Origin of the sequence: Nocardioides marmoriginsengisoli (assembly GCF_003725695.1) — a bacterium.
GTDB lineage: Bacteria > Actinomycetota > Actinomycetes > Propionibacteriales > Nocardioidaceae > Marmoricola > Marmoricola marmoriginsengisoli.
In genome coordinates this window covers 700693-757709 of sequence record NZ_RJSE01000007.1, presented here as the reverse complement: position 1 = coordinate 757709, position 57017 = coordinate 700693, and the positions used below count along the sequence as shown (strand labels likewise).

The following is a 57017-nucleotide window of genomic DNA, read 5'->3' as shown; positions in this document are numbered from 1 at the left end:
CTCGGCAAGCCGCTCCTCGGACCGGCCGACCAGGACGACCGCTGCGCCGGCGGCGCCGAACGCCCGGGCGATCTCCGCGCCGATGCCGGAGCTGGCGCCGGTCACGATCGCGACCTTGCCGTCGAGCTGCTGGGACTGTGCCATGGGTTTCCTACTCCTCGCTGTCGCTGTCAGGTGGTCATCGCGGCGGTGACGCCGGTGTCGGAACGCTGGATCGCGCGCTCGTCGGTGCCCAGGTACGACGCGATCACGGCCGGGGTGTTCCGGATCGTCTCCGGGTCGCCGCACGCGATCACCTTGCCCGCCTCCAGGCAGTAGATCCGATCGGAGATGCTCATCACCAGCGGCATGTCGTGCTCGATCACCACCATCGCGGCACCGAGCTCCTGCTGGATCCGGCGCAGCAACGGGCCGAACGCCTCGGTCTCCTTCTGCGCGACACCGCCGGTCGGCTCGTCGAGCATCAGCACCTTCGCGTCCGCGGCCAGCAGGCAGGCCAGCTCGACGATCCGCCGGGTCCCCGTGGACAGGTTGCAGGTGAGCTCGTCGGCGTACCGGCCGAGGCCGAGGAAGCCGATCAGGTCGTCCGCGGCCGTCCGCTTGCGGCGCTCCCGCCCCGGCGCCGGGGGCAGCCCGGTGACCGCGGTGAGCAGGTCCGTGCGCTCGCGCGCCTCCAGGGCGACCAGCACGGTCTCCCGCACCGACAGGTTCGGGTAGAGCCGGGCGGCCTGGAACCCGCGGCCCAGCCCGACCCGGTGACGGCGGTGCGGAGCCAGCCGGCTCACGTCCTGGCCGAGCACCTGGACACCGCCGGTGGACGGCACGAAGCCGCTGATCGCGTTCATCAGGGTGGACTTGCCGGCCCCGTTGGTGCCGATCAGCCCGACCAGCTCCCCGGGCCACACCTCCAGGCTGACCCGGTCGACCGCCTGGTTGCCGCCGAACCGGACGCTGAGGTCGCGGACCGCCAGCCAGGGTTCGTCCGGCGCCGGCGCGGCGATCCGCTGGTGCTCGACCACCTGGACCGGCGCCGCCACGACCTCCTCCGCGTCCTCCCGGTCGAGGCGACGTTCAGCCGCCCCGAGCACGAGGCTGCGGATGCCGTGCACGATCTGCATCAGCCCGCCCGGGAAGTACATCAGCAGCACCAGGAGACCGATACCGCTGGTGAGCAGCTGGACCTCCTGGACGTCCCCGAAGAGCGCGGGGAGACCGCGGGTGAACAGCGCACCGACGATCGGGCCGGCCACCGAGCCGATGCCGCCGATGATCGCGGTGGAGACGAGCAGCACCGAGCCGTCCGGGTCGAAGGTGGACGACGGGGTGATCTGCACCCGCAGGGTCACGAAGAAGCAGCCGGCCAACGAGGCCATTGCTCCGGCGATGCCGAACGCCATCAGCTTCATCCGGGTCGGTGAGACGGTCGCGGCCGCGGCCATCTCCTCGTTGTCGCTGACGGCGATCATCGAGCGGCCGATCCCGCTGCGCCGGATCCGGATCAGGATGCCGACCAGCACCGCGAGGGTCGCCAGGCAGAGGAAGTAGAACGCCCGCCCCGACGCCAGGTCGATGCCGCCGAGCCGGGGTCCCTCCATGTACGGCGTCTTGTTCTCGAACTCGGAGCCGGTGAACCACGCCTGCCGGAAGATCCAGGTGGACGACGCGACCGCGAACGCCAGCGTGATCACCGCCAGGAAGAGCCCCTTCACCCGGAGCGCCGAGACACCGATCAGCAGCGCCGCCACGCCGCCGATCGCGGTCGCGAACGCGGCCGCCTGCCACCAGGGCAGTGCCAGTCCGAAGTTCGGCAGGAACGGGAACGAGGTGCCGTGCGTGGTCATCACCATCACCCCGGCGCCGAGCCCGACGAAGGCGAACTGACCCAGGGTGAACTGACCTGCCCAGCCGGTCAGCATCGACAACGGCAGCGCCATCATCGCGAACACCAGGACGTCGGTCCAGGCGACCGTGTCGCCCGGCGAGCTGAACACGAACGGGACCACCGCCAGCAGCGCGAAGAGCAGCGCGAAGCCGAACAGGTTGGCGTGCCGGACGTACCAGACCCGGCGGAGCCGCTCCGGGACGCTCTGCAGCTTCACGGCCAGCGCGAAGGAGTTGTCGCCGCCGCGGCCCCGGACCCAGAAGAGCACCAGCACGATCGCGGCGAGCAGCAACCAGACGTCCACGATGGCGCCGTTGCGGGAGTCCACGCTGGCCCGGGCGATCGACTCCGCGACGCCGACCAGCAGCCCGCCGACCAGGGTCATCGGCAGCGAGCTCAGCCGGGCGATCAGGGCGACCACCAGCGCGCGCACCATCAGGCCGGGCCCGAGCGCGGCCGCACCCGAACCGACGATGCTGCCCGGGGTGATGCCCTGGATCGGGGCGATCAGGATCGCGGTCACCGCGGCGAAACCCGCGGCGATCATCCAGACGATGGTGGAGGTCCGCTTGACGCTGATCCCGAAGACCCGGGCGGTGTCCGGGTTGCCGGCGCTGGCCCGGACCATCAGGCCCCAGCGGGTGCGGGTCAGGAACAGAGCCAGCGCCAGGATGGTCAGCGGCGCGACGATCAGGATCAGCACGTCGCGGCCGACGATCTGGACGTCGCCGAACTGCCAGCGCAGGTCGAACGGCATCGGGAACGCCTTGCTCGCACCGCGCTCGGGCAGCGAGACCCGGGCCACCACCAGCAGCTGCGCGACTCCGATGGTGCCGATCAGCAGCACCAGCTTGGATGCCGACGACAGCCGTCTGACCACGGTGGTCTCGATCACCAGTCCGACCAGGCAGGCGGACGCCACGGCGAGCACGAACGCGGGCCAGTAGGGCACCCCGAAGCCGGCCGCGAGCAGGGTGAAGATGGCCACCCCGAAGGCACCGATCTCGCCCTGGGCGAAGTTGAGGACGCCGGTGGAGCGGTAGATCAGCACGAACCCGGCGGCCAGGATCGCGTACACCAGCCCGAGGACCACGCCGTTGACGACGGTCTGCTGGGTGACGGTGACGAAGAGCGGATTCACGTCAGCTCCGATCGTTTCCGAGGAACACGGCACGGACCAGGTCGTCGCGCTCGGCCAGCTCGTCGGCCGGGCCCTCGAACATGATCCGGCCCTTCTCCATGAAGACGGCCCGGTCGGCGAAGGCGAGCGCGAGGTTGAGCGACTGCTCCACGATGATCATCGTCATCCCCTCGGCACGCAGGCCGTTGAGCACCTCGAGCAGCTCCTGGACCACCACCGGGGCCAGCCCCAGCGAGAGCTCGTCGATGATCAGCAGCTCCGGGTCGTGCAGCAGCGTCATCGCCAGAGCGAGCATCTGCTGCTGACCGCCGGAGAGGTCGCCGGCCAAGGTGCGCTCGGCCTCCCGGAGAGCCGGGAAGCGCTCGTAGGCGCGTTCGGTACGACGCTCCCGCTCGGCCGGGGTGAGCCCGGCGGAGAGCATCGCGGCGCGCAGGTTCTCCGCGACGGTGAGCTGGCCGAAGCAGCCGGCGCCGCCGCGCAGCTGGACCACCCCGGCCTTGAAGCGCACCTCCGCCTCGGAGTAGGTCAGCGACTGTCCGTGCAGCCGGACCACGCCGCGGTCGGGGATGCCGAGTCCGCTGATCACCCGGAGCAGCGTGGACTTGCCGGCACCGTTGGTACCGAGCAGGGCGAGCACCTCGCCGCGCCGGACGTCCAGGTTGACGTCGAAGAGGATCTGGACCGGGCCGTAGCTGAAGTCGAGGTTGCGCACCTGCAGCGCGGGGATGTCGTCGGGGTTGGCGCGCATCCGCTCCGTCTCGGCCCGCTCCTCGAGCATCTCCTCGACGGCACGCGAGATGTCCGCCTTGAGGAACCGGGCGCCGTAGCGGAAGAGCAGCCCGCCGGCGATCGCGGAGATCGGCACGATGACGGTCAGGGCGACCCGCTCGCCGTACGCGTCGGAGACGGCGCCGGCGCCGAGGGCGCCGATGAAGCCTCCCATCAGGAAGGTGAAGACCGGCACGATCGCGAACGCCTGACCGCGCAACCGGTACGGCGCCACCGAGGCGACCAGTGGGTTGATCACCACCAGCGCTCCCCCGGTGCAGGCGCAGGCAAGACCGTAGAAGCCGATCAGCAGCACGATCGGGTGGAACTGCAGGCCGATGACCAGGATGACGCCGAACGCGATGATCATCGACCCGGCCAGCCGGACGGTCCGCTCCGGCGTGACCCGGTAGATCCGGTCGAAGGCGGCGCCGGCGACGAACATCGCCACGATCGTCGGGATCTGCGCCAGCGAGAGGATCCAGCCGCGGGTGAATGGCCCGTAGCCGTACTCGTCCTCGAGCAGCAAGGAGAGCTGCAGCGGCACCGTGATCAGCGCCAGCCCGAGCGCCCCGATGCCCATGCACATGAAGTAGAACGTCTTCACCTTGCGCAGCCGCTGGTAGGCGATCGAGATCGTCACCGGCAGCTCCGGGCGCACCTTCTGCTCCATCACCCCGCCCAGGACCGCGGTCTGCTCGAACTGCCCGCGCGGCGGTTCCGGCAGGAAGAACGCGGCGGCGAGCGCCAGCACGGCCAGTGGAGCGGCCAGGGCCAGGTAGCCCCAGCGCCAGCCCTCCGGCCCGCCGGCGAGGTTCGCGATAGTGCCGGCCACGAACGGGCCCAGCGCCAGCCCGAGCGGGGTCGCGGTCGCATGCAGGGAGAACATCCGGCCGCGACCCTCGATCGGGTAGGCATCCGCGATCAGCGAGCCGAAGACCGGGTTCGAGTACGCCGTCGCCGCCCCCAGCAGGGTGAAGGCCAGGAACAGGTGGAAGGTGTTCTGGGCCAGGCCGGCACCGATCAGCGACAGCGCGCCGAAGATGCCGGAGACGGCGACGATCCGGTTGCGCGGCAGCCGGTCCGCGAGCGCCGCGATCGGGATCGCGCCCATGATGAGGGCGAGACCGCCGAACGATGCCAGTCCGATCAGCTTGGTGTCGCTGATGCCGAACCAGCTCTGGATGTCCGGGCCGAGGACGTTGGTCGCCTCCCGGCTGAGCTGCTCGACCACGACGAGGAGGACGGCGAGGGTGATCGTCACCCAGCCACCGCGACGCAACGTCGCTCGCAGACCGAGACTGCTGGCACCGACTCCGGGGAGCAGGTCGTCCGGCATCAGCACCGGTGCACTCCGGTCGGCCGCGGCGGCCTTCCGGTCGGCCTCCTCGGCGAGCACGGTCGCGGTCAGCGACGATGCCGCGGAGGGCGGTTCCGGAGGTGCCAGGGTCTCGTTGTCCATGAGCAGGTGCGTTCCTTCGTCGTGGTCGAGAAGCTCGTCAGGGGATCAGTCGGGCAGCGGCAGGAAGTCGCTGACCGGCTCGATGCAGTGGCCGACCGCGTTGCTCACCTTCAGCTTGCACGGGAAGGAGAACTTCTCCCGCACGACCGCGTCCGGTCCGGTCGGCTTGCCGGGACGGAAGCTGGCCGGCAGCCCCTCGCCGTGGTCGAACTTCCCGAAGTTCCCGAGCACCTCGTAGATGTCCTCGCGGGTCGGGTTGGCACCGGCTGCCTCGATCGCCCGGGCGAGCATCCGCACCCCGGCGCAGTGCGAAGCGACGCTGCTGGCGCGGCGGTTGTCCTCGTCCTCGTACTGGTCGTAGGGCTTGGTCACCTTGGTGCTGTTCGCGGCGTAGGTCTCGTTGCACATGGCGACGAACGGGTCCGGCTCGAACCCGTCGATCCGGTGCTCGCCGGCCCGGCTGCCGGACCAGATGGTGGCGCCGTCGTACAGCTCACCGGCCTCCTTGCCGCCGAACTCGACCATCTTGCCGGTGACCAGCTCGCTGTCCTGGGCCATGAAGCTGGAGTTCACGAACTGCACATCGCCCGGCTTGAAGCCCTGGGTGACCATCTCGCGAAGGTAGGTCGGCAGGTTGATCGTGTCCAGCAGCGGGAAGACCACGTCGACCTTGTCGGAGCGCATGCCCTGTACCGAGGGGATCAGGCCCTCGGTGCACTTGCCGTCCGCGCAGCCGAGCGCGTCGACCCGGGCCACGTCCACGCCCTCGTCCTCCAGCGTGGCGACCAGACCCTCCTGGACCACCTGGCCGTTCGGGTCCTGGTCGCCGTAGACGACGCCGACCTTCTTGCCCTTCAGCTCGTCGACCATCTCCAGCGCCGCGTACTTGAGGATGTTCTCCGGCGAGTGGTTCACCGAGAACAGCCGGCCGTCGGCCTGGGCGAAGTCGCGCTTGCCGAGGTCGTACGTCGTCACGAAGCCGGTCTTCTTCGGCCCGCTCAGGCAGCTGGCGAGGGGATTGCCGACGCCGCTGTAGGAGAACGCGACGACCGCGTGCAGCTCGTCGGCGACCTTGGTGCAGGTCTGCTGCGCCTCGACCTCCGGGTCACCGCCGAAGCCGGGCACCGGTTGGGCGATCGTCTCCAGCTTGAGCTTGCGGCCGTTGATGCCGCCGCACTTGTCGTTGATGTAGTCGACGAACACCTGGGCCTGGTCGGCCTGGTCGCCGTTGTCGAAGGCGAACCCGACCTTCTCCAGGTCCTCGATCTTGAGCCGGATGTTCGCGATCACCACCTCGTCGGCGGTGATGCCCGGGGCGGTGGCCTTCGGTGCCTCGTCGGGCGCATCCGCCGCCGGGCGGCAGAACTCCTCGTTGCCGGTGAACCGGCTGTCGAAGGACTCGGCGATGCCGGGTCCGCTGTCTCCTCCGTCAGGCTTGGAGTCGGAGGTCCCGGAACCGTCCGTCGTACAGGCCGTGGCCAGGAGAAGACAGCAGAGTCCTGCGACCGCTGCCATGCGCGTGCTGACATTCCTCATCTGCTGTTCCTGTTCTCGTGGGTGGGTGTGGCGGTGTTCCGGGACGGCTAGAGCCGGCCGTCGATCCAGGCGTAGAGGGACTCGGCCGCGGTGGCGTTGGCACCGTTCTGGCAGTGCAGCTGCGCGGTGGTGCTCTCGTCGAGGACGAGGTACTCCTTCTCGCAGGTCAGCGCCTCGAAGAGCTTCTGGCCCTCGCCGACGGAGAAGAGCTCGGTGACGCCGTCCATGATCAGCGTGGGGCACTCGATCTGGTCCGCGATGCCGGTGAGGTCGCACTTGTCGAGCTCGACGGTGAGGTCGTACGGGTTGTCCACGCCGTGCTTCCAGAGGAAGTCCCGGATCCCCCAGGCGTGCAGCGGGCTCACCTCCTGGGCGCGTGCCGAGGCCGCGTTGTAGGCCTCCGGTCCCTGGTCGAACGCCGCGGAGAGCTCGGCACCCAGGTTCTGCCGGATCGAGCCGCCCCAGTCGAGGACGCCGGGATCGGCGATCAGCAGCTTGATCCGCTTCTCGAAGACGGCGGCCCGGGGAGCCAGGTAGCCGCCGAAGCTGAGCCCCATCAGCGCGAGCCGCTCGGGGTCGATGCCGTCCAGCTCAAGCGCGAAATCGACGACCGGGGTGATCACGTTCTCCCAGTCGTAGCGGAACGGCAGGTTGTTCACCCGGAGCGCCATTCCCTGCCCCGGCCCTTGGACGGCCAGGCAGTGGTAGCCGCGCCGGATCGCGTTGTCGTAGACCCAGCGGGTGTCCTCGGGCCAGGCGTCGCGCCCCTGGTGGAAGATGATCAGTGGTGCCGGTCCGGTCGCGTGCGGGCTCCGGTACAGGTACGCCGGCAGGAAGCTGTCCTCGTAGGGGATCTCCAGCCGCTCGCCGGGGTAGCCGGACAGCTCCAGGTACTTGTCGTAGCAGGCGTAGCTGGTCAGCGCGTACTCCCGGGTGCGCGGGTCCTCCGGCTCGGTGAAGTGCATCAGCGAGGCCCGCCAGTAGGTCGAGGCGCGCAGGTACTGGTCACCTGCCGAGATCCGGTGCCCGTTCCGCTCGGAGTCCTCGGCGCGGCCCTGCAGCGTCCGGGCCATCGCGCTCCACGAGGAGACCCAGCTCTCCTCGTCGTGCAGCCGGATCGTGCGGGCGACCTCGAGGCACTCGCCGAGGTCGGACATGCCGTAGAACATCATGCTGATGTGGTGCTTGAGCTGGTCGTCCATGACCACGTCGTCGATGAACTGGTGTGAGGTCCAGGTCGGTCCGGGAAAAGACGGATTCGGCCAGGTGATGCTGTCTGTCACGATCTCTCCTGTGGGTGGGTCGGAACTGCTTCAGCCTCAGGCTGCGGTCAGGGGTTTGCGGCCGGCCCAGGGACGGGCGGCCTCGAGCTGCGCGGCGAGCCGGAACAACATGCCCTCGTCGCCGTACGGGGCGACGAAGTGCGCGCCTACCGGGATGTCGTCGGCGGTCCAGTAGAGCGGCACCGACATGGCCGGCTGCCCGGTCACGTTGATCAGCGTCGTGAAGGGCAGGTACGACGCCGCCGCGCGCATGCCCCGGGTGGGGTCCTCCGCGGTGGCGCTGAACGAGCCCAGCGCCGGCGGCGCGCTCCCCGCGGTCGGCGTCAGCCAGATGTCGTAGGGCTGCTGGAACCGCTGGACGTCCTCGGAGAGGGCCTGCAGCGCCGCGAGCCCGTCCGCGTACTCGGCCACGGTGGCGGTACTGGTGCGGCCGCGCATGATCAGGTCCCAGGTGGCCGGCTCGAAGTGCTCCTCGAGCGCCACCTTGCCGGTGAGCTGCTCCAGGCGGGCGATGTCCCAGGCGAGGCCGTGGGCGGTCACCACCCCGAACGGACCGGCGATGCCGCCGAGATCAAGCTTCGGGACGCCGTACTCCACGTGGTGGCCGAGGCTCTCGCAGAGCCGGGCGGCGTCCTCGACGGCGGCGACCGCGTGCCCGTCGAGGGGCACACCCGTCGGCGACTCGTTGCTGACGACGATCCGGAGCCGGCCCGGGTCGGCGCCGACCTCGGAGAGGTAGGGACGCTCGGGTCGCGGGGCCTGGAACGGGTCGGCGAAGCCGGGACCGGCGGACGCGTCGAGGAGCGCCGCCGAGTCGCGCACGGTGAGGCTGATCGCGTTCTCGCTGAGGAACGACATCCGGGCCGAGACGCCGAGGTGGCGACGCGAGGACGTGATCCGAAGCCGGGTCGGCTTCATGCCGAAGACGCCGCAGCAGGAGGCAGGGATCCGGATCGATCCGCCGCTGTCGGACGCGTGCGCGATCGGCACCATCCGGGTGGCGACCGCCGCCGCCGCACCGCCGCTAGACCCACCGGCGGTGAGGTCGAGGTTCCACGGGTTGCGGGTCGGACCGAACGCCTCCGGCTCGGTGGTCGGCTGGAGCCCGAACTCCGGCATGTTCGTCTTGCCGCAGGCGACGAGGCCGGCGGCCTTATAGCGGAGGTAGAGCTCGCCGTCCTCCTTCGAGATGTTGTCCATCAGGTAGCGGCTGCCCGAGGTGAGCCGGGTGCCGGCGACCCCCACCGCGCCGCCGTCCTTGAGCAGGAACGGCACTCCCTGGAAGGGGCCGTCGGCGATCGGCCCGGCCACCTCCGCACGGGCCTCGTCGTACAGGGTGGTGATCACGGCGTTCACGGCCGGGTTGGCCTTCGTGATCCGTTCGATCGCGTCCTCGAGTAGAGCTGCCGGCGTCACCTGCCCGGTCTTCACCAGCTCTGCCATCCCGAGGCCGTCCAGATTCTCGAACTCACTCATTCCGACTCCTCCCGGCGACCACGCGGTACGCCGACTCGTAGCTGACAGTCATTATGGTCTCGATCTCCCTGCATTGACAAGCAATTCGTTGGTTACATTCAGATTTCAAGAGTTATACGGTCGTTTGTGGTGTCACTTTGCTCGGATGCGATAGCCGGGCGAGGCAATCCGGTCGCCGCCAGCGCGGCCACCACGAGCCCTCCGGCAAGCACCAGGAAGCCCGCCAGGTACGGGTCGCCGGACGCGGCGCTCGCGGTCACCACGGCGGCCAGGAGCGCCGTACCGACGGCACCGCCCACGACGCGGAGGTTCGCGTTCATGCCCGCCACCGCGGCGAGCTGAGAGCTCGGCACGGTGTCGAGCAGGTGGTTGGTCAGGCAGACGATCGCGACCCCGAGCCCGAGCCCGAGGACGGTGTAGGAGACGACGAAGGTGGTGCGGGATCCCGACGACAGCGCGATCCCGGCCATGCCGAGAGCGGCCACCGCGCACGCGACCACGATCAACGGGCGGGTGCCCAGCGGGCGGGCCAGATGCGGTGCGACGATCCCGCCCGCGAACGACGCCACCGCGCACGGCAGCATCAGCAGGCCCGCGACCGACGTACTGGCGCCGAAGCCGTGCCCGGACACGGGAGCCTGCAGCATCGGCGCGACGAAGGCGAACGACGCGTACATTCCGAAGCCCACCAGGAAGCCGACGACGTGGCCGACCGCGACCGCGCGCCGGCGCAGCAGGGCCAGGTCCATGAAGGCGGTGGCGGGCCGGCGACGGTCGATGGCCCACTGGCCGGCGAACCCTAGGACGCAGAGCAGCAGCAGACCGAGCACCTCGGCGCTCAGCCACCCCCAGCGGGCCGACTGGTTGAGCGCGATCAAGCCGGACACCATGCCGATGCCGAACAGTCCCGCGGCGACGAACGGAACCGGCTCCCCCGTCCGGCCCTGCCGCCGAGGGATGACGACGACGGCCACGGTCGCGGCGATCGCGGTGGCGGCCAGCGGGATCCAGAAGAGGTACTCGTAGCCCAGCGAGTCGATGATCGGTCCGCCGATGACGATGCCGACAGCGCTCGAGACGCCCATCAGGCTGGAGATCAGCCCGACCGCCGCCGGTCCGCGGTCGGCCGGCACGTGCTCCCGGACGATCGCGTAGGACAAGGGCAGCACGCCCCCGCCGGCCCCCTGGACCACGCGGGCGAGGATCAGCACCTCGACCGAGGGCGCCAGCGCGGCCAGCAGCGACCCGGCGGTGAGCACGACCAAGCAGCCGATCAGCAGCCGCTCGCGACCGACCACGTCACCGACCCGGCCGAGCACCGGGGTCAGCACCGCGGACGATGCCAGGTACGCGGTGACGACCCAGGTGATCGTCGCCTGGTCCGTGTCGAACTCCCGCTGGAGGTGCGGCAGCGCCGGGAAGGTCAGGGAGGTGATCAGACCGAACGCCGTGACGGCGAGCGCCAGCACGCCGACCACCAGGAGCGGGCGCGCGCCGGCGTCCCGTGCGGACGGCGTCCGCACGGCCCCCGGCCCCGCTCCCTGATCCGTCATCGGTCAGGCGCCGACGAGCTGGTCGACCGCGCCGCCGAGCAGACCCAGATGCAGATCGACGTCCGCCTCGGTCGTGGCCGGGCACATCAGCGCCATGTTGTGGAACGGCGTCAGCAGGACCCCTCGGTTGAGCAGGTAGAGGTGCAGGTAGTCCTCCAGCAGCAGGTCGGTGGCCGCCTCGGAGGCGGTGCCGTTGCGCGGAGCCGGATCCGTGAACCGGTACTCGGCCCGCGCACCCAGCTGACTGATCGACCAGGGCAGGCCCGCGCCGCGGATGATCTTCTCCACGCCGGTCGCGTACCGGGTCGAGAGCGCGGTCATCTGCACGAAGGCCTCCGGGGTGAGCACTTCGGTCAGCGTGGCCCGAACGGCCGCCAGCGACAACGCATTTCCGGCGAGGGTGCCGCCGACACCGCCGGTGTCGACGAGGTCCAGGTCCGGGCGAGCGGCCAGCCGGTCCGCGACGTCCTGGCTGATCCCGTACGCCGCCGACGGGATGCCGCCGCCGATCGCCTTGCCCAAGGTCACGATGTCCGGCTCGAGACGCCACGCGGCCGTGCAGCCGCCGGGTCCTGCCGAGAGGGTGTGGGTCTCGTCGTTGATCAGCAGGGTGCCGGCCGCCCTGGTCAGCGCCCGGACGCCGGCCAGGTAGCCGGGCTCGGGCAGCACGATGCCCATGTTGGTCATCGCCGGCTCCATCAGGACCGCGGCGACGTCCCCGTGGGCGAGCTCGCGCTCCAGGTCCGCGAGGTCGTTGAACTCGGCGACGCGGGTGGTCCGTGCGACGTCGCACGGCGGACCGACGTTGCCGCGCCGCGACACCGCTCCGTCGGGGCCCTTCACCGCAAAGCTCTCGTCGACGCTGCCGTGGTACGAGTAGCTGTTGACCAGGATCTTCGACCGCCCGGTGAGCGCCCGCGCCAGCCGGATGCTCCACCGGTTCGCGTCGGTCGCGGTGAGCGCGAAGCTCCACAGCGGGAGACCGAACCGGTCCGCCAGGATCGAGCCGCAGACACCGGCGTCCTCGGTCAGCAGCATCGTGGTCGCACCGCCGAGCGTGCCGTACCGGCGCGCGACCGCTTCCACGGTCGGGAGCGGCGAGTGGCCGGCCATCGCCCCGGTGTCGCCGAGGCAGAAGTCGACGAGCTCGTGCCCGTCCGCGTCGACGACCCGGGCGCCGAACGCACCCTCGAAGTGCAACGGGAACGGCGCCGCGCTCTTCGCGAGCCAGGTCATCGGCACACCGCCGAACAGGTTGCCGGTCCCGCCCTGCCGCGCCGCGGACACCGGGTTCCGGGCGAGGTACGTCGCCCGCTCCTGCGCCACCATCGCCTCGACCGCACGGGGGTCGTAGCCTGCTTGGTCGTTCATGCCTTCACCAGCTCCTCGTTGTCGAGACTCGTCCGGCGGCGCTCGGTCGCCGCCACGTCGATCTGGAGTGCGTCGTCGAGGACGACGCCGTACACGGCCGCGGCGCGATCGCGGGAGATCCAGCCCTCGCGGACGTCGTGGACCACCGCGGCGGGATCGCGCCGGGTCGGCCGGCCGTAACCGCCGCCACCACTGGTCCGGGCCAGCAGCCGCTCGCCGTCGAGGATCCGCACCGGTCCGCAGATGTCCACCGGCTCGACGGTGCCGTCGGTGGTGCGCTTGGCCTGGATCGAGGGTGCGCCCGGCAGTCCTTCGCGGGCACCGGCCATCGCGTTGATCGAGCCGTCGTTGGCGTAGATCGCCTCGAGCGTCCCGCCGACCGGGCCGTACTCCACGTCGATCCCGGGCGCTCCGCGCAGCTCGCCGGCACCCTCGGTGTCGACGGCGATGCCGCGGCGGTGGATCAGGATCGGCTGCTTGAGCTCGTCGATCTCGACCGAGTCCAGCAGCAGCGTCCCGCCCGAACCGAGATCGCTCATCGTGAGCCAGCCGTCGGAGTGCGGACTGCCGGCCCCGCCGTTGGTACCCGTGAAGATCTGGTTGACGAACGGGGTGCTGCCCTCGCGCCGGTCGATCCCGGAGACGACCGCCTCGGAGGGCGACATCCCGGAGCCCACCTCGGCCATGCCAATACCCGGACCGATCTCGGCCATCGCTCGCTGGACGGCGTTGCCGAGCCGGTTGGCGAGGTTGGTCGTCGCCGTCGAGGTGCTCGCCGGGTGCCGGGCGATCCCGACGACGCAGTTCTCCCGCAGGTGCACCTGGACCCGCCGGAAGCTGCCCTGGTTGTGCGGCACCGTGTGGTCGATGCTGTTGAAGATGCCGATCAGCGCGGCCGTCCGCGAGGTCGCCTCGCTGAGGTTGAGCCCGGCCGGGACGCAGTCGATGTTGTCGCGCAGGTCGACGTCGATGGTGCCGGCGACCGGGTCGACCTCCAGCGCGACCTGGATCGGGATGCCCTCGGGAACCCCGGGGAAGGGGTCGTGGCACGTGGTCGTGACCGCTCGCCCGGCGGGGAGCTTCCTGATCGCCGAGGCCATCCGGATCTCGCTGTAGTCCAGCCACTTCCCGGAGAACACGTCGAGCGCGTCCCAGCCGACCTCGTCGGCGAGCTGGAGCAGCGCGCGCTCGCCGATCCGGGCGCTCCCGAGGATCGCCAGGTAGTCGCCGCGCCACTGCTCGGGGACGCGGATCCGCATCTCGCACATCCGCAGGATGTCCTCGCAGTCGCGGTACTGGTCCTGGACTTTGACCACCGGGAAGATCAGCGCACCCTCCTCGTAGACGTCGCGCGCGCTGGCCATGTAGGTGGTCGGGATGGAGTTGCCGCAGTCGGCCTGGTGGGCCTTGGCGAGCACCGTGAACCGGTGCTTCCCGTCCGCGTCGACCACCGGGATCAGGATCGAGTGATCGGCGGCGTGGGTGTTGCCGTGGTACGGCGAGTTGTGCAGGAACGCCTCACCGGCATGCACCTCGGGGTAGAACTCGAGCATCGACCGGGCCTGCAGGTCGGGTCCGCCCATCACGTGGATCGGCGGGCTCTGGCCGGTCATCAGGACGTCGCCGTCAGCGGTGAGGATGCAGCAGGAGAAGTCCCGGGCAGTGTTCAGGACGCCGGAGCGCCCCGACCGCGCGAGGGTGTTCTGCATCCGGGTCACGATCGCCTCGAACCGGTGGCTGAGCACGGCGAGCTGGGCGCTCTCGGCGGCCGAGGACCTGGGTTGTTCGGACATCTCAGTCCTCCTTCTCGGGACGGTCGGTCTCGGTCTCGATGACCAGCGACCCTGATTCGCCGATGCGGCACTGCGCGTCCCCGGCGACGACCACGGTGGTGAACGGCGCCTCCACCAGGAGGGGGCCGCGCACGGGCCGGCCCGGCTCCATCGCGGCGAGCGGCACTACCGGGACGTCGGTGATCCCGCGCCCCGGGACGAACGCCCGGCGACGGGTGATCTCGGCGCTGCCGCGCGGGAGCGCGCCCACCTGGTGGTTGGCCTCCTCCAGGCGGACGGTGACCCGGGCGCCCCAGCTGACGATCTCGACCGGTGACGCGGGGTCGGTGATGCCGAGGATCTCCAGGTGGGTGCGGTGGAAGTCCTCCGCCAGGTCGGCGACGTCGTCGGGGCCGGCGAACGCGGTCACCCGCAGCGGCACCTCGAGCTCCCAGATCTGCTGGGGGTAGCGGGCCTCGGCGAACAGCGCGATCGTCGCCTCCTCCGGAGCGACCCCGGCCTTGCGCGCGAACTCGCGGCCCTGCTCGACGAGCTCGGCGAGGGCGGCGTCGACGCGCTCGATCGCGAACGACGAGGTGATCGTCGGCGCCGTCGCGGAGTAGATCGCGGTCAGGTCCGACATCAGCGCGCCGGCTGCCGCGAGCGCGGCTCCGACGGCCGGCACCACCAGGGTGCGGCAGCCGAGGCGTTCCGCGACGGCGTGCGCGTTCAACCCCGCGGCGCCGCCCCCACCGATCAGGACCGCCTTGGCCGGGTCGATGCCCTGGCCGACGGTGATCTCCTCGATCGCGCGGACCATCTGCTCGGTGGTGAGCTGCAGGATGGCGTCCGCCGCCTCGATGACGTCGATCCCGAGCACGTCGGCCACCGACGTCTTCACGGCCACCACGGCCGCCTCGGCGTCGAGGGTCATCGCGCCGCTGGAGAACCCGTCGGCGTCCAGGTAGCCGAGGACCAGCGCGGCATCGGTGACGGTCGCACTCCGGCCACCGCGCCCGTAGCAGGCCGGCCCCGGGACGGACCCGGCCGACTGCGGTCCGACGTGGAGGAGGCCGCCCTCGTCCACCCAGGCGATGCTGCCGCCGCCGGACCCGACACTCTTGACGTCGATGGACGGGAGCCCGGTCATGTGCCCGGTGCCGACGTCGCCCACCCAGGCCGAGCGCGTCGAGGGGATCTCGCCCCGGCGGACCAGGGTGACGTCGTAGGTGGTGCCGCCGGCGTCGGCCACGATCACGTCGTCCGACCCGGTGTCGGCGAGCGCGTAGGCGCGGCCCGCGACCGGCGCCATCGACGGCCCGGAGTTGATCGTCAGGATCGGGCGGGCGACCGCGTCGGCGGCATCGATCACCCCGCCCGCCGAGGTCACCATCAGGATGCGGCCGCGCAGGCCCGCGTCCCGGAGCCGCTCGGTCAGCGCGCTGAAGTAGTCGCTCATCAGCGGCTTCAGGGACGCGTCGATCGCCGCCGAGGACGCCCGGCGGTACTCGCGCAGCGACGGGTTCAGGGCGTGCGACAGCGTGTGCGGTACGCCGGGCAGTCGCCGGTCGAGCACCTCGCCCACCGCGAGCTCGTGCTCGGGGTTGACGGTCGACCAGAGCAGGCAGACCGCGATCGCCTCGACGTCGGCGGCCACGAGCTGGTCGCAGGTGCGCTCCAGGGCGTCGAGGTCGAGCGCGGTCAGCACCTCCCCGGTCGAGGTGATCCGCTCCGTCACCTCGAACGTCAGCGCCCGCGGCACGTACGGCTCGGGGAACGGGACCGTGAAGTCGAAGGCGTCCTGGCGGCCGCCCTCGCGCAGCAGGAGGACGTCCGGATGCCCCGCCGTGGTGAGGAACGCGGTCCGCGCGGCGTTGCCGGTCAGGACCGCGTTCAACCCCCGGGTGGTCGCGTGCACGAAGGCGCCGACCTTGCCGAGCAGCTCGGCGAGGGGGACGTCGCGCGCGGTTGCCGCCGTACCGAGGACGTCCAGGATTCCCTGGACCGGGTCGGACGGAACCGTCGGCGCCTTGTACAGCGAGAGTCCGGTGCCGTCCTCGACGACGAGGTCGGTGAAGGTCCCGCCGATGTCGACGGACATCCGCATGGTGTCCTCAGAACCCATAGGAGGACACCTTCTCCGCGTCCACGCGGAGCTCGGTCGGCATCGCGGGCGCGGCGGCGACGGCGTCGGCGAGGTCGTCGAGGAACGCGGGCGCCTGACCCTCGTTATGCGGCATCGGCGCGAGCACGATGCCGGCGGGCGCGGGAATCGCCCGGACGGCGAACATCCAGCCGCGGTCCCGGAGCCGGTCGACGACCGGGCGGAGGTCCACGGTCTGCGAGTGGATCAGGGTCATGTTGATCCGGGAACCGGGGTGGACGAGCAGGCCGGGGATCTCCGCGGCCCCGGCGGCGAGCTGGTCGCGCATCGAGATGCTCTTCTTCGCCACGTCGACGTAGCCCCAGGTACCGAGCAGCTTGACCATCGTCCAGGCGCCCGCGATCGGTCCGGTGCCGCGGGTCCCGGAGATCGTCCCGTTCGGCGGGCAGATCTCCTTGGCGAGCTCGAGCAGGCCGGAGTCGCGGAAGAACAGGGTGCTGGCCGGCGGCGGCGCCATCCCGTTCTTGTGCAGATCCGCACTGATCGAGCAGACGCCCGGGACCCGGAAGTCCCACAGCGGCATCTCCCGGTCGTACCCGCCGATCTCGAGGAAGGGCAGGATGTAGCCGCCGAAGGCGCCGTCGACGTGCAGGTAGAGGTCGTGCTTCTCGGCGATGGCGCCGATCTCGGCGATCGGGTCGATGCTGCCGTAGGCCCAGGTGCCGGCCGTAGCGACGATGGCGATCGTGTCCGGCCGGATCGCGGCCTCGATCGCCGCCGGGTCGACCTGGTCCAGGCGACCTTCGGGAGCCGGCACCGCGATCGGGTCGAGGTCGAACATCCGGCAGAGCTTGTGCAACGAGTAGTGCCCGTTGTCGGGGAAGACGATGCTCCCGCCCTTGCGACCGGCGCGCTGCTTGGCGGTCAGCACCGCGCACATGTTGGACTCCGAGCCGCCGGCGGTAACGAAGCCCGCCGGGTCGTCCGACCCGAGGATCGTCCCCATCCAGGCGACGATGTCCGCTTCCATCTCGCGCGCGCCGCCACCGGTGATCCAGGTCTCGCCGTGGATGAACCGTTCGTACGCCGCCACCGACAGGTGCCGGACCTCGTCGCCCCAGGGCAGCTCCGGCGAGGAGATCAGGTGCGGCCCCTCGTCGAAGAAGTTCCGTTCCGTCTCGTCGAAGCGAGACGCGCGCTCGAGGCGGCTCAGCTCGTCGAGGAAGTCGTAGCGGGTGAGCCCACTGGGGAACCTGTCCATGATCGCGGCGGCCCTTTCGTTCGTTCCAACAAACGTGTCGTTCGTGAAACTAACAGTTGACGAGCGATTCGTATAGTCCCTTGTCGAAAATTGTTCCGATTCGATTGTCTGAGGCCCCACTCGCGAGTGATTCGGGTGCGCGCCTACCAAATCGGTGGCCGATACACTCCGGGACACACCAGATGGATCGAGAGAGGACCGCACGTGGCTGCTGAGAAGGGGTCGACGAGTCCCATCCCGATCGACGACATCGACAAGGCGATCATTCGCGCGCTGCAGGTCGACGGCCGGATGGCCTACTCGAAGCTCGGCCCGGAGGTCGGGCTGTCACGGGCGGCGGCCCGCCAGCGGGTGCACCGCCTCATCGACGGCGGCGTCATCGAGGTCGTCGCAGTCTCGGAGCCCCTGAAGATGGGCTTCAACGTGCAGGCGATGGTCGGGATCCAGGTCGACGGCGACGTGCGCGCCGTCTCCGACGCCCTGGTCAAGGTCGAGGAGATCGTCTACGTCATCCTCGCCTCGGGCCGCTTCGACGTGATCGTCGAAGTGATCTGCAAGGACGCCCCGCAGCTGTTCGACATCGTCAACGACGTCATCCGGGAAGCACCCGGCGTCCGGTCGACGGAGGTGTTCACCTACATGCACATCGAGAAGGTGAGCTACTCCTGGGGGACCGGCTGAGCCTGAGCCGATCGGCTCAGATCGCGATGCCGCCGTCGACCGGCAGCACGGTGCCGGTGATGTAGCCGGCCGACTCGGAGGCCAGGAAGCAGACCGCGGCGGACATCTCGCTCGGGTCCGCGAACCGGCCCAGCGGGATCGTCGCGGCGATCTCGGCCCGGCGGTCCTCGGGGATCGAGGAGATCATCCGGGTCTCCGCGTTCGGGGAGATCGCGTTGACAGTCACCCCGAACCCGGCGAGCTCCTTGGCCGCCGTCTTGGTGAACCCGATGATCCCGGCCTTGGCGGTCGCGTAGTTGGCCTGGCCGACGTTCCCGTGCAGGCCGGTGTACGACGTCACGTTCACGACCCGCCCGTAGCCCTGCTCGCGAAAGTGCGGAACCGCCGCGCGGGTCATCCGGAAGGTGCCGCCGGCATGCACCCGGAGCACCAGGTCCCAGTCCTCGTCGGTCAGCTTCCAGAGCATCTTGTCGCGCAGGATCCCGGCATTGTTGACGACCACGTCGATCCGGCCGGTCTCCTCGTGCGCGTGCGCCACCGCGGCTGCCACCTGCTCGCTGTCACCGACGTCGACCCGGATCCCGCCGCGGGCGCCGATCCCGGCGGCGGCCGCGACCACCTCGTCGCCGTCGGCGTCCAGCAGGTACGTCGCCGCACCGGACTCCTGGAAGCGACGGGCGAGCTCGAGACCGATCCCGCGCGCGGCGCCGGTGACCAGGACGGTCCGGCCGGTGAAGTCGAAGGTGACGTCGGACATGGGGCTCCTCGGGGTGGCGGACGGGTCAGCGGGACAGCAGGGACACGACCCCGCGGACGGTGCCGACGACGAGGTCTCGGACGGATCGGACGTACATGGCTCATCTCCTAAGCAAGCGCTTAGTTATCAGTAAACCGCGAGCACCCGCTCCAGGTCAAGGCGACCGCCGTACGGTCAGGAGACCGGGACCGCCGCCGCCTTCTCCACCCGCACCAGGACCACGCCGGCAGCGATCAGCAGCCCGCCCAGCAGCTGCACCGGACGCGGCGACTCCCCCAGCACCAGCCAGGCGATCAGCACCGCCGAGATCAGCTCCGACAGCGAGACGAACGAGGCCAGCCGGGCCCCGAGCACCCCGACCGAGGCCATGCTCGTGGTGTAGGCGAAGACCGTGGCGACCAGGACCAGCAGCACCAGCGGCACCAGCCACGGCGTTCCGTGCCCGCCGATGTCGACCGACTGCGTCGACCAGTGCAGCGGCATCGCACCGACCGCCGCCAGCACGGCGACCGTGGTCGCGGCCACCGCGAGGCTGAGGAAGGCCAGCCCCGCCGGTGGCAGCTCGGCCAGTGCGTCCGAGGTCGCGAAGTAGGTCGCCAAGCAGGTCGCCCCGCCGCAGGCCCAGAGCACCCCGACGATGCTCGTGCCGGAGCCGCCGACCAGCCCGACCACCAGCACCAGGCCGGCCATCGCGACAGCGGCGCCGACCAGGGTCACCGGCGGCGGCACCCGGCGTTGCCGCCAGGCGGTCCAGGCGAGCACCAGCAGCGGTGAGGCGTACTGGATCATCAGCGCGACGCCGACCGGCAACCGCGAGATCGCGTTGAAGTAGCAGACGACGCAGCCGGAGATCCCGAAGATGCCGAGCACCACGATGCCGCGACGAGCCGACCCGACCTCCGCACCGCGCCCGCGCAGGGCCAGCACCGCCGGGACCACGAGCACCAGCGGCGCCACCGCCAGCCGCACCAGCGCCACCGCGATCGGGCTCCAGCCGCCCTCCAGCAACGCCTTCGCCAGCGGGCCGCTGCTGCTCGACCCGACGGCGGACGCGATCGAGAGCACCAGCGCGCGCCCGTGCGGCATCGTGCTCACCGCAGCCGCCCGCGGTGCTCAGAGCAGGGCGACATCGAGGTCCCGGCAGAGCGTCTCGCGGCGAGCCACGACATCGAGCCAGGCGCCTACCTTGGGCAGCTCGTAGCCGAAGAAGAAGCGCATCGCGGCCACCTTCCCGGGTGCCTCCGGGTGGGTGCCGGCCACCGCCCCGGCGGCGATGTCCAGCCAGACCCACGCCAGCACCACGTGCCCGAACCCCTGGAGGAAGAGCGTCGCGCTGGGCAGCGCGTCCTCGGGGTCGCCGGTGCCCCAGGCGGCCTCGGCCGTCGCGACCGCGCGCGCCCAGGCCGTGGCGAGCGCGTCCGCCTCGGTAGCGAGTCCCGCCTGCTGCGCCCGGGCGACGGTCCGCTGCACCCGGGACGCGAGGGCGTCCAGGTAGGCGCCGCCCTCCAGGCGCACCTTGCGACCGAGCAGGTCGAGGCCCTGGATGCCGTGGGTGCCCTCGTGGATCATGTTCAGGCGGTTGTCCCGCCAGTACTGCTCGACCGGGAAGTCCCGGGTGTAGCCGGACCCGCCGAGCACCTGGATCGCCAGGCTGTTCGCCTCCAGGCACCACTCGCTCGGCCAGCTCTTCACCACCGGCGTCAGGATCTCCAGCAGCCGGCCCGCCTCGGCCGCCTCGTCCGCGGTCCCGGTCTGCTGCTCGTCGAGCAACCGGGCGGCGTACAGGCCGAGCGCGATGCCGCCCTCGGCGTACGCCTTCTGGGCCAGCAGCATCCGCTTCACGTCCGCGTGCTCGACGATCGGCGCCTGCGGCCGGGAGGCGTCCTTGCCGTCCCGGGTCACCGGCCGGCCCTGGCGGCGCTGCTTGGCGTAGTCCAGGGAGGCGGCGTACCCGGCGAAGCCGAGCGCGGCCGCGCCGAGCCCGATCTCGATCCGGGCCGCGTTCATCATGTGGAACATCTGCCGCAGCCCGTCGCCGGGGTTGCCGACCAGGTAGCCGAGCGCGCCGCGCTCGCCGCCCGGGCGGTGGCTGCCGTCGCCGAAGGAGAGCGCCGTGTTCGGGGTGCCCCGGTAGCCGAGCTTGTGGTTGAGGCCCACCAGCACGACGTCGTTGCGCTCCAGCAGCGCGCCGTCGGCGTCGACGACGAACTTCGGCACCACGAAGAGCGAGATGCCCCGGGTGCTCGGGTCGACCGCGCCGTCCGGGCCGGGGATCTTGGCGAGCACCAGGTGCACGATGTTCTCGGCCAGGTCGTGCTCGCCCGCGCTGATCCACATCTTGTCCCCGGTGACCCGGTACCGCGGACCGAGGACGTCGTCCTCGGAGCCGGCGCCGTCCGGGACCGCCCGGGTGGTGATGTCGGAGAGCGACGATCCGGCCTGGGACTCCGAGAGGCACATCGTCCCGGTCCACGCACCGGCCAGCTCACGACGGGCGAACACGGACTGCTGCTTCTCGGTGCCGTAGGTGAGCAGCAGCGCGGCATTGGCCTCGGTGAGGATGGCCGGACTGATCCCGATCGAGGCCGCGCCGAGGATGATCTTGGACGCGAAGTCGGCGGTGCGCGGGAGCTGCAGGCCGCCGTGCTCCTCGTCGTGGGTGGCGAGCAGGAAGCCCATGTCGACGTACGCGTCCCAGGCCTCCTGGGTCTCCTTCGGCAGCAGCACCCGGCCGTCGTCGAAGCGCGGCTCCTGGTCGTCGATCACCCGGTTGGCCGGTTCGTAGCGGGCCGTCGCGATCTCCGCCGCGGTTCCGAGCAGGTCGGTGATGCCGGCCCGGTCGTGGTCGCGGAACCGCTCGCGCTCCAGCAGCGCACCCAGGTCGAGCCACTCGTAGAGGAGGTAGTCCAGGGTGGGCAGGAGCTTCTCCTGCAGGACGGAGCCGGCCATCAGACCTTCCCTCTCCAGTAGGCGGTGTTCTCGGCGACGTAGTCGTCGAACGACCGCGGGGGACGCCCGAGCAGCTGCTCGAGGTCATCGGTGATCCGGGCGTAGCGGCCCTCCGCCGCATCGGTCACCAGGTCCATCAGGAACGCGAGGCGTGCAGCGCCGGGGCCGGTGGCCTCCAGTGCCGACCGGTACGCCGCCAGGGACGGCGAGTCGTGCACCACCGGCCGGCCGGTGGCAGCACCGATCCGCCGGCCGAGCTCGGCGACGTCGAAGGTCTCGGCACCGGTGAGGTCGATCGGCCCGAGGTCCTCGCCGGCCAGGGCGCGGACGGCCACCTCGACCACGTCGCGCAGGTCGATCCAGGCCAGCGGAGCCGGTCCGGTCGGCAGGGTGATCGAGCCGCGGTCGCGGAGCGCCTCGCCCCAGCCGCCTTCCGGCCCGAAGTTCTGGAAGAACCAGTTCGGACGCAGGATCGTCGCCCGTCGTCCGTCCTCGCCGACCACCAGCTCCACCGCCCGGTCGGGGTCGGAGGACGACTTCGCCTCCCGGCCCTGCTCGGAGAGCAGCACCACCCTCCTGATCCCGGGAGCGGCCGCCAGGAACGCGGTCACCGGCTCCAGCGGCGCGTCCGGCGGCTTCACCAGGTAGACCGTCTCGACCCCGTCCGCGGCGGCGGCCCAGGTCGACGGGTCGTCCCAGTCGAACCGGACCTCGTGCTCGGCCGCCGGGCGCCGGACCCCGGCTCGGTAGGCGATCCCGCGCTCGGCGAGGGCCGCGACGAGCGGGACGCCGGTCTTCCCGGTCGCCCCGGTCACGAGGATCGGTGCGCTCATGCCGCACCGCCCGCCGCGCCGCGGCCGGCGAGCCAGCCCCAGGCGATCGCGTTGCCGATGGTCATCCCGCCGCCGGAGATCCCCGGCCCGAAGACGGCGGCCATCGCGTTCCCGGCGGCGAACAGGCCGGGCACCGGGGTGCCGTCGTACCGGACCGCGGCGGCGCGCGCGTCGGTCAGCACGCCGCCCTTGGTGCCGACGGTGCTCGGCCGGATCGCGACGGCGGTGAACGGGCCCTCGGCGACGGTGCCGAGGTTCGGGTACGTCGCGGTCGGGTCCCCCATCGCCCGCTCGTACGCCGACAGCCCGCGCCCGAAGTCCGGGTCGACGCCGTCCGCGGCGAAGGTGTTGAACCGGTCGACGGTCTCGGCCAGCGCACCGGCGTCGACGCCGATCAGCGCGGCGAGCCCGGCCAGCGTCGGTGCCTCGACGATCCACTCGCTGGCGTCCTCGCCGGGCAGCACCCCGGCCACCTGGTAGCGCGCCCGGAACCGGGCGTCCATCACCGACCAGGCCGGCAGGTTCCGCGGGCGGTGCCCGGTCGGGTCCACCTCCCCCAGCGCGAGCGCGACGTTGTGGCTGGACTCGTTGACGAACCGGCGGCCGGCGCCGTTCACCCAGAGGCAGTGCGGCATGTACCGCTCGCTGAAGGACAGGTGGTGCCGCGGCGACCCGTCCGGCCAGAGATCCATCGGGACCTCGACGGCCGGCCAGGCCCAGTTCTCGTGCGTGTGCGCCAGCGCGGCGCCGGCGGCCGAGGCCAGCCCGAGGGCGTCCCCGTGCTGCACCGGCGGCGTGACCTGGTGGGTGATCGGCACCGAGAGGTGCGCGCTCTTGAGGTCGTCGTTCCACTCGAAGCCGCCCGAGGCGAGCACCACGCCGCGGCGCGCGCCGACGGTGCTTCCGTCGGCCAGCGTCACGCCGGTGACCCGGCCGGCGTCGGTAGTCAGCGCGGTGACCCTGCTGTCCGGTCGGCGGGTGACGCCGGCGGCGTCGATGCCGTGCAGCAGCCCGGTGACGAGCGCGGCGCCGCCGGTGACCAGGCCGCGCTCACGGCGCTCGGTGACCGCGGGGAGGTCGAGCGGCAGACCGTAGACGTGCGCCCCGATCGGGAGGATCTCGCTCATCAGGGTGTGCGGCTCGTCCTGGGTCCAGAACAGGTCCTGCCAGCGGCCGAGCGCGCCCGGGTCCTGCGGCAGCGACTCGAGGTGCCGGTGCAGCTTGCCGCCCGGTCGCTCCGCGAAGGTGTCCGGGTAGTCGATCGCCTGGAACGTCAGCGGGGTGTGCTCCTCGACGAAGCGGACCGCCTGCGGCACCGCGTCGACGAACGCGACGACCCGGTCGTCCTCGCGCGCGTAGGCGCAGGACCGCAGGTAGGCGAGCGCGTCGTCGCGGGAGTCGACCAGCTGCTTCTCCGCGGCGTGGTGGTGGTCGGGTGCCCAGACCAGCCCGCCGGAGACGGCGGTCGATCCGCCCCACCGGTCGCTCGCCTCGAGCACCAGCACCGAGGCGCCGGCCTCCGCTGCGGTCAGTGCCGCGGTCAGGCCGGCGGCGCCGGACCCGATCACGACGACGTCGAACGACTCGCTCACGACTCGCTCCGCTCCATCCAGTCGGCGGGGACCAGCGAGAAGAACGCCCGGGTGCCGGCGGTGCCCTCGTAGATCGCGGTGACGCCCTTCTCCAGGGTCAGCACCTCGCCGGCGACGCCGGTGATCCGCTCCTCGCCGACGACCAGGGTGAGCGCGCCCTCGATCACGTAGAACGCCTCCTCGTACGGCAGCGTCCACGGATCGGTCGCGCCGTCCTCGGTGAAGGTGACGAAGCCGGCGGAGAGCTCGGTCAGGTTCGTCGGCTTCGAGCGCCGGTCGATCGCGACCGGGCCGTTGACGCCGGTGTACTCCTCGTTGAAGGGCATGTTGCGGACAGGTGCGTTGCTCATGGGTGTCTCCTGCTCAGGGGACGGCGACCATGCCGCCGTCGACGGTGATGTTCTGGCCGCTGACGAACGAAGCGGCGTCCGAGGCCAGGAAGGCCACGACGCGGCCGAGCTCCAGCGGGTCGGCGTACCGGCCGGCCGGGATCGAGGCGAGCCGGGCCGGGTCGGCCGGGTGGGTGTCGATGAAGCCGGGCAGCACGCTGTTGGCGCGGATGCCGTCGGCGCCGTACCGGGTGGCGTAGAGCTTGATCCAGTTCTGCAGCGCCGCGCGGAGCACGCTGGAGACCGGCATCACCAGCTCCGGCACCCGGGTGGCGTAGGACGTGATCGCCACGACGGAGCCGCCGCGCTGCTCCAGGAACGTCGGGGTGACCAGCCCGACCAGGTGCAGCGAGCTGCGGAAGATCAGGTCGAGCCCGGCCTCCCAGTCCGCGTCGGTCAGCTCCAGCAGGTCGCCCTTCGGCGGGTGACCGGTGTTGAGCACCAGGGCGTCGATCCGGCCGAACCGGTCCAGCACCGTCGCGACCGCCCGTTCCCGGTCGGCCGGATCCGTGATCGACCCGCGGACGGCGACCCCGCCCACCTCGGCGGCGATCGCGTCGGCGCCCTCGGACCGGGAGAGCACCACGACGGTGTGGTCGGGGGCCAGGGCACGGACGATGCCGGCGCCGATCCCCGAGCTGCCGGCGGTGACGAGGGCGATCCGCGGGCCGTGCCCGGTGCTCATCGGCGGGCCGCCCGCAGCCACTCCTGGGTCGCGGTCGCCTCGCGCCGCGGGTCGAAGACGGCCGGGTCGAGGAACGGGTCAGCGATCCCGGCGATCAGGTTCGCGGTGAACTTCGCGATCGCCGGGCCCTGCATCGTGCCGTGGCCGTCGAAGCCGGTCATCGTCCACAGGCCGGGCTCGAACTCGCCGATGAACGGGTGCCCGTCGCCGCCGGTCGCGTCCGCGGCCGCGCTGATCGTCGACCGGATCCCGACCTCGGTGAAGACCGGCGCCCGGACGGCGGCCGCCTCGGCGAACTCCAGCAGCATGTCCTCGACGCCGTACGTGTCCGGCAGCGACGAGTCCAGGATCGTGACCACGGCCGCGTCCTGCTCGCGCTCCACGCAGAAGCCGGTGTCCAGGTCGATCGTCATCGGCAGCCGCTGGTCGGAGATCACCGGCGTGGTGAAGCCGTAGTGCACCATCATCGGCGTGATCGGCAGGTCCAGCCCGAACGGGCGCATCAGGTCCGGGGAGCCGAGGCCGCCGGCCACGATCACCCGGCGCGCGGTGACCGGCTCCGGGGTCTGCAGCGTCCAGCCGCCCTTGGACTTCTCGATCTTCTCGACCCGGGTGTGCTGGAGGAAGCGGACGCCGAGCTTGCGGGCGGCGGCGGCCAGGCCGTAGACCCCGTCGGTCGGGTTGACCCGGCCGTCCTCCGGCGTCCAGCAGCCGCCGACCAGACCTTGGGTCGAGAGCCACGGGACGATGTCGGTGAGGTCCGCCGCGGCGACCATCTCGACGTTCGGGGCGCCGCCGGCGCGCTGCACGTCGGCGGCGCGGCCGAGGTTCTCGAAGATTTCCTCGCGGCCGGTCAGCATCAGGTACCCGTCCTGGTAGTACGTGCACGAGTAGTCGAAGGTCTGCTCGAAGGTCTGCCAGAAGGTACGGCCGCGCAGCGCGAGCTCGACCTCGTACGGCGTGCTGAACTGCTGCCGCACGCCGCCGAGGGAGCCGCCGGTGCAGCCGCTGGCGAGCTCGCGGCCCTCGACGACCAGGATGTCGGCCTCACCGAGCTCGGCGAGGTAGTAGGCGAGGGCGACGCCGCCGATGCCTCCGCCGATGATGACGGTTCCGACGCTGTTCTGGGACATGGTGTTCACGACTCCTTGTGACGGAGGGATGGTGGGGACTGACGGGGTGCGGAGCGGGTCACTTCATGACCCGCCCGCCGTTGACGACCAGGGTCTGGCCGGTGACGTAGGTCCAGGAGCCGAGGTCGAGGGCAGCCCGGGCGATCTCCTCGGGCGTGCCGACCCGGCCGAGCGGGGTGGCGTCCTCGACGGCGCGCCGCGAGGACTCGGGGACGGCGGCCCACATGTCGGTGGCGATCGGGCCCGGTGCCAGCGTGTTGACCCGGACGTGCGGGGCCAGCTCGCGGGCCAGGGTGTGGCCGAGGCCGATCGTGGCCGCCTTGCTGGTCCCGTACGGCGTCCCGTGCACCGAGCCGGCCACGCCGCCGTCCGAGGACACGTTCACGATCGCACCGTTCACCCGGGCCAGGTCCGGGGCGAGTGCCCGGGCCAGCAGCATCGGCGCGGTCACGTGCACGTCCAGGGAGGCCCACCAGTGCTCGTCGGTGACGTCCGCCAGCGGGGTGTTCACCAGGAAGCCGGCGCAGGTGATCAGCAGGTGCACCTCGCCCTCGGCGCGGGCAGCCTCGGCGAGGCGGTCCAGGTCGGCCCGGTCCTCCATCGACGCGACCACCCCAACGACCCGCGAGCCGGCGCGCGCGGCCTCGGCGGCGGCGACCGTCGCGGCGACGTCGTCGGCACGACCACGGTGGCTGAAGACGACGGTGTACCCGCGCCGCGCCGCCTCGGCGACCACGGCCCGGCCGATGCCGCGCGATCCTCCGGTAACGAGGGCGACCTCGGCGCTCATGTCAGCACCCGCCCGCCGTCGGCGACGAGGGTCTGCCCGGTCGCGTAGGTCCAGTGGCACAGGTCCAGCCCGGCCCGGGCGATCTCCCAGGGCTCGGCCACCCGGCCCAGCGGCGTCTCCGCCTCGACCGCGCGCCGCTCGTCCTCGGGCAGGTCGGCGTACATGTCGGTGCCGACCGGTCCGGGCGCCAGCGTGTTGACCCGGACGAACGGGGCCAGCTCGCGGGCCAGCGACTTGCTGAACCCGAGGATCGCGGCCTTGCTCGCGCCGTACGCGGCACCGTGCACCGAGCCGACGACACCGCCGGTCGAGGAGACGTTCAGGATCGCGCCGTGGGTCGACGCCAGCGACTCGGCGAAGCCGCGGGCCAGCACCATCGGCGCCGTCACGTGCACGTCGAAGGAGCGCTTCCAGCCCTCCTCGGTCAGCTCGTCGAGGAGGCCGTGCGCCATCGTCCCGGCGTTGTTCACCAGGAGGTGCACAGGCCCGTGGTCGAGCACCGTGGTGATCAGGTTCTCCAGCGCCGCCCGGTCGAGCAGGTCGGCCTCCACGGCCGTCACCGTCGCGCCGGGTGCCGCCTCCTGGGCGGCGGCCACGGCCTCCTCGGCGTCGGACGCGCGACCGCGGTGGGTGAGGAAGACGTCGTAGCCGCGCCGGGCGGCGTCGACGACGAAGGCGCGGCCGATCCCCCGGGAACCCCCGGTCACGACCACGGAGCCGCGCACGGTCACGAGGAGCTCCCGCGGTAGGCCCAGGCCTCGATCTCGAAGACAGCGCCGATCGGCAGCTGGTGCACCGCGACGGCGGAGCGGGCCGGGAAGTCGGCGGTGAAGACCTGGGCGTACTCGGCGTTCATCGCGGCGAAGTCGTCCATCGTGACCAGGAAGACGTTGGTCTTGACCACGTCGGCGGTGGTCAGCCCGTGGGCCTCGAGCACGGCCACCAGGTTGGCCAGCGCCTGCTTGGCCTCGGCGGCGACGCCGCCCTCGACGAGCACGCCGTCGGCGACGCCGACCTGGCCCGAGATGGCGACCCACTCACCGGCGGCGACGGCGGGACGAAGGGGGAGAGACATGGTGGTGCTCCGTTCTGTGGGTTGGTCAGAGACTGGCGGCGAGCTCGAAGGCGCCGTGCACGGCGGCCTCGATGCGATGGGGGTTGAGGACGTCGCCGACGGCGCGGACCTCGATCGAGTCGGGCAGGTCCGCGAACAGCTCGGCGCGCGGCTCGGTCCAGGTGTGCACGACGTGGTCGGCGGCGATCAGGACGTCGGGGACGGCCCGGGTGAGCAGCTGGCCGGAGGCGTCGACGTCGCGGTAGGTGAGCGCGGCCAGGCCGCCGACACCGCAGCGCAGCGTCCCGCCGGCCAGGTCGAATTCGTGGACCTGGACCGAGCAGCGGAGCTCGACGCCGGCATCGTGCAGCCGCTGCAGGAAGTCGTCGCGCACCTCCGGCTCGACCAGCTCGGCCGGTCCCGGCCGGGCCGTCAGCAGCACCACCGCGCACCCCTGTTCCGCGGCGGCTAGAGCGGCTGACATCCCGGAGGTCCGGTCGGTCTCGTCGACGACCACGACGGTGCCGGAGAGCTTCGGGCGCCCGGAGACGACGTCGGCGGCACCGAGCAGCCGGCGGTCCTCGCGGGCGGCCCACACCGGCAGCGCCTCGGAGGCACCGGTGGCCAGCACGACCACGTCCGGTTCGAGGGCGAGCACCTCCGCCGACTCGGCGGTACGGCGCAGCCGGACGTCGACGCCCAGCCGGCGGACCTCGTTGCCGAGCCAGTCGACGGCGTCGATCAGGCCGTCGCGGCCGTCGGTCCGGGCCGCCACCCGGACCAGGCCGCCGAGCTCCGAGCGCTCGTCGAACAGGGTGACCCGGTGGCCGCGCAAGGCACTGACCCGGGCGGTCTCAAGACCCGCGGGTCCGCCGCCGACGACGACGACCCGCCGCGGCACGTCGGCCGGGGTGGTCTCGACCTCGCGCAGGAACCGCTCGCGGCCGGTGACCGGGTTGTAGACGCACTTCACGTTGCGGTGCCGGCCGAGCTCGCCCTGGCACATCTGGATGCAGCCGATGCACGGGCGGATCTCGTCGGTCCGGCCCTCGACCACCTTGGCGACCAGGTGCGGATCGGCGATGTGCGCCCTGGTCATCCCGACGAAGTCGGCGTCCCCGTCCTCGAGCGCCTGCGCCGCCATCGTCGGGTCGACGATCCGGCCGACCGCACCGACCGGGAGGTCGACCCGGGCCCGGACCGCGCGGGCGTAGTGCAGGTAGCAGCCCCGCGGGACCGCCATCGTCGGGATCACCGAGCCGTAGAAGTTGGCCGAGACGTTGATCGCGTCGACCAGCCCGGTCTCCGCGATCCGCTGGTCGATGTCGAGCCACTGGTCCTGGTCGAGCGAGCCGGCCACCTCGTCGGAGCCGTTGACGCGGACCAGCAGCAGCGCATCGCCGACCGCCTCGCGCACACCCTCGAGGACCTCGCGGCAGAACCGGAACCGGGCCTCGTCGGAGCCGCCGTACTCGTCCTCGCGGCGGTTCGTCAGCGGCGAGAGGAAGAGGTTCACCATCTGGCCGTGCCCGACCGAGATCTCCACGCCGTCCATGCCGCCGCGCACCGCCCGCTCCGCCGCCGCGGCGTACGCCTCGACGACGGTGCGGACGTCCGCGCGGTTCATCGCGTAGGGAACGCTCGCCCACAGGTGGTGGGAGACCTGCGACGGCGCCCAGACCGCACCGGCCTCGCCGTCGGTGCGCGCGCCCATGTGACCGAGCTGCGGGACGACCAGGCCGCCGTGGGCGTGCACCGACTCGCTGAGCACCTCGTACCGGGGCACGATCCGGTCGTCGAAGTTGTGGTAGATCCCGTACGGCGACGGCGAGCTCGGGTGCACCGCCGTCGTCCCCATCGTGACCAGCGCCGCGCCGCCCCGGGCACGCTCCGCGAAGTAGGCGACGTCGTCGTCGTTCGGGAGGTGCTCGGCGTCGATGTTGTACGTCGCGTGCGCGGTCACGATGATCCGGTTGCGCAACGTCCGCCCGCCCAGAGCCAGCGGCTCCAGGAGCGGGGCGAGGTTGGCGGGAGTGCTCATCGGCTCGCCCACACCGGCCCGAGCACGGAGGTCAGCGAGGCGGTCGGGTCGGCGATCCCGGCGAGCACCGAGGCGGTCCCGGACTCCCCCAGCGCCGGCGTGAGCAGCCGGATCCACTTGGCCTTCATCTCGTCCGGGCCGAAGCTGCTGCCCGGGTCACCCGGGGCGTCCAGGTAGACGCCGGAGACGGACCGGCCGTCGGTCGTCGTGACCTCCACCCGGCTCGGGTAGCGGGCCGGGTAGTGCTGGTCCAGATCGGCGTCGTGCTCCAGCCGGACCTTGGCCGCGAACGCCAGCCGCTCGGGGTCGTCCAGGCTGGACGCGGCCATCTCGGGAGCACCGACCTCGCCCCACAGCGCGAGCGCGCCGAGGACCAGCGGGAAGCTGTACTGCGCCGTCTCGATCGTCTGCGGCGCGACCTCGTCGAGGAAGGTCGCCGCCTGGTGGGTGCCCACCCGGACCGAGGCGATGTCGTCGGCCTTGAGGCCGTGCTCGGCCAGCAGCTCGGCGAACCCGGCCCCGGCGGCGTGGGTGTAGCGGCAGGCGCCGAACGACTTGAAGTAGGTGTTCATCACCTCGTACGTCGTCCCGATGCTGGTCACGAACGGGTCCTCGGCGGCACCCGGCTGGTGGAACGGCGACGGCGGCAGGACCTCGTTGGACGGGATCGCGTAGCCGGCCGGGACCTTCATCCAGCCGGCCCTGGCGAGCTCGGCCGCGGCGACGCCGGTGGAGGCGCCCCAACCGATCGACTCCTTGACCATCGGGGTGTTGAAGGTCGACATCGGCGCGTGCACCCAGGCGATCTTGATCGCGCGGGCGATCCCGTCGGCGTCCAGGCCGAGAAGCTTGGCGGCCGCGGCGGCGGAACCGATCGCGCCGGCGCAGCCGGTTGCGTGGTAGTGGTCGCCGTCGTGCTTGGGCCAGAGCAGCGCGGCTGCGCGCAGGCCGATCTCGTAGCCGACGACCTGGGCCACCAGGGCCTGGGCGACGGTGGTGCTCCCGTCGGCGACGGCGAGCATGCCCGGCACCACGACCGAGCCGGGGTGGATCGCTCCGGCCAGGTAGTGGCCGTCGTCGAAGTCGAGCGCACTGGCGGCGACGCCGTTGGCGAAGGCGGCCGAGGCGGGGGTGGTGCTGGTGCCGCGGGTGACCAGCGGCGCCGGGCCGGCAGCGACCGCGGCGTAGTCCAGGGCGATCGCGGCGGACTCGGTCGGCGCGCCGCCGACCATGGTGGCGATGGTGTCGCTGAGCGCGAACGCGGCGCGCTCGCGGACCTCGGCGGGCAGGTCCTCGTAGCTGAGCCCAGCGGCCCAGGTGGTGATCGTGTCCAGGATGTCGGCCACGGTTCGCTCCTCGAAGATTCGCAGGTTTGGGGGGTTCAGGGGTTCTCGGGGGTTGCTCGGCGACGCCGCAGGGGGTCGCCGGGAGGGTGCCGTGCGGGTCCGATCGGGACCCGCACGGCACTGGTTCTCCGGCCGGTCAGCCGGTGTAGCTGCCGATCTGGCCGTCCTTGACCTGGAGCAGCACCTGGGCGGGCTTGCCCGGGACCACGGTGGGCTCGTGGGTCTCGTTGAAGATCAGCTCGCCGCGGATGGGAAGCGTGAAGGTGCCGATCTCATCGGTCTTCTTGATCACGCTGGCCCGGTCGTCCGCGCCCTCCTCGAGGGACTTGAGGAAGACGTAGAACGAGTCGTACGACATCGCCGCGGACTCACCGGGACCCTTGCCGTTGGCGGCGGTGAAGTCCTTGACGAACTTCGACGGCCCCGGTGCGGTGGAGTTCGGGTCGAACACGGCCGCGACGATGACGCCCTCGGCCGCCTTGTCACCGGCGATCTTGACCAGCTCGGGGCTGTTCGAGCCCGGCGTCACGAAGATCGGAACCTTCCAGCCCATCGCGTAGGCCTGCTTGATCTGCAGCGCGGCGTCGGTGTACGTGTTCAGCAGCACCAGCGAGTCGGCGCCGGCGTTCTTCAGCTCGGTCAGCTGCGGGGTGAAGTCCTTCTGCTTGGCCGAGGTGGTCACCGCCTTCGCCACGTCCAGGCCGATCTCGTCGGCGGTCTTGGTGAAGTTGGTCTTCAGACCGTCGCCGTAGTCGTCGTCGGAGGCCAGCACGCCGACCTTCTTGAAGCCGAGCTGGTCGTGCGAGTACGACGCCATCTCGGCGCCCATCTTCGCGTCGTCGATCAGCGTCCGGAACAGGTTCTTGTGCAGCTCCGCGGTGATCGCCGGGTTCGAGGAGTAGCTCACGAAGAGCGGCACGCCGCAGCGCTCGTAGATCGGCTCGGCGGCCAGGGTGACCGACGAGTTGGAGTGGCCGAAGACCGCCATGATCCCGGAGTCGTCGCAGATCTTCTGCGCGACCGAGGCACCCTGGTTCGGGTCCGCGACGTCGTCGAACTTGACCACCTTGATCTTCTTGCCCTTGAGCGGGCCGGACGGGATCCCGCCGGCGTCGTTGATCTCCTTGGCCGCGAACTGGACGCCGGAGAGCTGGTCCTGCCCGTAGATGCCGTTGTCACCGGTCATCGGTCCGGCGACGGCCACGGTGACCGAGTCGCCGCTGGCACCCGATCCCGAGTCACTCCCGCAGGCGCTCACCGAGAGCGCCAGTGCGAGTGCCACGCCGCTGGCTGCGTACGCTTTCTTGAACTTCATGCCTGCTCCTTGTTCTGGTTGTGGTGCTGCATCTGCGGTGCGTACACCCGGTGTCCCGTCACCGCGTAGCTGCACCAACCGGGGACCCGGTCGCCTCGTCGCGACCGGGATCCGGAGTTCAGGGGGTTGCCGCCTCCGGCTCCTCGTGCGCCCGCCGCTCGGCGTCCGCCGAGACGACGCCGAGGAACTGGTCCGCGAACTGGGGATTCGCGCGCAGGTCGTCGGAGCGGCCCTCGAAGAGGACCTCCCCGGTCGCGAGCGCGTAGACCCGGTCGGCGATGTCGAGGGCGCCGAGCGCGTTCTGCTCCACCAGCAGCACAGTCATCCCGCGCTCGCTGAGCTGGGCGACGAGCTCCAGGACCTCGTCGGCGAGCACCGGCGAGAGACCCATCGACGGCTCGTCGAGCATGATCATCCGCGGGTCGGCCATCAGCGCCCGCTGGATCACCAGCATCTGCTGCTCGCCGCCGGAGAGCTGGCCGGCCGTGCTGCCGGCCCGGCGGGCCAGGATCGGGGTCCCGGCGATGATCTCCTCGGCCCGCTTGCCGGCGCTCTTGAAGTCGTTCGTGAACGCACCGGCGAGCAGGTTCTCCTTGAGGGTGAACCGCGGGAACACGTGCCGGCCCTCGGGGACGTGCACCAGGCCGGACTTCACGATGTCGTGCGCGGCCGTCCGGGCCAGGTCCTTGCCCTGGAAGGTGATCGACCCACCGGCCGGACGGATCAGTCCGGACAGCGTCTTGAGCAGCGTCGACTTGCCGGCACCGTTGGCGCCGACCAGGGCGACTACCTCACCCTCGTCGACGTGCAGGCTGATGCCGTTCAACGCGGTCACCGGGCCGTAGCGCACGGTGAGGTCGTCGGCGCGGAGCAGGGTCTCAGGCATCGCGGAACCTCTTTCCCAGGTAGGCCTCGAGGACGTGCGGGTCGGCGCTGACCGTCTTCGGGTCGCCGTGCGCGATGCAGAGCCCCGCGTCCAGGACCATCACCCGCGAGGCGGTGTTCATCACCACGTTCATGTTGTGCTCGATGACCACCACGGCCATGTCGCGCTCGGCGTGGATCCGGTGGATCAGGTCCACCAGCACCCGCGCCTCCCGGGGGTTCATCCCGGCGGCGGGCTCGTCGAGGAGCAGCAGCCGGGGCGAGGTGGCCAGGGCGCGGGCGATCTCCACCCGGCGCTGGTCGCCGTACGCGAGGTCGGTGGCGATCTCGTCGGCCTTGTCGCCGATGCCGACGAACTCGAGGATCTCCTCGACGTTCGCCGCGGCCTTCTTCTCCCGGCTCCCCGGACCGAAGGGCAGGATCGAGTCGTACCACTTGAACCGGGAGTGCATCCCGATCAGCACGTTCTCCCGCACCGTCAGCGACGAGCAGAGCCGGATGTTCTGGAAGGTCCGCGCCAGGCCGTAGTCCCGGCTCAGCCGGCGCGAGGACATGAACCGGCTCGGCCGGCCGTCGACCTCGAGCTCGCCCGAGGTGCTCTTGTAGATCCCGGAGAGCACGTTGAGCAGGGTGGTCTTGCCGGAGCCGTTCGGGCCGATCAGCCCGACGATCTCGTTGCGGCCGATCTCGAAGTCGACGCTGTCCAGCGCGATCACGCCGCCGAACCGGCAGCCGACGCCGGTGGCCCTGAAGATCGGATCGGTGACGGTGGTGCTCATGGCCGGGCCTCCTCGGTGACGGGTTCCGCGTGGGCGCTGTGCCGGGACGGCGGCGTACCGGACCGGCGGAGCTTCGCGAGCAGCGCCGACAGCGACGTGGCCTTCGAGGCCCGGGTCTCGCCGAGGCCGAGGATCTGGACCAGGCCGCCCGGCTTCCAGAGCAGGATCAGCACCATCAGCGCGCCGAAGATCATCGAGCGGTAGTCGGCCAGGCTGCGCAGGTACTCGGTGGAGCCGATCACCAGGATCGACCCGAGGAACGGACCCAGGGTGGTCGCCATCCCGCCGATCAGCACGATCTCGACCGCCAGGATGGACTGGTCCACGGTGAAGCTCGCCGGGCCGACGAAGCCGAGCAGCAACACCTGGAGCACCCCGGCCAGTCCCGCGATACCGGCGCCGATCCCGAAGACGATCACCTTGGTGAGCGGCACGTTGATGCCGTGCGCGCGGGCGATCACCTCGTCCTCGCGGATCGCGAGCAGCGACCGGCCGAGGAAGGACTTGCCGATCAGCCAGGCGAACGCGGTCGCCACGATCGTCGCGCCCAGGATGAACAGGTAGGTGTTCTCGATCGCGGTCAGGTCCCAGCCGAAGAACACCCCGGGCGGGATGCCCGGCAGACCGGTCGCACCGCCGGTGACCTCCTTGGCGTTGTTCAGGTAGAGGTAGAAGATCTGACCGGCGCCGAGGGTGATCAGGGCGAGGTAGTCACCGCCGACCCGCCAGGAGGTGATCCCGACCAGCAGGCCGAAGACCGCCGTACCCAGGACCGAGCAGACGATCACCAGCGCCAGCGACATCCCGGTGTCGAGCATCAGCCGGGCCGCGATGTAGGCACCCGCTCCGAACATCGCGGCGTGCCCGAAGCTGAGCAGTCCGCCGAAGCCGAGGATCAGGTTGAGGCCGGTCGCGAAGACGGTGAACACCAGGATCGTCGCGGCGACGCGGATCGTGTACGGCTCCACCAGGTTCGGGAGCAGGAAGCCGAGGACCACCAGGGCCAGCAGCGCGATCCGCATGATCGGCTTGGGGACGAAGCTCAACATCAGACACGCTCCTGCACTCGGGCGCCGAGCAGGCCGGCGGGGCGGACGAGAAGGATCGCGATCAGCAGCACGAAGGCGATCGCGTCCCGGTAGGACCCGGCCGCGGGGCCGACGGTGGCCTCGAGGATGCCGAGCACCAGACCGCCGATCAGGGCGCCCTGGAGGTTGCCGATGCCGCCGACGATCGCCGCGGCGAAGCCCTTGAGCAGGATCGGGAAGCCCATCCCGAGGTAGACGACCTCGAGCGTGTTGGCGTAGAGCAGGCCGCCGATGACGCCGAGCGCGCCGCCCGCGCCGTACACGGCCATGATCGTCCGGTTGACCGGCACGCCCATCAGCCGGGCGGCGGTCATGTCCTGGGCGACCACGCGGATCGCGAAGCCTGGCTTGGTGAACTTCAGGAACGCCGCGAACAGCACCAGCGTGATCACCGCGACGACCAGGGTGACCACCGCCGCCCGGGCGATCTGCAGGTCGCCGATGTGGAAGAACCCCGATCCGGCGAACGACGGGAAGGGCAGCGTGCCCGAGCCGTACTTCAGCTCCACCAGGTTGCGGATGATCAGACCCATGCCGAGCGTGGTCATCATCGGGATCAGCAGGTGCGACTTGAGCACCGGCCGGACCGCGACCTCCTCGACGATCCCGGCTATCACGATGCCGGCGAGGATGCCGATCACGCAGGAGATCACGATCGGGAGGTGGAACGACGTGTAGACGCCGTACGTCACGAACGTCCCGGCCATGAGGATGTCGCCGTGGGCGAAGTTCACCAGGCCGAGCGCGCCGTAGACGACCGAGAAGCCGATGGCGACGAGCGCGTACACGCTGCCGATGGTCAGGCCGTTGGTGACCTGCTGGAGGAATTCCACGGTCGCTCCCTAGTGGTCGGCTGCGTCGGACATGCCCGGACGGTGCGGGGCCAGGCGGGCGGCTTCGAGGCCGCGGCTGATCAGGTCGGCCGGGAGCCCCTCGCCCCGGACCAGCGCGGCACCGGCCATCGCCGCGGCGGGCGCGGTCTGGATGCCGTAGCCGCCCTGACCGACGAACCAGTGGAAGCCGGGGACCTCGGGGTCCGGGCCCACCACGAAGTTGCGGTCCGGGACGAAGGTGCGCAGACCGGCCCAGGAGGTGCTGATGCTGCGCACGCCGATGCTGGTGGCCGCGTTGATCTCGTCGATCGCCCGGGCGATCTCGAGCTCGTCGGCCTTGGCGTCGCTCGGCGGGCACGGCGTCTCGTCGGCCGGTGAGCAGAGGAACTGCTCGCCCTCGGGCTTGACGTAGAAGCTCTGGTCGATGTCACCGAAGATCGGCAGGTCCTTGCTGTCCGCACCCTGCGGCGACCGCACCATGAAGATGCTGCGGCGCAACGGCATCAGGCCGAGCGGCTTCGCGCCGGCGAGCTCGCCGACGACGTCGCCCCAGGCGCCGGCCGCGTTGACGATGGTGGCCGCCGAGCGGCGCTCGCCGTCAGCGGTCTCGACGGTCCAGCTCTCCGGTCCGCGGGTCAGGCCGACGACCGGGGCGCTCTTGACGATGTCGCCGCCGTGGGCACGCAGGCCGCGGACGTAGCCCTGGTGCAGGCCGGCCACGTCGAGCTCCATCGCTCCCGGCTCGTACATGCCGCGCTCGACGTAGCCCGGTGCGACCAGCGGGAAGATCTCGGCGACCTGGTCGGGGGTGAGCAGCTCGGCGTCCGGGACCAGCGGCAGCACGTCGGCGTGCAGCTGCTCGATCACCGCACCGCGGCCCTGCTTCGCGAACTGGAGCAGCGGGCGGGGCGTCATCAGCTCCGACTCGAAGTACTCCGGCGGGTTCTCCAGGAAGGCGCGGCTGCCGGTCGTCAGCGCCCTGATCTCCGGTCCGCCGTACGTCTCGAGGAACGTCGCGGCCGACCGGCCCGTGGTGTGGAACGCGAGTGTCGACTCCATCTCGAGCAGGCAGACCCTGCTGCTCTTCGACAACTCGTAGCCGATCGAGACACCGGCGATTCCGCCACCGATCACGATCACGTCGTACTGCGACATCTCCTGGGACATCTCTTGCTCGACCACCTCTCGGATCCCCTGTGACTGCCATCACAGTGAGCGTGACTATGGCACGGATTTTAGTCACTGGCAAGCAAGCGCTTAGTTGCGATTGTGTTACGGCCCGATCAATTCATTCGGGCGCCTGAACAGCCGTGCAGGCGGCGAGCGAGTGCACTAGACCGGTGAACGTCCGCGGGTTCCAACCGGTCAGCTGGTCCCATCGGTCGAGCCGGTAGGCGACGCTGTTGGCGTGCACGTGCAGCTCCTTCGCGGCGGCCGCCACCGAGAACCCGGCGTCGGCGAAGGCCCGCACCGCGGCCACCAGGTGCGGGTTGTCGGCGACCACCTCGCGGGCCGTTCCGAGCACCGGTTCCAGCCGGCTCGCCTGGGCCGCGACGCAGGCCAGCCACCAGCTGTCGGCGAAGCCCGCGACCGGGTGCGCGACGTCGGTCCCGGCCAACGCCTCGACCGCGTCCCGGATGCTCTCCCGGGCGCCGGCGAGACCCGTCCGACGCAACCCGACACCGGTCCGCGGAGTCGGCCGGAGAGCCTCGGCCAGCTCGGTCAGGGCCGCCGCGTCCGGGCCCTGGGCGAGCACCAGCAGGAGCGCTCCCTGCTGCACCGCGAACGAGACGCCGTCGAGGTACTCCAGCTCCTCGTGGACCGACTCCGCGACGCCAACAGGCGTCTCACCTGCATCGATGCACGCCGCGAGGAAGGGTCCGTCCGGATCGAACCCGAGTCCGGCGGCGATCTCGAGGATCTCCGGATCGTCGTCCGCGCGGTCGAGGAGCTCCATGAACCGGTGCCGCATGGTGAGGCTCTGGGTGTGCCGGGCACGGGCCACCAGCGAGTGCGCGGCGGCGATCTCGGTCGACGTGTGGTGGATCGCCTCCCACATCATCGAGGCCAGCTCGGGGAGGAACTCGCGCCCGCGGTCGGCGTGCTCGTCGATCAGCTTCCAGAGCTCCCGGTTGCCCACGTGGTAGGCGCTGATCACCCCCTCGACGCTGACTCCCTGAGCCGCCCGGACCCGGCCCAGGGCGGCCGCCCGGCGGAGGTCCTCGGCGTCCAGTCCGCGGCCTTCGATCAGGGCTCGGACGATCCGCTCCTGCTGCTCGAGCACGTGGTCGGCATGGTCACCGAGGGGGACCCGGTCGTACTCCTGGACCTGCGCTCGGATCTCCCGCACGACCCCCCTCGCCAGCACCGGCATGTCGTCGAGCAGCTGCTGCAGCACCTCGACGATCGCTTCCCGACCCGCACTCTTCGCCATGACGATCTCCTCATTTCGGACGCTCTTTGTGGATTCAACAAGAGATTCCGCCCGTGCGCCAGGGAAACCGTGGATCTGACAGCAGACAATCGTCGAGTCCACGGGATTGAATGAAAAGACCCCCCGTTCTGTCCCGATTTGACCCGGAGGAAGCATGACTCAGGCACCCGTCGACACCGCTGCGAGGCCGCTGGTCGAGCGCTACACGGTCGAGCGCGGCACGGTGTACCTCTCCGGGATGCAGGCGCTGGTCCGACTCCCCCTGGACCTGCGCCGCCACGACCTCGCGGCCGGCCGGGACACCGCCTGCTTCATCAGCGGCTACGAGGGATCGCCGCTGGCCGGCTACGACCTCGAGCTCGGCCGGCAGCAGGCGCTGCTCGACGAGTACGGCGTCGTCTTCATGCCCGGCCTGAACGAGGAGCTGGCGGCCAACGCCGTCCAGGGCAGCCAGCTGGCCGGCGCTCAGCCGACCGCCAAGCAGGACGGCGTGATCGGGATCTGGTACGGGAAGGCTCCGGGCCTGGACCGGGCCTCGGACGCGATCCGGCACGCCAACCTCGGCGGCGCGCACCCCGAGGGCGGTGCCCTGGTCCTGGTCGGCGACGACTCGACCGCCAAGTCCTCCACGGTGCCCAGCAGCTCGGAGATCGCGATGGCCGAGCTGGGCCTGCCGGTGCTCAGCCCGGCGGATCCGCAGGACATCCTGTTCCTCGGCGTGCACGGCCTGGCGATGTCCCGGTTCAGCGGCCTGTACGTCGGCCTGAAGATCGCCACCAACGTCGCCGACGGCTCGGCCACCACGGAGGTGGCCCCCGACCTGGTCACCCCGGTGATCCCGGACAACAAGGTCGCCGGCTTCCCCTACGTGCACGAGGTCTCGGCGCAGTTCCTGCAGCCGACGCTGTCGGAGCTGGAGAACAGCCTGGCGACCAAGCGCCTCGTCCTCGCCGCCCGGTACGCCGTCGCCAACGGCCTCAACCGCACCTACGGCGCCACCGGTGAAGCCCGGGTCGGGATCGTCACCGCCGGCGCCAGCTACCTCGACGTCCGTCAGGCGCTCGCCCGGCTCGGCCTCTCCGAGGAGGAGCTGGAGGCCCGCGGGATCAGGCTGCTCCGGCTCGGGGTGGTCTTCCCGCTCGACGCCGAGGAGATCATCGCGTTCGCCGACGGCCTGGACGAGATCGTCGTGGTCGAGGAGAAGCGCTCCTTCGTCGAGAGCGGGATCAAGGACATCCTGTACGGCCGCCCGGACGCACCCGCGGTGTCCGGCAAGACCACGATGAACCGGTTGCCGCTGCTCCGCTCCGACGCCGACCTCGACCCCGAGCAGATCACCGACGCGCTCCGGCGCCGGCTCAGCGAGCACGTCGCCCTGCCGGCTCCCGCCGAGGCGGGGACGGCCCGGCCACGACCCACGACGATCGCCCTCCCGCTGCTCGCCCGCACCCCGTACTTCTGCTCCGGCTGCCCGCACAACCGGTCGACCCGAGCCCCCGACGGCTCGCTCGTCGGTGCCGGCATCGGCTGCTCCGGGATGGCGGCGCTGATGCCCAGCGACCGGGTCGGCGAGGTGATCGGCCTCTCCCAGATGGGCGGCGAGGGCGGGCCCTGGATCGGGATGTCGCCGTTCGTCGAGGCGCCGCACCTGCTGCAGAACATGGGCGACGGCACCTTCCACCACTCCGGCAGCCTGGCCATCCGGGCCGCACTCGCCGGCCAGGTGAACATCACCTACAAGATCCTCTACAACTCCGCGGTCGCGATGACCGGCGGCCAGGACGCCGTCGGCGCGATGACCGTGCCCGAGATCGTCTCCGAGCTGCTCGCCGAGGGTGTCGCCCGGATCGTGATCACCACCGAGGAGCCGCACCGCTACCGGAAGATCCGGCTGCCCGGCGGCGTCGAGGTCCGGCACCGCGACCGGCTGATCGAGACCCAGCAGGAGCTCGCGAAGGTCCCGGGCGTGACCGTGCTGATCCACGACCAGGAGTGCGCGACCGAGCTGCGCCGCAAGCGCAAGCGCAAGCTGGTCGTCGAGCCCGTCGAGCGTGCCTTCATCAACGAGCGCGTCTGCGAGGGCTGCGGCGACTGCGGCTCGAAGTCGAACTGCCTGTCCGTGCAGCCGGTCGGCACCGAGTACGGCCGCAAGACCGCGATCCACCAGGCCTCCTGCAACAAGGACTACTCCTGCCTGGACGGCGACTGCCCGTCGTTCCTGACCGTGGTCCCGGCGGCGTCCGGGAACCGGGCCACCCCGCGGTCGACGGTTGCCGACCTCGACGACGGCATGCTCCCCGACCCCGAGCTGGTGGTGCCGGCCGACCAGTTCGGCCTCCGGATCACCGGGATCGGCGGCACCGGCGTGGTCACCGTCTCCCAGATCATCGCCACCGCGGCCTCGAACTCCGGCCGCTACGTGCGGACCCTCGACCAGACCGGCCTGGCCCAGAAGGGCGGCGCCGTGGTCTCCGACGTGAAGATCTCCACCCGGCCGGTGGCCCGGTCGAACAAGATCGCCCGCGGCGAGGCCGACCTCTACCTCGGCTGCGACGTGCTCGTCGCGGCCACCGACACGTACCTCTCGGTGGCCTCGCCGGAGCGGACCGTCGCCGTCGTCTCGACCGCCGAGGTCCCCACCGGCGCGATGGTCACCGACACCGCGGTCGCGTTCCCCGAGCCGGCCGAGACCGCCGGCCGCATCCAGGCCCGCGTCCGCGACGAGGCGAGCCGCTACATCGACGCCCGCCAGCTGACCAAGGACCTCTTCGACGACGACCAGTTCGCCAACGTGTTCCTGGTCGGCGTCGCCTTCCAGGCCGGTGCGCTGCCGCTGGAGGCCGCCCGGATCGAGGAGGCGATCAGCCTGAACGGGGTCCAGGTGCCCCGCAACGTGCAGGCGTTCCGCCGCGGCCGGCAGTTCGCCGCCGACCCGGCGGCGCTGCTGGCCGACCTGGCGGCGCTGACCGCGTCCGACGACGCTCCCGCCGAGCCGAGCGCCGAGGCAGTCCGGATCGCCGGCTCCGTCCAGGCCGCCGCCGACGGTGCGCTGGCCGCACTCGTGGTACGCCGGGTCGACGACCTGATCGCCTACCAGAACGTCCGGTACGCCGAGCGGTACGCGGCCCTGGTCGAACGCGCCCGCGCCGCCGAGGAGAGCGCCGTCCCCGGATCGGAGGAGTTCGCGCTGGCGACCGCGCAGCACCTGCACAAGCTGATGGCCTACAAGGACGAGTACGAGGTCGCCCGGCTCTCCGTGGACCCGGCTCTCCGGCACGCGCTCGAGGCCCAGTTCGGTCCCGGATACAAGGCGTCGTACCGGCTGCACCCGCCGGTGCTGCGCGCCCTGGGGATGAAGAAGAAGCTGACCCTGGGCCCTTGGTTCCGGATCGTCTTCACCGTGCTCTACGCCCTCCGCGGTCTGCGCGGCACCCCGTTCGACGTCTTCGGCCTCGCTCGGGTGCGCCGGGCCGAGCGCGCCCTGGTCACCGAGTACGACGCCTTGATCGCCGAGCTCGCCGGCGCGATCACCGCCGAGAACCACGCACTCGCCGTGGAGATCGCGGAGCTGCCCGACCTGGTCCGCGGCTACGAGGAGATCAAGGAGCGCAACATCGAGCGCTACCACGAGCGGCTCGCCGAGCTCCGTTCCTCCTTCCTCCAGCCGCCGGCCCGCACCGCCGCATCCTGACTCGACCGAAAGGCACCTGATGAACCCCCTCTTCGACCTCACCGGCCGCACCGCGCTCGTCACCGGAGGCGGACGCGGCATCGGCCGGATGGCCGCCCGCGGACTGCTCGACGCGGGGGCCCGGGTGCTGATCGCGTCGCGCAAGCTCGCCGACTGCGAGGAGACCGCGGCCGAGCTCGGTCACCTCGGTCCCATCGAGGCGATGGCCGCCGACCTGTCCACCCACGAGGGCTGCGTCGGGCTCGCCGCGGAGGTCGCCGAGCGCACCGACCGGCTGGACGTGCTGGTCAACAACGCCGGTGCGGTCTGGGGGGCGCCGTTCGCGGAGTTCCCGGCATCGGCCTGGGACAAGGTCGTGGACCTGAACCTCAAGGCCCCGTTCTACCTGACCCAGGAGCTCGCCGGGCTGCTCGGCCGGCACGCCACCCCCGACGCTCCGGCCCGGGTGATCAACATCGGCTCGATCGACGGGCTCCGGGTCCCGTCGCTGCCGAACTTCTCCTACTCGGCGGCCAAGGCAGGCCTGCACCACCTGACCCGCACCCTGGCGGTCGAGCTCGGCCCGCACCTGACCGTGAACGCGATCGCCCCTGGACCGTTCGCCTCGAAGATGATGGCGGCGACCCTGGACGAGGACCAGGCCTCCTTCGAGAAGGCCGCGCCGCTGGGCCGGATCGGCCGCGACGACGACATCGCCGGTGCGGTCGTCTACCTGGCCGCGCCGGCCTCGGCGTACCTGACCGGTGTGGTGCTACCCGTTGACGGCGGCATCTCGATCGCCGCCCTGGTGTGAGGCCCCGACCATCTTCAGGATCAGCGCGACGTAGACCTCGGCCAGCTCGGCGGGCGACATCGGGCCGCGCTCGTTGTACCAGGGCGCCACGTCGAGCAGCCGCAGGATCGCGATCGTCGCGCCCTCGATGTGGTTGACGTCGAAGACGCCGAGCTCGACACCGCGGGCGACCTCGTCGCGGACGATCGTGCTGATCTGCCGGCGCATCTTCAGGATCGCCGCCAGGCGCGGGACGTCGAGCGCCCGGAAGTCGGTGTTCACCACGCGGGCGAGCACGTGCTCCTCGGCGTGGTAGGTCACCGAGCGCCGGACCACCTCGCTGATCCGGCCGATCGGGTCCTCGTGCACCGCGACGGCGGCGATCGTCTCGTCGAGGATGTACTGGTGCGCGATCACCGAGATCTCGTAGAGCAGGTCGGCCTTGGTGGCGTAGTAGGTGTAGATCCCGGCCGGGCTGGACCCCGCCAGCGTCGCGATGTCGCGGGTGGTCGTGGCGTGGTAGCCGCGGCCGGAGAACGCCACCACCGCGGCGGTGAGGAACCGGCGGGAGCCCTTGGGCTCGACCTGGTCGAAGAGGCCGCGCGGCGAGACGTGCTCGTGCTCGCGCTGGAACGCCATCCGCTTGGCACCGCCCTCAGCGAGCTCGTTCGTCGCCATCGGTCCGCCTCCTCCCCATCTACTAAGCGCTTGCTTGCAGCCCGAGTGTAGGCAATCCCCCGGTTCGTGTCATTTCGGTACCCCGGATTCCACGATGGTGCGCGTACCGGCGCCCTGCCGTTGACCCCGGGCGCCGGTACGCGGTCAGGAGGCGGACCCGCGCGCGTCGCGCTGGCGGCGCAGCTCGGCCCTGGCCAGGGCGTCCTGGTGGACCTCGTCGGGCCCGTCGGCGAGCCGCAGGGTGCGGATGCTCGCGTAGGCGTTGGCCAGCGGGAAGTCCTGCGAGAGGCCGCCGGCACCGTGCACCTGCATCGCCTTGTCCAGGATCCACTGCACCGTCTTCGGGGCCGCGATCTTGATCGCCTGGATCTCGGTGTGCGCACCCTTGTTGCCGACCGTGTCCATCAGCCAGGCGGCCTTGAGGGTGAGCAGCCGCAGCTGCTCGACCTTGATCCGGGACTCGGCGATCCAGGTCCGCACCACGCCCTGATCGGCGATCGGCTTCCCGAACGCGACCCGCTCCTCGGCACGGGCGCACATCAGCTCGATGGCCCGCTCGGCGACTCCGATCGAGCGCATGCAGTGGTGGATCCGGCCGGGGCCCAGGCGGGCCTGCGCGATCGCGAAGCCGTCGCCCTCGCCGGCGATCAGGTTCGCAGCCGGCACCCGGACATCGCGGAACTCCAGCTCGGCGTGGCCGCCGTGGTCGTGGTCGTCGTACCCGAGGACGTGCATGCCGCGCTTGATCTCCAGGCCGGGGGCGTCGCGCGGCACCAGGATCATCGACTGCTGCTGGTGCCGGTCGGCGCTCGGATCGGTCTTGCCCATCACGATCAGGACCTTGCAGTTCGGGTTCATCGCCCCGGTGATCCACCACTTGCGGCCGTTGACCACGTACTCGTCGCCGTCGCGCACGATCGAGGTGCCGATGTTGGTGGCGTCGGAGGAGGCGACGTCCGGCTCGGTCATCGCGAACGCCGAGCGGATCTCGCCGGACAGCAGCGGCTCCAGCCATTGCTCGCGCTGCGCCGGCGTCGCGAACAGCGAGAGCACCTCCATGTTCCCGGTGTCCGGGGCGGCGCAGTTCATTGCCGGCGGCGCGAGCAGCACGCTGCGGCCGGCGATCTCCGCCAGCGGCGCGTACTGCAGGTTCGTCAGGCCGGCACCGCCCTCACCGGGCAGGAAGAGGTTCCACAGCCCTCGGCTCCGGGCAGCCGCGCGCAGCTCGCCCATCACCGGCGCCGCGTCCCAGGCCCACGGGTTCGGCTGCGCGGCAAGCTGCTCGTGGAACACCGCCTCGGCGGGGTAGACGTGCTCGGCCATGAAATCGAGCAGGTTCTCCCGCAGGCCTTCGGTGCGGGCGTCGTAGGCAAACTCCATCAGCTGTACTCCTTCATTGCGTCGAGACCCAGGTCGAGCAGCGGCTCGGTGACCGCGCCGACTCCTTCGAAACCGGCACCGACCGTCTGGCCGTGCAGGAAGCGGTAGTGGATCCCCTCGAGGATCCCGGCGAGCTTGTACGCCGCCAGGCCGAGGTAGAAGCCGAACCCGGTCGGCTCGGACCCGGTGCCGGCGGCGTACCGGGCGACCAGCTCGCTCTCGGTGAGGAAGCCGGGCGCGGACGCCGCGTCGGCGACTGCCTCGCCGCCGGCGATCTCGCCGACCCGTCCGTAGACGAGCAGCAGGGCGAGGTCGGTGAGCGGGTCGCCGAGGGTCGCCATCTCCCAGTCGATCACGGCGGCCGGCCGGTCCGCCGCGTCGATCAGGACGTTGTCGAGGCGGTAGTCGCCGTGCACGATCCGGCTCGGCCGGGGCGGCGGCAGGTTCCGCTCGAGCCGGCCGCGCAGCTCGTCGGCTGCCGGCAGCGGCCTGGTCCGGGAGCCCTCGAGCTGCCGGGTCCAGCGTCGTACCTGGCGCTCCGGGAAGCCCTCCGGCCGGCCGAAGTCGGCGAGCCCGACCGCGGCGGGGTCCACCTGGTGCAGCGCGATCAGGGTGTCGACCAGCGCCGTCGACACGGTCCGGACCCGTTCCGGGCCGAGGCCGGCGAGCTCGGCCGCGGTCCGGTACGGCGTCCCGGCGACGTCCTCCATCACGTAGAAGACGGCGCCGGTCACCGCGGGGTCCTCGCAGAGCGCGAGCGTCCGGGGCACCGGGACGTCGGTCGGGACCAGCGCGCTCATCACCCGGTACTCGCGGGCCATGTCGTGCGCGGTCGCCTGGACGTGTCCCAGCGGCGGCCGCCGGACGATGCAGGTCAGCTCGCCGAGGGTGGCGCGGTAGGTCAGGTTGGACTTGCCGCCGGCGATCAGGTCGGCCCGGGCAGTGGTCGGGTCGACACCCGGCAACGCCTCGGCGAGCCAGCCCGCGAAGGCGGCGACGTCGAGCCCGGGGACCGCCGACACGGCCGTCATCAGGCCACCAGGTAGGAGACCGTGTCGACGACGCAGACCGGCTTGTCCCCGCCCTCGCGCTCGACGGTCACCCGGGAGATCAGCCGGTGTCCGTCGCCGGCGGGGATGAGGCTGAGCAGCTCGACGCCCGCCCGCACCCGCGAGCCGACCGGAACCGGAGCCGGGAAGCGCACCTTCTCGGCGCCGTAGTTGACCTCCATCGAGAGACCGTCGATCCGCATCACCTCCCAGACCAGCATCGGCACCATCGAGAGGGTCAGGTAGCCGTGGGCGATGGTGCCGCCGAAGGGCCCGTCGGCCGCGCGCGGGACGTCGACGTGGATCCACTGGTGGTCACCGGTGGCGTCGGCGAACTCGTTCACCCGGCCCTGGCCGACCTCGTGCCACGACGAGTACCCGACGTGGGTGCCGATGGCGTCGTACAGGTCGCCGGTGCCTTGGAAGACGCGGCCCTCGGTCTGCGGGGTGAGCTGGTCGGTCATGTCGTTCTCCTGTGTCGGTGCTATGCCCGGGGTTCAGGGCGGTGGATCAGGGGTCAGGCCTGCAGGGCCACCCGGCCCACGGTGACGCCGTCGGCGAGCCGCTGGACGCCGGCGGCGAGGTCCGGGAGCGCGAGCCGCTCGCTGACCAGCGGCTTGATCAGGCCGCGGGCGGCCAGGTCGCAGAGCGCGTCGTGGCACTCCTGGACCAACCGCGGATCGCGCTGGGTGTAGAGCCCCCAGTGCAGGCCGACGATCGAGTAGTTCTTCACCAGCGCGTGGTTGAGCGCTGCGGTCTGGATCGCCCCGCCGGCGAAGCCGATCACCAGGATGCTGCCCTCGAACGCGATGCACTTGGTGGAGCGCGCGTAGGTCTCGCCGCCGACCGGGTCGTAGATCACGTCCGCGCCGCGGCCGCCGGTCTCCGCCTTGACCACTTCGACGAAGTCCTGCTGGTGGCGGTCGACGACCACGTCGGCACCCAGCGCGCGGGCCACCTCGGCCTTCTCCGGTCCGCCGACGACCCCGATCACCCGGGCACCGGCGGCCTTGCCGAGCTGGATCGCGGCGCTGCCGACACCGCCGGCGGCGGCGTGCACCAGGAGGGTCTGGCCGGGCTGCAGCGAGGTGCGCCGGTGCAGCCCGAACCACCCGGTCTGGTAGCCGACGTAGAGCGCCGCGGCCTCGGCGTCGTCGAGCTCGGGAGGTGCCGCGAAGGTCGTCCCGACCTCCATCAGCGCCTGCTCCGCGAAGCCGCCGTACGGGAGCACCGACGCGCCCAGCACCCGGTCGCCGACCCGGCGCTCCGTGACCCCGGCACCGACGGCGAGGACCTCGCCGCAGAGCTCGATGCCGGGGTGGAACGGGAGCTCCGGCTTCACCTGGTACTCGCCGCGGCACATCAGCACGTCGGGGAAGTTGGCCGGCGAGGCGAGCACCCGCACCGTCAGCTGTCCCGGCCCGGGCCGCGGGTCCTCGACCTCGACCAGCTCCATCACCGCGGCCGGCTCACCGAGCCGGCTGACGCGCCACGCCTTCATGTCGTCACTCCGTCCTGCAGGGGCTCCTGCTGCATGTCGAGGTGCTGCTGGATCCGGTTCATGCCGGCCAGCCAGCGTTCGGGGTCCGCCGCCTTCGCCGCCCAGTAGCCGGCGACCTGGTCGTGCGGCAGCACCAGGAACCGGTCGTCGGCGAGCGCCTCCCAGGCCGCCTCGGCGACCTCCTCCGGAGCCAGCGCCCGGTCGCGGCTGAGCATCTCCTTGAGCGAGCCGGCGTCGTCGAGCATCCGGGTGCGGACGCCTTGCGGGCAGATCGCCTGGACCACCACGCCGCGGTGCCGGTACGTCGCCGAGAGCCACTCCGCGAAGGCGACCGCGCCGTGCTTGCTCACCGAGTAGGCCGGGCTGCCGAGCATCGTCAGCAGGCCGGCGGCGGACGCGGTCACCACGAACCGGCCGTGGCCGCGCTCCAGCCAGCCGGGCACGAGCAGCCGGGCGGCCCGGACGTGCGCGAGCACGTTGGTCTCCAGGCTGGAGACCCAGGCCTCCTCGTCCGCGTCGAGGCCGCGCCCCCGGTCGACCCCGGCGTTGGCGAACCAGGCGTCGATCCGACCGAGGTGCGCGGTGGCGGCATCGACCAGGGCCGCGACGCCGACGACCGAGGCGGCGTCGCCCGGCACCGCCAGCCCGCCGATCTCGGCGGCGACCCGCTGGGCCGCCTCGGCGTCGAGGTCGTTCACGACGACCCGGACGCCGCCCGCCGCGAGCCGATGGGCGAGTGCGCGCCCGATGCCGCCGCCGGCCCCGGTGACGACGGCCGTGCCCGGCGTCACGACGACTGCTTGCGGCACGAATTCTCCCCATCAGGTAACTAAGCGCTTGCTTATTGACTGATAGGATGCGGCATCAGAAGCAGGGCGTCAACCACCAATCGCCGTACCCTGCTCCCCACACACGTGCGATTCCCCACACGGGGCCAAGCCGGGCGAGAGCGGAAGGTGCGACGATGCCGGAGACGAGGGACCCTCGACGGGCCGAGGTGACCAAGGCACGGCTGCTGGAGGCGGCCGTGGAGGCGTTCGCCGCCCGCGGCTACCACGGCACCACGACCCGTGACATCGCCTCGACGGCGGGCATGTCGCCGGCGGCGGTCTACGTGCACCACTCCTCCAAGGAGGAGCTGCTGTACCAGATCTCGCGCAGTGGCCACGAGGACGTGCTCGCGCTGCTCCGGGCGGCCGTCGACTCCTCCGAGGACCCGGTCGAGCAGCTGCGCGTCGCGGTGCGGAACTTCGCCGAGCACCACGTCCGCGCGCACACGTCCGCCCGGATCGTGAACTACGAGCTCGCCGCGCTCTCCGAGCCGCACCTCGCCGAGATGCTCCGGATCCGCCACGAGATCGACGTGCTGTTCAGCGACCTGGTCGAGCGCGGGATCGCCTCGGGAGCGTTCGTCACCCCGCACCCGCGGATGGCCGTGGTCGCCCTCCAGTCGCTGGGCATCGACATCGCCCGCTGGTACCGCGAGCCCGGCTGGGACGCCTCCGAGATCGCCGACGGGTACGTCGAGATCGCGCTGCGGATCGTCGGGGCGAGCGCCGCCTAGCGGTCGGCCCCGCACCTGATCCGTTGGGGCGAGGGTGCTTCACTGGCCGCGTGCCCAGACCCCTCCCCGTTCGGCGCTCGTCCGCCCCGGTGGTCGCGCTCCTCGTCCTGGCACTGCTGGCGACGAGCGGTTGCGACGACGCCGGCCCGGCGAGCCGCGGGAGCGACCGGCCGTCGGCCACCGCCAGCGCGCGGACCCCGGACCCGAGCGCCGATCCGGCACCGCGGACCGTCTCGGTCGTGATGGGCGGCGACCTGCTGTGGCACAACACCGTGTGGTTCAGCGCGGCGGAGGACCGCGCCCGCACCGGCAAGGGACGGCGCTACGACTTCGACCCGATGTTCGCGAAGCTGAAGCCGCTGATCGCGTCGGCCGACGTCGCGCTCTGCCACGAGGAGGTGCCGTTCGCTGCGCCCGGCCAGAAACCGGAGAGCTACCCGGTGTTCGCGGCGCCGCGCGAGGTCGCGCCCTGGATCGCGAGCATGGGCTGGGACGGCTGCACCACCGCGTCGAACCACAGCTGGGACCAGGGCTTCGCCGGCCTGGTCACCACCGCCGACCTGCTCGAGGCGAACCACGTCCGGCACATCGGCACCTTCCGCAGCGCCGACGAGCGCACCGAGCCGGTGATCCTCACCACCGCCGACGGCGTCCGGGTCGGGGTGGTCGCGGCGACGTACGGGTTGAACGGGTTCGTGGTCCCCGAGCGCCAGTGGTGGGCGGTCTCGCAGACCACCGACCTCCGCGACAACCTCCTCGTCCAGGCGAGCCGCGCCCGCGCCGCCGGAGCCGACATCGTGATCGCCCACGTGCACTGGGGCAACGAGTACGACCACCGCCCGAACGCCGACCAGGTCGCGCTCGCCGACGCCCTGACCGCCTCACCGGACGTCGACCTGGTGCTCGGCGACCACGCCCACGTCGTCCAGCCGATCACCACCGTCAACGGCAAGTGGGTCGCCTACGGGCTCGGCAACATGATCGCCCAGAACGAGGTCGAGCGGCGCAACACCTACGAGGGCATCACCGTCGACTTCGAGTTCACCGAGCGGTCCGACGGGCGCTGGGTGGTCACCCGGGCGGCGTACGTGCCGACGCAGTGGAACCACTACACCCCCGGCAACCCGATCCGGATCCGCAACGCCACCGGCGCCCGGCTCGCCTCCGTGCGCGCCGCGGTCGACGGTGTCGGCGGCAACCGCGGGCTGGTCCGGCACCGGCTGCCGCGCTGAGCGCGGAGTCCGGGTGATTTCCATGCGCCAGGCATATATGCTGTCTGCATGGATACCTTGTCGACAGAGGCTGCCATCGTCGAGTGGCACGCGAGCGTCAACTCCGGCGACCTGGACCGATCGGCCCGATCCGTGGGGAGCACGGTCGTGGTCCTCGGCCCCAAGGGCGCCGGGCCCCTGACTCCTTCCGGGTTCGCCGACTGGGTCGAGCGATCCGGGATCCAGCTGACGCCGCGGTCGTGGCACCCGGTGAGCGACCGCATCATGGTCGTCGAGGAGGACGCCACCTGGCCCGCTAGCCCGGAGCCGACGCGGGTCGCGAGCGTCTTCCGGGTGGCCGACGGCAAGGTCACCGCCGCACTGCGGCTCCCCGACCTCCGGGCCGCACTGGACCTCGCGTTCATCTGCCGCGAGCTGGCGGCAACGGAATGAGAACCGACGGTCAGGCTCTCTTCGGGTTCGTTCGCTTCTGGTCGCGGCGGGTCCCCACCACCGACCCGCTCGGCACGGATCAGGGGCGTCTCGTGATGGTCGTCGAGGCCGCGCTCGACCTGACCGCCCGCGGTGCACCGGCCACGATCAACGCGATTGCCGAGGAGGTCGGCATCGACCAGAGCGGTGCCTCCCGCCTGGTCCACCGGGCGGTCGCCGCCGGGCACGCGGAGCTGCGCACCTCGCCGTACGACGGTCGCCGGCGCGAGGTGTTGGTCACGCCGGCCGGACGCTCCTTGCTCCGCGAGGCGCGTGCCTGGCAGGAACGGGTCTTCTCGACGCTGACCGAGGACTGGAGCGACCGACGGCGTCGGGAGTTCGTGCGCGCGATGACCGACATCCTGGCGCGGGCCGAGGCAGACTCAGTGGTGCCCGGCTGCTGAGCCGGCGACGTGGTCGTCGGGAGCCTGGCCCGGCTCGACGACGACGAACTGGCCCATCATGCCGAGGTCCTCGTGCCGCAGCGTGTGGCAGTGGAACATGTACGGCGTCCCGGGAGACGTGTAACCCTCGAACCTCATGATCAGCCGAACCGTCTCCTTGGGCCTGATCCAGACCGTGTCCTTCTGCCCGGCGAGCTCGGGAGGCGGCGGCTCGCCGTCGACGGCGAGCACCTGGAACTGCACGTCGTGGACGTGGAAGTTGTGGCTCCCGCCGTCGGCGTTGGTGACCTCCCAGATCTCGGTGTCGCCCACGGTGCTCGCGTGATCGATCCGGCCCAGGTCCATCGTCCGTCCGTTGATCGAGAACCCGGCCAGGTCGAAGGTGCGGGTACGGACCGCCTCGTCCTCGGCCAGCGCCGGCTGCTCGGTGAGCGCGGCCGGGAGCGCAGGCGCGGGCCTCAGCTCATCGGCGGCCCGAAGCTCGAGGAGGTCGAGCCGGTCGCCGCCTCCGGCCAGCCGGTCACCGCTGTCGGACGGCCCCGAGCGCAGCACCCGCCGCTCCCCCGGGTCGAGCGCGACGACGATCTCCGCCCGCTCACCGACCGAGAGCTGCAAGCGGGTGAGGAAGATAGGGGCGTCGAGCAGGCCGCCGTCGCTGGCGATCATCGCGAAGCTGCTGCCGTCGTCGAACCGGAGGCTGTACGGCCGGGTGTTCGAGGCGTTGACGACGCGCAGCCGGACCGCCTCGGTGCTGACGTCGAGGTACGGCCCGACGGTCCCGTTGACCACCACGGTGTCCCCGGTGAGACCGGCGGACCGGAACAGCCCCGCGTCTTCGTCGAGCGAGCCGTCGTCGTGGAGCTTCTTGTCCTGCAGGATGACCGGGATGTCGTCGACGCCGTACGAGCGGGGCAGCGGGAGCGAGCGTTCCTTCGCGTCGTCGAGGACGAAGAGTCCCGCCAGGCCGCGGTAGACATGCGCGGCAGTCTTCCCGTGCAGGTGCGGGTGATACCAGAGCGTCGCAGCGGTCTGGTCGATCCGCCAATGCGGTGTCCACGTCGCCCCGGCACCGACCGGCTGGTGCGGGCCGCCGTCCATGGCGGCCGGCAGGTGCATGCCGTGCCAGTGCAGGCTGGTGTCCTCGCCCAAGTCGTTGCGCACCCGGATCCGGACCCGCTCGCCGCGCTCGGCGCGCAGGGTTGGTCCGAGGTAGTCGCCGTTGACGCCCCAGGTCGGCGTCCGGCCGCGACCGAAGTCGGCGACCCCTTCCTGCAGGCGGAGGTCGAAGATCCGCTCGCCGTCGACGACGGTCGAGGACGCGAGCGGCGGGATGGCGAGCGGTCGGTCGAAGTCGACGTCGCCGGTGGTGTCGATCGGCGCGGTCAGCCAGACCCGCGCCGCGAGCGCGACGAAGCCGCCGGCGGCGACCAGCCCCGCGGCGACGATGCCGCCCGTCCACCGAGCCCACTGCGGCAACCGGCGGAGCCGCGCCACGATCACGCCCGAGCCTCCCACGGCACGTCGTAGTCGTAGATCCAGTCGTGCCGCGCGTCGCTCCCGGCCCTGCGCAGGAACATCGGCAGCATCGCGTCCCGCAGAGCGACGCCGATCCGGCTCTTGGTGACCCGCTTCTGCTTGTCGATGCCCGCGGCACAGGCGACCACCGCCTCCGCGCGCTGGCGGCGCGCCTCCTCGTACGTAGCGAACGCCGCCTCAGGAGTCTTCCGGTCCCGCAGCGCCCGCGCCAGCACGAACGCGTCCTCCAGAGCCAGCGACGCCCCCTGCCCGGCCGACGGACTGGTCGCGTGCACGGCGTCCCCGGCCAGGACGACGCGGCCGCGCGACCAGGACGGAACCGACGGCAGCCGGAAGATCGGGTAGCCGCGCAGGGCTGTCGTCGTGCTCGCCAGGATCCCTGGCACCGGGGCCGGGTCGTCGCTGTGCAGGTCGCGCAGCATCGCGATCCACTGCTCCCCGGCGGTCAGCGAGTCACCGGCGTCGGGCGAGTCGGCCGGCAGGTTCGCGAACCAGTACACGGTGCCGTCGTCGCGGACCAAGTAGCCGAAGAAGGACCGGGCCCCGAAGACGAAGTGCTGCAGGCCGGGCGTCGGCGCGAGCCCCGGCACGCTGGCGAAGCCGCCCGTCCCGAGCAACCCGGTGAAGGTCGGCCGTACGTCGGGTGCGACGTACGCGCGGGCCGCCGAGCCGACGCCGTCGGCGCCGATCACCACGTCGGCCTCCTCGACGTGACCGTCGGCGAACGTGGCCACGGCCAGGCCGTCGCGCTCGTCGACCGAGACCAGGCGACGGCCGTGCTCGAACCGCACCCCGGCGTTCTCGGCGCCCTCGCGGATCACGTCGTGCAGCCAGCCACGCCTGACGACGACGCCGCCGTCGGCGGGCCGGCCGGCCGGGCCGTTCGGCACCACGCCGAGCTGCTTGCCGCGTCCGCTCCACATCGCCATCGACGGGGCGGGGTGCGCATCGGACAAGAGGCGCTCCTCGACGCCGAGCTCGCGCAGGACCCGACGGCCGTTGACGGCCACGTTGAGGAAGAGCCCTTCGAACGAGTCCGGAGTCTCGCGGGCCTCGAAGACCGGCGCCTCCCATCCAGCCCGGGTCAACAGCTGGGCGACGGCAGGACCGGCGACTCCCCCACCCACCACGACGGCCTTCGGCATCTTTACCTCCTACGATTGACGAGATCGACCGAGTCTCTCTGAATGTGATTCACTCGGTTTCAGAGACAAAGTAGCAGAGGTGAAAGCGATGTCCAACCGCGAGCAGCTGCACGCCGAGTACGCGTCCGTGATGCGCGACTTCATGGCGACCGCCGTCTTCTTCCAAGACGCCGTCGCGCGCGCGGCAGGGTTGAACAGCACCGACCTCCAGGCGCTGGGCGTCCTGCTCGCCCAGGGATCGGCGACGCCCGGCGAGCTCGCCCAGCACACCGGCATCACCGCCGGCGGTGCGATCACGCTGCTGGTCGACCGGCTCGAGAAGGCCGGGTTCGTCCGTCGCAGCCGGGACGCCCAGGACCGCCGCAAGGTCCGGATCACCGCGGACCTCGAGCAGGTCGGCGCGCGACTGGCACCGCTCTACGCCGGCGTGAGCGAGGCCTGGAACGCGTTCCTCGCCACCCAGACCACCGACCAGCTCCGCATCGGTATCGCCCAGCTCCAGGCCGCCGTCGAGGTCAACCGCGAGCAGACCGAGCGGTTGCCCGGCGGACCTGGGCGGGGCTGAGCCCCGACGGCTCATCGCACGGCGGGCGGACCAGCCCCGCGTCGAAGAAGACGGTCGCCCCGCGAACGGTCTGACCGGCAATCGACTCCCTCCGACCTACCCCGTGGTCGTGGGCACCTGGAGCGGGTCCAGCCGCAGGTCGAGCAGCGTCGGCCGGTCCCGCTGCCGCAGCAGCGGCCCGATCCGCTCGGCGTCGGCCGGCGACTCGAGGGTCGCCGTCGCCCACCCGAACCCGGAGGCGACCTCGGCGAAGCTCGGCCAGTCGAACTCGGTCACCGACGGATCGAGGCCGCGCCCCACGAAGTGCTGGTGCTCGGCCCCGTACGCCGCGTCGTTGAAGACCGCGATCGTGACGTCGAGCCGCTCCCGCACGATGGTGTGCAGCTCCGACCAGCCGGCGAGCATCAGCCCGCCGTCCCCGACCAGCAGCACCGTCGGCTGCTCCGGTGCCGCGACGGCGGCACCGACCGCGTTGCCGAGACCGAGCCCGATCGAGCCGAAGCCGAGCGTGTGCACCAGGGCGCGCGGATCGGCGACGCGCATCCCGTGCAGCGCGCGCACCATGAAGCGACCGCCGTCGCACACCACCGTCCGGTCCCGGGGCAACGCCTCGTCGAGCGCACCGACGTAGACGTCGATGGGGGCCGGGCTCGGCGGCGCCAGGTCCGCGGCGGGTCGTACCCGCGGCTCTCTCGGTCCGAGCTGGCGGAGTCCCTGCGTCAGCAGCGCCGCGACGTCGCCGGCGTCGGCCCGGAGCACGACGTCGGGCCGCGCCCAGGCTCCGGCGGCCGGGTCGACGACGTCGTCGACGGCGATCAGCCGTGCGCCGCTGAGCAGCGTCGCGTCCGCGGTCGTCCACCGGTTCAGGGAGGCACCGAGCGCCACGATGCAGTCGGCGCGGGCGATCCGCTCGGTCGCGGACGCCGTCGAGAAGGTGCCGAAGACGCCGAGGTCGCGCGGGTGCTCGGCGAAGAAGTCCTTGGCCAGCAGGGTGGTCGCGACGTCGAGGTCCGCCGCCTCGGCGAGCTGGAGAAGCACCTCGCGCATCCCCGGTCCGGTGGCACCGCGTCCCGCCAGCAGGATCCCGCGTCGGCTGGTCGCGAGGATCCCCAGCGCGGCGTCGAGAGCGTCCTCGTCGACGCGACCCGCGGGCCGGTGCGCGGCCGGAGGCCGGTCCGCTTCCGGGACGACCTCCTCGAACATGAACGTGCTCGGGATCCCGAGCACGACCGGGCCGCGGCGCGCCGTCAGCTCGGCGACCGCCTCGGCGAACCGGGCCGCCAGCTCCCCCGGCGCGTCGACGCGCAGGTAGGTCACGCCGATCGCCTCCACGAGCTCGCGCTGCGGCAGCCACTGCAGGTGGTCCGGGTCCTCGGGCGGCGTCTCGCCGGCGACGACCAGGACCGGGCTCTTGTCGCGCTCCGCGTCGACGAGCGCCGCGACCGTGTTCGCCAGGCCGGGGCCGTGGGTGACGGTGACGACCCCGGGACGCCCGCCCCGCCGGGCGTAGCCGGTGGCCATCAGGACCGCGGCCTTCTCCTCCGCCGCCGCGACGTACCGCCCGCCGGTCCTGCGGTACTCGTCGACGAAGAACATGTTCGCGTCGCCCAGGACCCCGAAGAGGTGGCGGTTGCCCAGCTCGGCGACGAGGCCGACCAGCTGGTCGAGGAGGCGGACCGGTCCGCTCACTCGGCCTCCGCCCGGAGCGAGGCGGAACCGGTGCAGATCACCGCGCCGGTCTCGTCGTTCAGCACCCGCACCAGCAGGTCCGACGCGCCCGCTCCCGGGCTCGCCTCCAGGCGCAGCACGTCGCGCGGCCCGACCTGGCCGACGAAC

The 57017-nt window shown here is 71.6% G+C and carries 49 protein-coding genes (2 of these 49 only partly in view); 8 read left to right on the top strand and 41 right to left on the bottom strand.

Features of this window, described 5'->3' with window-relative positions:
* The 11 genes from EFK50_RS12145 to EFK50_RS12095 form a co-directional block, all read right to left on the bottom strand.
* A protein-coding gene (locus tag EFK50_RS12145) for an SDR family NAD(P)-dependent oxidoreductase (RefSeq protein WP_123227809.1) crosses the window boundary here: on the bottom strand, positions 1-144 show its beginning. 609 nt of this gene lie to the left of the window's left edge; the window shows 144 of its 753 coding nt (coding positions 1-144); the start codon lies at positions 142-144; the stop codon falls past the left edge of the window.
* A gap of 26 nt (positions 145-170) precedes the next feature.
* Positions 171-3023 (bottom strand): ABC transporter permease subunit, encoded by a 2853-nt coding sequence (locus tag EFK50_RS12140; RefSeq protein ID WP_183407794.1) that lies wholly within the window; start codon positions 3021-3023, stop codon positions 171-173.
* A 1-nt stretch (position 3024) separates the two neighbouring features.
* Positions 3025-5253, bottom strand: a complete 2229-nt coding sequence (locus EFK50_RS12135) for an ATP-binding protein (protein ID WP_123227807.1) — start codon at positions 5251-5253, stop codon at positions 3025-3027.
* A gap of 45 nt (positions 5254-5298) precedes the next feature.
* A complete protein-coding gene (locus EFK50_RS12130) occupies positions 5299-6768 on the bottom strand; it encodes an ABC transporter substrate-binding protein (RefSeq protein WP_183407793.1) in 1470 nt (489 codons plus the stop codon).
* Positions 6769-6836: 68 nt separating this feature from the next.
* Positions 6837-8072, bottom strand: coding sequence for an alpha/beta hydrolase family protein (locus EFK50_RS12125; protein WP_221177366.1), 1236 nt, complete (start codon positions 8070-8072; stop codon positions 6837-6839).
* 36 nt (positions 8073-8108) lie between these two features.
* Positions 8109-9548: an amidase gene (locus EFK50_RS12120; RefSeq protein WP_123227804.1), complete on the bottom strand. Its 1440-nt coding sequence runs from the start codon at positions 9546-9548 to the stop codon at positions 8109-8111.
* Positions 9549-9646: 98 nt separating this feature from the next.
* On the bottom strand, positions 9647-11101 hold the full coding sequence (locus EFK50_RS12115) for an MFS transporter (protein ID WP_123227803.1): 1455 nt from the start codon (positions 11099-11101) through the stop codon (positions 9647-9649).
* Between the two features lie 3 nt (positions 11102-11104).
* Positions 11105-12472 (bottom strand): transaminase, encoded by a 1368-nt coding sequence (locus tag EFK50_RS12110; RefSeq protein ID WP_123227802.1) that lies wholly within the window; start codon positions 12470-12472, stop codon positions 11105-11107.
* Entirely contained in the window at positions 12469-14265 is a 1797-nt protein-coding gene (locus EFK50_RS12105) for a hydantoinase B/oxoprolinase family protein (RefSeq protein WP_123227801.1), read from the bottom strand. The genes EFK50_RS12110 and EFK50_RS12105 overlap by 4 nt, the downstream gene beginning before the upstream one ends.
* A gap of 1 nt (position 14266) precedes the next feature.
* Complete coding sequence (locus tag EFK50_RS12100; protein ID WP_221177365.1) at positions 14267-16369, bottom strand: hydantoinase/oxoprolinase family protein; 2103 nt, start codon at positions 16367-16369, stop codon at positions 14267-14269.
* A complete protein-coding gene (locus EFK50_RS12095) occupies positions 16359-17609 on the bottom strand; it encodes an aminotransferase class V-fold PLP-dependent enzyme (protein WP_123227799.1) in 1251 nt (416 codons plus the stop codon). The genes EFK50_RS12100 and EFK50_RS12095 overlap by 11 nt, the downstream gene beginning before the upstream one ends.
* 204 nt (positions 17610-17813) lie before the next feature.
* On the opposite strand from EFK50_RS12095, the gene EFK50_RS12090 reads away from it, so the two are divergent.
* Positions 17814-18290 carry an Lrp/AsnC family transcriptional regulator gene (locus EFK50_RS12090; RefSeq protein ID WP_246004135.1) on the top strand — a complete coding sequence of 159 codons (477 nt, stop codon included), beginning with the start codon at positions 17814-17816 and terminating at the stop codon, positions 18288-18290.
* A 16-nt stretch (positions 18291-18306) separates the two neighbouring features.
* Here EFK50_RS12090 and EFK50_RS12085 read toward each other — a convergent pair whose 3' ends face one another.
* From EFK50_RS12085 to EFK50_RS11990, 20 genes are all read right to left on the bottom strand, one after another.
* Positions 18307-19047, bottom strand: a complete 741-nt coding sequence (locus EFK50_RS12085; RefSeq protein ID WP_123227798.1) for an SDR family oxidoreductase — start codon at positions 19045-19047, stop codon at positions 18307-18309.
* Positions 19048-19221: 174 nt separating this feature from the next.
* Entirely contained in the window at positions 19222-20133 is a 912-nt protein-coding gene (locus EFK50_RS12080) for a DMT family transporter (RefSeq protein WP_246004197.1), read from the bottom strand.
* A 27-nt stretch (positions 20134-20160) separates the two neighbouring features.
* The gene (locus EFK50_RS12075; protein ID WP_123227796.1) at positions 20161-21996 is read right to left on the bottom strand and encodes an acyl-CoA dehydrogenase family protein; all 1836 of its coding nucleotides are present in this window, start codon (positions 21994-21996) and stop codon (positions 20161-20163) included.
* Entirely contained in the window at positions 21996-22829 is an 834-nt protein-coding gene (locus EFK50_RS12070) for a Rossmann-fold NAD(P)-binding domain-containing protein (protein WP_123227795.1), read from the bottom strand. The genes EFK50_RS12075 and EFK50_RS12070 overlap by 1 nt, the downstream gene beginning before the upstream one ends.
* On the bottom strand, positions 22826-24421 hold the full coding sequence (locus EFK50_RS12065) for an FAD-dependent oxidoreductase (protein ID WP_183407792.1): 1596 nt from the start codon (positions 24419-24421) through the stop codon (positions 22826-22828). Before EFK50_RS12065 ends, EFK50_RS12070 begins: the two co-directional genes overlap by 4 nt.
* Entirely contained in the window at positions 24418-24771 is a 354-nt protein-coding gene (locus EFK50_RS12060) for a cupin domain-containing protein (protein WP_123227793.1), read from the bottom strand. Before EFK50_RS12060 ends, EFK50_RS12065 begins: the two co-directional genes overlap by 4 nt.
* 13 nt (positions 24772-24784) lie before the next feature.
* Positions 24785-25495: an SDR family oxidoreductase gene (locus EFK50_RS12055; RefSeq protein WP_123228642.1), complete on the bottom strand. Its 711-nt coding sequence runs from the start codon at positions 25493-25495 to the stop codon at positions 24785-24787.
* Positions 25492-26628, bottom strand: coding sequence for an NAD(P)/FAD-dependent oxidoreductase (locus tag EFK50_RS12050; protein ID WP_148046139.1), 1137 nt, complete (start codon positions 26626-26628; stop codon positions 25492-25494). Before EFK50_RS12050 ends, EFK50_RS12055 begins: the two co-directional genes overlap by 4 nt.
* A 58-nt stretch (positions 26629-26686) precedes the next feature.
* On the bottom strand, positions 26687-27418 hold the full coding sequence (locus tag EFK50_RS12045; protein ID WP_123227791.1) for an SDR family NAD(P)-dependent oxidoreductase: 732 nt from the start codon (positions 27416-27418) through the stop codon (positions 26687-26689).
* Positions 27415-28149 (bottom strand): SDR family NAD(P)-dependent oxidoreductase, encoded by a 735-nt coding sequence (locus EFK50_RS12040; protein ID WP_123227790.1) that lies wholly within the window; start codon positions 28147-28149, stop codon positions 27415-27417. The genes EFK50_RS12045 and EFK50_RS12040 overlap by 4 nt, the downstream gene beginning before the upstream one ends.
* Complete coding sequence (locus EFK50_RS12035) at positions 28146-28493, bottom strand: RidA family protein (RefSeq protein WP_123227789.1); 348 nt, start codon at positions 28491-28493, stop codon at positions 28146-28148. The genes EFK50_RS12040 and EFK50_RS12035 overlap by 4 nt, the downstream gene beginning before the upstream one ends.
* A 25-nt stretch (positions 28494-28518) precedes the next feature.
* A complete protein-coding gene (locus EFK50_RS12030; protein ID WP_148046138.1) occupies positions 28519-30513 on the bottom strand; it encodes an oxidoreductase in 1995 nt (664 codons plus the stop codon).
* Positions 30510-31859: an MmgE/PrpD family protein gene (locus EFK50_RS12025; RefSeq protein WP_183407791.1), complete on the bottom strand. Its 1350-nt coding sequence runs from the start codon at positions 31857-31859 to the stop codon at positions 30510-30512. The genes EFK50_RS12030 and EFK50_RS12025 overlap by 4 nt, the downstream gene beginning before the upstream one ends.
* Positions 31860-31995: 136 nt before the next feature.
* Positions 31996-33174: an ABC transporter substrate-binding protein gene (locus EFK50_RS12020; protein WP_123227786.1), complete on the bottom strand. Its 1179-nt coding sequence runs from the start codon at positions 33172-33174 to the stop codon at positions 31996-31998.
* Between the two features lie 118 nt (positions 33175-33292).
* A complete protein-coding gene (locus EFK50_RS12015; RefSeq protein WP_123227785.1) occupies positions 33293-34060 on the bottom strand; it encodes an ABC transporter ATP-binding protein in 768 nt (255 codons plus the stop codon).
* Positions 34053-34838 (bottom strand): ABC transporter ATP-binding protein, encoded by a 786-nt coding sequence (locus EFK50_RS12010; RefSeq protein ID WP_123227784.1) that lies wholly within the window; start codon positions 34836-34838, stop codon positions 34053-34055. The genes EFK50_RS12015 and EFK50_RS12010 overlap by 8 nt, the downstream gene beginning before the upstream one ends.
* A complete protein-coding gene (locus tag EFK50_RS12005; RefSeq protein WP_123227783.1) occupies positions 34835-35887 on the bottom strand; it encodes a branched-chain amino acid ABC transporter permease in 1053 nt (350 codons plus the stop codon). The genes EFK50_RS12010 and EFK50_RS12005 overlap by 4 nt, the downstream gene beginning before the upstream one ends.
* Positions 35887-36759 carry a branched-chain amino acid ABC transporter permease gene (locus tag EFK50_RS12000; RefSeq protein WP_123227782.1) on the bottom strand — a complete coding sequence of 291 codons (873 nt, stop codon included), beginning with the start codon at positions 36757-36759 and terminating at the stop codon, positions 35887-35889. Before EFK50_RS12000 ends, EFK50_RS12005 begins: the two co-directional genes overlap by 1 nt.
* A 9-nt stretch (positions 36760-36768) precedes the next feature.
* Positions 36769-37941, bottom strand: a complete 1173-nt coding sequence (locus tag EFK50_RS11995; protein ID WP_246004134.1) for an NAD(P)/FAD-dependent oxidoreductase — start codon at positions 37939-37941, stop codon at positions 36769-36771.
* Positions 37942-38047: 106 nt separating this feature from the next.
* Entirely contained in the window at positions 38048-39193 is a 1146-nt protein-coding gene (locus tag EFK50_RS11990; RefSeq protein WP_123227781.1) for a PucR family transcriptional regulator, read from the bottom strand.
* Between the two features lie 154 nt (positions 39194-39347).
* Here EFK50_RS11990 and EFK50_RS11985 point away from each other — a divergent pair, with 154 nt between their 5' ends.
* The gene (locus EFK50_RS11985) at positions 39348-42884 is read left to right on the top strand and encodes an indolepyruvate ferredoxin oxidoreductase family protein (protein WP_123227780.1); all 3537 of its coding nucleotides are present in this window, start codon (positions 39348-39350) and stop codon (positions 42882-42884) included.
* Between the two features lie 19 nt (positions 42885-42903).
* Positions 42904-43677 (top strand): SDR family oxidoreductase, encoded by a 774-nt coding sequence (locus EFK50_RS11980; RefSeq protein ID WP_123227779.1) that lies wholly within the window; start codon positions 42904-42906, stop codon positions 43675-43677.
* Here the strand turns inward: EFK50_RS11980 and EFK50_RS11975 are convergent.
* From EFK50_RS11975 to EFK50_RS11950, 6 genes are all read right to left on the bottom strand, one after another.
* Positions 43636-44334 (bottom strand): TetR/AcrR family transcriptional regulator, encoded by a 699-nt coding sequence (locus tag EFK50_RS11975; RefSeq protein ID WP_123227778.1) that lies wholly within the window; start codon positions 44332-44334, stop codon positions 43636-43638. The two genes, EFK50_RS11980 and EFK50_RS11975, sit on opposite strands and share 42 nt — an antisense overlap.
* 144 nt (positions 44335-44478) lie before the next feature.
* Positions 44479-45714: an acyl-CoA dehydrogenase family protein gene (locus EFK50_RS11970; protein WP_123227777.1), complete on the bottom strand. Its 1236-nt coding sequence runs from the start codon at positions 45712-45714 to the stop codon at positions 44479-44481.
* Positions 45714-46745 carry a phosphotransferase family protein gene (locus EFK50_RS11965; RefSeq protein ID WP_123227776.1) on the bottom strand — a complete coding sequence of 344 codons (1032 nt, stop codon included), beginning with the start codon at positions 46743-46745 and terminating at the stop codon, positions 45714-45716. Before EFK50_RS11965 ends, EFK50_RS11970 begins: the two co-directional genes overlap by 1 nt.
* Positions 46745-47227: a MaoC family dehydratase gene (locus EFK50_RS11960; protein ID WP_123227775.1), complete on the bottom strand. Its 483-nt coding sequence runs from the start codon at positions 47225-47227 to the stop codon at positions 46745-46747. Before EFK50_RS11960 ends, EFK50_RS11965 begins: the two co-directional genes overlap by 1 nt.
* Positions 47228-47280: 53 nt before the next feature.
* Positions 47281-48264: an NADPH:quinone oxidoreductase family protein gene (locus EFK50_RS11955; protein WP_123227774.1), complete on the bottom strand. Its 984-nt coding sequence runs from the start codon at positions 48262-48264 to the stop codon at positions 47281-47283.
* Positions 48261-49073 (bottom strand): SDR family oxidoreductase, encoded by an 813-nt coding sequence (locus EFK50_RS11950; RefSeq protein WP_221177364.1) that lies wholly within the window; start codon positions 49071-49073, stop codon positions 48261-48263. Before EFK50_RS11950 ends, EFK50_RS11955 begins: the two co-directional genes overlap by 4 nt.
* Before the next feature lie 155 nt (positions 49074-49228).
* Between EFK50_RS11950 and EFK50_RS11945 the strand changes: the two genes are divergently transcribed.
* Genes EFK50_RS11945 through EFK50_RS11930 form a run of 4 tightly spaced genes read left to right on the top strand, consistent with a single transcriptional unit; the run spans position 49229 to position 51935 of the window.
* Positions 49229-49828 carry a TetR/AcrR family transcriptional regulator gene (locus EFK50_RS11945; RefSeq protein ID WP_123227772.1) on the top strand — a complete coding sequence of 200 codons (600 nt, stop codon included), beginning with the start codon at positions 49229-49231 and terminating at the stop codon, positions 49826-49828.
* Positions 49829-49878: 50 nt separating this feature from the next.
* Positions 49879-51060 carry a CapA family protein gene (locus EFK50_RS11940; RefSeq protein WP_148046137.1) on the top strand — a complete coding sequence of 394 codons (1182 nt, stop codon included), beginning with the start codon at positions 49879-49881 and terminating at the stop codon, positions 51058-51060.
* 48 nt (positions 51061-51108) lie between these two features.
* Positions 51109-51492: a hypothetical protein gene (locus EFK50_RS11935; protein WP_123227770.1), complete on the top strand. Its 384-nt coding sequence runs from the start codon at positions 51109-51111 to the stop codon at positions 51490-51492.
* A complete protein-coding gene (locus EFK50_RS11930; RefSeq protein WP_123227769.1) occupies positions 51489-51935 on the top strand; it encodes a MarR family winged helix-turn-helix transcriptional regulator in 447 nt (148 codons plus the stop codon). Before EFK50_RS11935 ends, EFK50_RS11930 begins: the two co-directional genes overlap by 4 nt.
* Here EFK50_RS11930 and EFK50_RS11925 read toward each other — a convergent pair.
* Entirely contained in the window at positions 51915-53435 is a 1521-nt protein-coding gene (locus EFK50_RS11925; protein WP_246004133.1) for a multicopper oxidase family protein, read from the bottom strand. The genes EFK50_RS11930 and EFK50_RS11925 overlap by 21 nt on opposite strands.
* Positions 53432-54616, bottom strand: a complete 1185-nt coding sequence (locus tag EFK50_RS11920) for an FAD-dependent oxidoreductase (protein WP_123227768.1) — start codon at positions 54614-54616, stop codon at positions 53432-53434. Before EFK50_RS11920 ends, EFK50_RS11925 begins: the two co-directional genes overlap by 4 nt.
* A gap of 88 nt (positions 54617-54704) precedes the next feature.
* Here EFK50_RS11920 and EFK50_RS11915 point away from each other — a divergent pair, with 88 nt between their 5' ends.
* A complete protein-coding gene (locus EFK50_RS11915; protein ID WP_123227767.1) occupies positions 54705-55181 on the top strand; it encodes a MarR family winged helix-turn-helix transcriptional regulator in 477 nt (158 codons plus the stop codon).
* A 96-nt stretch (positions 55182-55277) separates the two neighbouring features.
* Here EFK50_RS11915 and EFK50_RS11910 read toward each other — a convergent pair whose 3' ends face one another.
* Together EFK50_RS11910 and EFK50_RS11905 are read right to left on the bottom strand one after the other, a co-directional pair.
* Entirely contained in the window at positions 55278-56870 is a 1593-nt protein-coding gene (locus EFK50_RS11910) for a thiamine pyrophosphate-binding protein (RefSeq protein ID WP_183407790.1), read from the bottom strand.
* Positions 56867-57017: the end of a hotdog family protein gene (locus EFK50_RS11905; RefSeq protein WP_123227765.1), read on the bottom strand. It continues 749 nt past the right edge of the window; the window shows 151 of its 900 coding nt (coding positions 750-900); the start codon falls outside the window, past its right edge; its stop codon occupies positions 56867-56869. Before EFK50_RS11905 ends, EFK50_RS11910 begins: the two co-directional genes overlap by 4 nt.

What these genes read in the sequence shown, in the direction of transcription:
- EFK50_RS11980 (WP_123227779.1), top strand. Translation starts at nt 42,904, where the DNA reads ATGAACCCCCTCTTCGACCTCACCGGCCGCACCGCGCTCGTCACCGGA.
- EFK50_RS12115 (WP_123227803.1), bottom strand. Translation starts at nt 11,101, where the DNA reads ATGACGGATCAGGGAGCGGGGCCGGGGGCCGTGCGGACGCCGTCCGCA.
- EFK50_RS11990 (WP_123227781.1), bottom strand. Translation starts at nt 39,193, where the DNA reads ATGGCGAAGAGTGCGGGTCGGGAAGCGATCGTCGAGGTGCTGCAGCAG.
- EFK50_RS12075 (WP_123227796.1), bottom strand. Translation starts at nt 21,996, where the DNA reads ATGGCCGGCTCCGTCCTGCAGGAGAAGCTCCTGCCCACCCTGGACTAC.
- EFK50_RS12030 (WP_148046138.1), bottom strand. Translation starts at nt 30,513, where the DNA reads ATGAGCACTCCCGCCAACCTCGCCCCGCTCCTGGAGCCGCTGGCTCTG.
- EFK50_RS11915 (WP_123227767.1), top strand. Translation starts at nt 54,705, where the DNA reads ATGTCCAACCGCGAGCAGCTGCACGCCGAGTACGCGTCCGTGATGCGC.
- EFK50_RS11970 (WP_123227777.1), bottom strand. Translation starts at nt 45,714, where the DNA reads ATGGAGTTTGCCTACGACGCCCGCACCGAAGGCCTGCGGGAGAACCTG.
- EFK50_RS12105 (WP_123227801.1), bottom strand. Translation starts at nt 14,265, where the DNA reads ATGTCCGAACAACCCAGGTCCTCGGCCGCCGAGAGCGCCCAGCTCGCC.
- EFK50_RS12050 (WP_148046139.1), bottom strand. Translation starts at nt 26,628, where the DNA reads ATGTCCCAGAACAGCGTCGGAACCGTCATCATCGGCGGAGGCATCGGC.
- EFK50_RS12045 (WP_123227791.1), bottom strand. Translation starts at nt 27,418, where the DNA reads ATGAGCGCCGAGGTCGCCCTCGTTACCGGAGGATCGCGCGGCATCGGC.
- EFK50_RS11975 (WP_123227778.1), bottom strand. Translation starts at nt 44,334, where the DNA reads ATGGCGACGAACGAGCTCGCTGAGGGCGGTGCCAAGCGGATGGCGTTC.
- EFK50_RS12060 (WP_123227793.1), bottom strand. Translation starts at nt 24,771, where the DNA reads ATGAGCAACGCACCTGTCCGCAACATGCCCTTCAACGAGGAGTACACC.
- EFK50_RS11960 (WP_123227775.1), bottom strand. Translation starts at nt 47,227, where the DNA reads ATGACCGACCAGCTCACCCCGCAGACCGAGGGCCGCGTCTTCCAAGGC.
- EFK50_RS12135 (WP_123227807.1), bottom strand. Translation starts at nt 5,253, where the DNA reads ATGGACAACGAGACCCTGGCACCTCCGGAACCGCCCTCCGCGGCATCG.
- EFK50_RS11985 (WP_123227780.1), top strand. Translation starts at nt 39,348, where the DNA reads ATGACTCAGGCACCCGTCGACACCGCTGCGAGGCCGCTGGTCGAGCGC.
- EFK50_RS12120 (WP_123227804.1), bottom strand. Translation starts at nt 9,548, where the DNA reads ATGAGTGAGTTCGAGAATCTGGACGGCCTCGGGATGGCAGAGCTGGTG.
- EFK50_RS12035 (WP_123227789.1), bottom strand. Translation starts at nt 28,493, where the DNA reads ATGTCTCTCCCCCTTCGTCCCGCCGTCGCCGCCGGTGAGTGGGTCGCC.
- EFK50_RS11920 (WP_123227768.1), bottom strand. Translation starts at nt 54,616, where the DNA reads ATGCCGAAGGCCGTCGTGGTGGGTGGGGGAGTCGCCGGTCCTGCCGTC.
- EFK50_RS12055 (WP_123228642.1), bottom strand. Translation starts at nt 25,495, where the DNA reads ATGAGCACCGGGCACGGCCCGCGGATCGCCCTCGTCACCGCCGGCAGC.
- EFK50_RS11935 (WP_123227770.1), top strand. Translation starts at nt 51,109, where the DNA reads ATGGATACCTTGTCGACAGAGGCTGCCATCGTCGAGTGGCACGCGAGC.
- EFK50_RS12015 (WP_123227785.1), bottom strand. Translation starts at nt 34,060, where the DNA reads ATGCCTGAGACCCTGCTCCGCGCCGACGACCTCACCGTGCGCTACGGC.
- EFK50_RS12080 (WP_246004197.1), bottom strand. Translation starts at nt 20,133, where the DNA reads ATGCCGCACGGGCGCGCGCTGGTGCTCTCGATCGCGTCCGCCGTCGGG.
- EFK50_RS12010 (WP_123227784.1), bottom strand. Translation starts at nt 34,838, where the DNA reads ATGAGCACCACCGTCACCGATCCGATCTTCAGGGCCACCGGCGTCGGC.
- EFK50_RS12005 (WP_123227783.1), bottom strand. Translation starts at nt 35,887, where the DNA reads ATGTTGAGCTTCGTCCCCAAGCCGATCATGCGGATCGCGCTGCTGGCC.
- EFK50_RS12130 (WP_183407793.1), bottom strand. Translation starts at nt 6,768, where the DNA reads ATGGCAGCGGTCGCAGGACTCTGCTGTCTTCTCCTGGCCACGGCCTGT.
- EFK50_RS12085 (WP_123227798.1), bottom strand. Translation starts at nt 19,047, where the DNA reads ATGTCCGACGTCACCTTCGACTTCACCGGCCGGACCGTCCTGGTCACC.
- EFK50_RS11945 (WP_123227772.1), top strand. Translation starts at nt 49,229, where the DNA reads ATGCCGGAGACGAGGGACCCTCGACGGGCCGAGGTGACCAAGGCACGG.
- EFK50_RS11965 (WP_123227776.1), bottom strand. Translation starts at nt 46,745, where the DNA reads ATGACGGCCGTGTCGGCGGTCCCCGGGCTCGACGTCGCCGCCTTCGCG.
- EFK50_RS12095 (WP_123227799.1), bottom strand. Translation starts at nt 17,609, where the DNA reads ATGGACAGGTTCCCCAGTGGGCTCACCCGCTACGACTTCCTCGACGAG.
- EFK50_RS11955 (WP_123227774.1), bottom strand. Translation starts at nt 48,264, where the DNA reads ATGAAGGCGTGGCGCGTCAGCCGGCTCGGTGAGCCGGCCGCGGTGATG.
- EFK50_RS12070 (WP_123227795.1), bottom strand. Translation starts at nt 22,829, where the DNA reads ATGAGCGCACCGATCCTCGTGACCGGGGCGACCGGGAAGACCGGCGTC.
- EFK50_RS12110 (WP_123227802.1), bottom strand. Translation starts at nt 12,472, where the DNA reads ATGAACGACCAAGCAGGCTACGACCCCCGTGCGGTCGAGGCGATGGTG.
- EFK50_RS12020 (WP_123227786.1), bottom strand. Translation starts at nt 33,174, where the DNA reads ATGAAGTTCAAGAAAGCGTACGCAGCCAGCGGCGTGGCACTCGCACTG.
- EFK50_RS12100 (WP_221177365.1), bottom strand. Translation starts at nt 16,369, where the DNA reads ATGGGTTCTGAGGACACCATGCGGATGTCCGTCGACATCGGCGGGACC.
- EFK50_RS11930 (WP_123227769.1), top strand. Translation starts at nt 51,489, where the DNA reads ATGAGAACCGACGGTCAGGCTCTCTTCGGGTTCGTTCGCTTCTGGTCG.